At 64.5% G+C, this 41,282-nt stretch carries 36 protein-coding genes; 15 read left to right on the top strand and 21 right to left on the bottom strand.

The window, feature by feature from the left end; translation table 11 throughout:
• Positions 1-225: 225 nt before the first annotated feature.
• The 4 genes from phnE (AC0L2O_RS33565) to phnC all read right to left on the bottom strand — a co-directional run bounded on the left by phnE (AC0L2O_RS33565) (position 226) and on the right by phnC (position 3,829).
• The gene (gene phnE / locus AC0L2O_RS33565; protein ID WP_473372770.1) at positions 226-1,041 is read right to left on the bottom strand and encodes a phosphonate ABC transporter, permease protein PhnE; all 816 of its coding nucleotides are present in this window, start codon (positions 1,039-1,041) and stop codon (positions 226-228) included.
• Positions 1,042-1,070: 29 nt separating this feature from the next.
• Positions 1,071-1,955, bottom strand: coding sequence for a phosphonate ABC transporter, permease protein PhnE (phnE, locus tag AC0L2O_RS33560; protein ID WP_369719580.1), 885 nt, complete (start codon positions 1,953-1,955; stop codon positions 1,071-1,073).
• 71 nt (positions 1,956-2,026) lie between these two features.
• Complete coding sequence (gene phnD, locus AC0L2O_RS33555; RefSeq protein WP_473372769.1) at positions 2,027-2,956, bottom strand: phosphonate ABC transporter substrate-binding protein; 930 nt, start codon at positions 2,954-2,956, stop codon at positions 2,027-2,029.
• 63 nt (positions 2,957-3,019) lie between these two features.
• Positions 3,020-3,829 carry a phosphonate ABC transporter ATP-binding protein gene (gene phnC / locus AC0L2O_RS33550; RefSeq protein ID WP_369719581.1) on the bottom strand — a complete coding sequence of 270 codons (810 nt, stop codon included), beginning with the start codon at positions 3,827-3,829 and terminating at the stop codon, positions 3,020-3,022.
• 175 nt (positions 3,830-4,004) lie between these two features.
• On the opposite strand from phnC, the gene AC0L2O_RS33545 reads away from it, so the two are divergent.
• Genes AC0L2O_RS33545 through AC0L2O_RS33535 form a run of 3 tightly spaced genes read left to right on the top strand, consistent with a single transcriptional unit; the run spans position 4,005 to position 6,571 of the window.
• Entirely contained in the window at positions 4,005-4,664 is a 660-nt protein-coding gene (locus tag AC0L2O_RS33545; protein ID WP_473372768.1) for a transferase hexapeptide repeat family protein, read from the top strand.
• A complete protein-coding gene (locus AC0L2O_RS33540) occupies positions 4,661-5,854 on the top strand; it encodes an alpha-D-ribose 1-methylphosphonate 5-triphosphate diphosphatase (protein ID WP_409190899.1) in 1,194 nt (397 codons plus the stop codon). Before AC0L2O_RS33545 ends, AC0L2O_RS33540 begins: the two co-directional genes overlap by 4 nt.
• Positions 5,855-5,872: 18 nt before the next feature.
• Entirely contained in the window at positions 5,873-6,571 is a 699-nt protein-coding gene (locus tag AC0L2O_RS33535; protein WP_473372767.1) for a DUF1045 domain-containing protein, read from the top strand.
• Positions 6,572-6,689: 118 nt separating this feature from the next.
• On the opposite strand, the gene AC0L2O_RS33530 is transcribed toward AC0L2O_RS33535, so the two are convergent.
• From AC0L2O_RS33530 to AC0L2O_RS33510, 5 genes are all read right to left on the bottom strand, one after another.
• Entirely contained in the window at positions 6,690-7,631 is a 942-nt protein-coding gene (locus AC0L2O_RS33530) for a dihydrodipicolinate synthase family protein (protein WP_473372766.1), read from the bottom strand.
• A 129-nt stretch (positions 7,632-7,760) separates the two neighbouring features.
• On the bottom strand, positions 7,761-9,842 hold the full coding sequence (locus AC0L2O_RS33525; protein WP_473372765.1) for a methyl-accepting chemotaxis protein: 2,082 nt from the start codon (positions 9,840-9,842) through the stop codon (positions 7,761-7,763).
• Positions 9,843-9,968: 126 nt separating this feature from the next.
• Positions 9,969-10,739 carry an enoyl-CoA hydratase gene (locus AC0L2O_RS33520; protein ID WP_369719585.1) on the bottom strand — a complete coding sequence of 257 codons (771 nt, stop codon included), beginning with the start codon at positions 10,737-10,739 and terminating at the stop codon, positions 9,969-9,971.
• A 12-nt stretch (positions 10,740-10,751) separates the two neighbouring features.
• Complete coding sequence (locus AC0L2O_RS33515; RefSeq protein ID WP_473372764.1) at positions 10,752-11,225, bottom strand: MarR family winged helix-turn-helix transcriptional regulator; 474 nt, start codon at positions 11,223-11,225, stop codon at positions 10,752-10,754.
• A 42-nt stretch (positions 11,226-11,267) separates the two neighbouring features.
• Entirely contained in the window at positions 11,268-11,957 is a 690-nt protein-coding gene (locus AC0L2O_RS33510; protein WP_473372763.1) for a TetR/AcrR family transcriptional regulator, read from the bottom strand.
• Between the two features lie 89 nt (positions 11,958-12,046).
• On the opposite strand from AC0L2O_RS33510, the gene AC0L2O_RS33505 reads away from it, so the two are divergent.
• From AC0L2O_RS33505 to AC0L2O_RS33495, 3 genes are all read left to right on the top strand, one after another.
• Positions 12,047-13,294 carry an HlyD family secretion protein gene (locus AC0L2O_RS33505; protein ID WP_473372762.1) on the top strand — a complete coding sequence of 416 codons (1,248 nt, stop codon included), beginning with the start codon at positions 12,047-12,049 and terminating at the stop codon, positions 13,292-13,294.
• Positions 13,242-14,855, top strand: a complete 1,614-nt coding sequence (locus AC0L2O_RS33500; RefSeq protein WP_473372761.1) for a DHA2 family efflux MFS transporter permease subunit — start codon at positions 13,242-13,244, stop codon at positions 14,853-14,855. Before AC0L2O_RS33505 ends, AC0L2O_RS33500 begins: the two co-directional genes overlap by 53 nt.
• A gap of 107 nt (positions 14,856-14,962) precedes the next feature.
• Positions 14,963-16,681 carry an ATP-dependent Clp protease adaptor ClpS gene (locus AC0L2O_RS33495; protein WP_473372760.1) on the top strand — a complete coding sequence of 573 codons (1,719 nt, stop codon included), beginning with the start codon at positions 14,963-14,965 and terminating at the stop codon, positions 16,679-16,681.
• Positions 16,682-16,704: 23 nt separating this feature from the next.
• On the opposite strand, the gene AC0L2O_RS33490 is transcribed toward AC0L2O_RS33495, so the two are convergent.
• The 6 genes from AC0L2O_RS33490 to AC0L2O_RS33465 form a co-directional block, all read right to left on the bottom strand.
• A complete protein-coding gene (locus AC0L2O_RS33490) occupies positions 16,705-18,366 on the bottom strand; it encodes a tannase/feruloyl esterase family alpha/beta hydrolase (protein ID WP_473372759.1) in 1,662 nt (553 codons plus the stop codon).
• A 94-nt stretch (positions 18,367-18,460) separates the two neighbouring features.
• Positions 18,461-19,912 (bottom strand): GntP family permease, encoded by a 1,452-nt coding sequence (locus AC0L2O_RS33485; protein WP_473372758.1) that lies wholly within the window; start codon positions 19,910-19,912, stop codon positions 18,461-18,463.
• Between the two features lie 3 nt (positions 19,913-19,915).
• Positions 19,916-20,935: a patatin-like phospholipase family protein gene (locus AC0L2O_RS33480; RefSeq protein ID WP_409190906.1), complete on the bottom strand. Its 1,020-nt coding sequence runs from the start codon at positions 20,933-20,935 to the stop codon at positions 19,916-19,918.
• A 120-nt stretch (positions 20,936-21,055) separates the two neighbouring features.
• Positions 21,056-22,300, bottom strand: coding sequence for a phosphoglycerate dehydrogenase (gene serA / locus AC0L2O_RS33475; RefSeq protein ID WP_473372757.1), 1,245 nt, complete (start codon positions 22,298-22,300; stop codon positions 21,056-21,058).
• Between the two features lie 126 nt (positions 22,301-22,426).
• Positions 22,427-23,659: a rhodanese-like domain-containing protein gene (locus tag AC0L2O_RS33470; protein WP_473372756.1), complete on the bottom strand. Its 1,233-nt coding sequence runs from the start codon at positions 23,657-23,659 to the stop codon at positions 22,427-22,429.
• Positions 23,660-23,741: 82 nt separating this feature from the next.
• Positions 23,742-24,638 (bottom strand): alpha/beta fold hydrolase, encoded by an 897-nt coding sequence (locus AC0L2O_RS33465; protein ID WP_473372755.1) that lies wholly within the window; start codon positions 24,636-24,638, stop codon positions 23,742-23,744.
• A 37-nt stretch (positions 24,639-24,675) separates the two neighbouring features.
• Between AC0L2O_RS33465 and AC0L2O_RS33460 the strand changes: the two genes are divergently transcribed.
• Positions 24,676-25,653 carry a LysR substrate-binding domain-containing protein gene (locus tag AC0L2O_RS33460; RefSeq protein ID WP_473372754.1) on the top strand — a complete coding sequence of 326 codons (978 nt, stop codon included), beginning with the start codon at positions 24,676-24,678 and terminating at the stop codon, positions 25,651-25,653.
• On the opposite strand, the gene AC0L2O_RS33455 is transcribed toward AC0L2O_RS33460, so the two are convergent.
• Positions 25,534-26,793 (bottom strand): PepSY-associated TM helix domain-containing protein, encoded by a 1,260-nt coding sequence (locus AC0L2O_RS33455; protein ID WP_473372753.1) that lies wholly within the window; start codon positions 26,791-26,793, stop codon positions 25,534-25,536. The two genes, AC0L2O_RS33460 and AC0L2O_RS33455, sit on opposite strands and share 120 nt — an antisense overlap.
• A gap of 50 nt (positions 26,794-26,843) precedes the next feature.
• Positions 26,844-29,084 carry a TonB-dependent siderophore receptor gene (locus tag AC0L2O_RS33450; RefSeq protein WP_473372752.1) on the bottom strand — a complete coding sequence of 747 codons (2,241 nt, stop codon included), beginning with the start codon at positions 29,082-29,084 and terminating at the stop codon, positions 26,844-26,846.
• Positions 29,085-29,471: 387 nt separating this feature from the next.
• Between AC0L2O_RS33450 and AC0L2O_RS33445 the strand changes: the two genes are divergently transcribed.
• From AC0L2O_RS33445 to AC0L2O_RS33430, 4 genes are read left to right on the top strand one after another with little or no spacing between them, the layout of a single operon-like run.
• Complete coding sequence (locus AC0L2O_RS33445; RefSeq protein ID WP_473372751.1) at positions 29,472-29,924, top strand: MarR family winged helix-turn-helix transcriptional regulator; 453 nt, start codon at positions 29,472-29,474, stop codon at positions 29,922-29,924.
• Positions 29,925-29,978: 54 nt separating this feature from the next.
• Positions 29,979-30,548, top strand: a complete 570-nt coding sequence (locus AC0L2O_RS33440; RefSeq protein WP_473372750.1) for an isochorismatase family protein — start codon at positions 29,979-29,981, stop codon at positions 30,546-30,548.
• Entirely contained in the window at positions 30,545-30,874 is a 330-nt protein-coding gene (locus AC0L2O_RS33435; protein WP_473372749.1) for a hypothetical protein, read from the top strand. The genes AC0L2O_RS33440 and AC0L2O_RS33435 overlap by 4 nt, the downstream gene beginning before the upstream one ends.
• Positions 30,871-32,103: an MFS transporter gene (locus AC0L2O_RS33430; protein WP_473372748.1), complete on the top strand. Its 1,233-nt coding sequence runs from the start codon at positions 30,871-30,873 to the stop codon at positions 32,101-32,103. The genes AC0L2O_RS33435 and AC0L2O_RS33430 overlap by 4 nt, the downstream gene beginning before the upstream one ends.
• A gap of 6 nt (positions 32,104-32,109) precedes the next feature.
• On the opposite strand, the gene AC0L2O_RS33425 is transcribed toward AC0L2O_RS33430, so the two are convergent.
• Positions 32,110-32,994: a dihydrodipicolinate synthase family protein gene (locus AC0L2O_RS33425; protein WP_473372747.1), complete on the bottom strand. Its 885-nt coding sequence runs from the start codon at positions 32,992-32,994 to the stop codon at positions 32,110-32,112.
• Between the two features lie 114 nt (positions 32,995-33,108).
• Here AC0L2O_RS33425 and AC0L2O_RS33420 point away from each other — a divergent pair, with 114 nt between their 5' ends.
• Positions 33,109-34,527: an FAD-binding oxidoreductase gene (locus AC0L2O_RS33420; protein ID WP_473372746.1), complete on the top strand. Its 1,419-nt coding sequence runs from the start codon at positions 33,109-33,111 to the stop codon at positions 34,525-34,527.
• Positions 34,528-34,533: 6 nt separating this feature from the next.
• The gene (locus AC0L2O_RS33415) at positions 34,534-35,214 is read left to right on the top strand and encodes a GntR family transcriptional regulator (protein WP_473372745.1); all 681 of its coding nucleotides are present in this window, start codon (positions 34,534-34,536) and stop codon (positions 35,212-35,214) included.
• 6 nt (positions 35,215-35,220) lie between these two features.
• Here AC0L2O_RS33415 and AC0L2O_RS33410 read toward each other — a convergent pair whose 3' ends face one another.
• Positions 35,221-35,535, bottom strand: a complete 315-nt coding sequence (locus AC0L2O_RS33410; protein WP_473372744.1) for a hypothetical protein — start codon at positions 35,533-35,535, stop codon at positions 35,221-35,223.
• A gap of 133 nt (positions 35,536-35,668) precedes the next feature.
• Here AC0L2O_RS33410 and AC0L2O_RS33405 point away from each other — a divergent pair, with 133 nt between their 5' ends.
• Positions 35,669-37,693 carry a YgiQ family radical SAM protein gene (locus AC0L2O_RS33405; protein ID WP_473372743.1) on the top strand — a complete coding sequence of 675 codons (2,025 nt, stop codon included), beginning with the start codon at positions 35,669-35,671 and terminating at the stop codon, positions 37,691-37,693.
• Between the two features lie 327 nt (positions 37,694-38,020).
• Here the strand turns inward: AC0L2O_RS33405 and AC0L2O_RS33400 are convergent, their stop codons facing one another.
• Entirely contained in the window at positions 38,021-39,034 is a 1,014-nt protein-coding gene (locus tag AC0L2O_RS33400) for a methyltransferase (RefSeq protein ID WP_473372742.1), read from the bottom strand.
• A gap of 8 nt (positions 39,035-39,042) precedes the next feature.
• Positions 39,043-40,008: a tripartite tricarboxylate transporter substrate-binding protein gene (locus tag AC0L2O_RS33395; RefSeq protein ID WP_473372741.1), complete on the bottom strand. Its 966-nt coding sequence runs from the start codon at positions 40,006-40,008 to the stop codon at positions 39,043-39,045.
• Between the two features lie 129 nt (positions 40,009-40,137).
• On the opposite strand from AC0L2O_RS33395, the gene AC0L2O_RS33390 reads away from it, so the two are divergent.
• Positions 40,138-41,079, top strand: coding sequence for a LysR family transcriptional regulator (locus AC0L2O_RS33390; RefSeq protein ID WP_473372740.1), 942 nt, complete (start codon positions 40,138-40,140; stop codon positions 41,077-41,079).
• The last annotated feature ends 203 nt before the right edge of the window (positions 41,080-41,282 follow it).

Genomic DNA, 41,282 nt, shown 5'->3' with positions numbered 1-41,282 from the left:
TCGACCATGCTTGGCTCACCTCGCTAGAATCAGCCATGATTCAAAGAATCACGTGCAACCGATTGTGCAAAGCCCTCCTTGTGGGAGAGGTCGGATCCGGGTGAGGGGTCTCTCTCCGCGAGTTCACCTCTCACTAAAGAATTCGCAAACAACCCCTCATCCGGCGCTTCGCGCCACCTTCTCCCACAAGGGGAGAAGGGAAGAAAGTCCGCGGCGAGCGCTGAGTTAAGCGACTGCCCTTCGTCCGATGATGGCGAAGCGAAGTTTGCCGGAAATGAAATCGATCGCGGCGACGGCGACCAGAATCATCAGGATCAGGAACGACACCTTCTGCCATTCCAGCACGCGGATCTGCTCGGCGAGCTGGAGCCCGATGCCGCCGGCACCGACAATGCCGATGATGGTGGCGGAGCGCGTGTTGGATTCGATGAAATAGAGCACCTGACCGGCAATCACGGGCAAGACCTGCGGTAACAGGCCGAACCGGATCTCGTGCAAGGCGCTGCCGCCTGATGCGCGGATGCCCTCGACCTGTTTCTGGTCGGCGCCCTCGATAGCCTCGGAGAACAGCTTACCGAAGGCGCCGAAATCCGACACCGCGATGGCGAGCACACCGGCGAACGGACCAAGCCCGACGACATTGATCCACACTAGCGCCCAGATCAGCGTATCGACGCCCCGGATCGAATCGAGGAAGCGGCGGACCGGGAATCGCAGCACCATTGACGGCACGACGTTGCGCGCGGCAAGCAGGCTGACCGGAAGCGCGAACAGCGCCGCCAGCGTGGTGCCAAGCAGCGCGATGGAGAGCGTCTCGCCCATCGCCTTCAGATAGAGCGGCAGCGACGAACCGGGATCGGGCGGGATCATCATCATGCTGATCCAGCCGAGCTGGCTGAGGCCGTTGAAGAGCCGTGACGGCGAGAAATCGAGATCGACCAGGCCATAGATGAAAATGGCGAGCGCTGCGACGATCATGGCCGGCGTCGCGAGCCGCGCCGAGGCCGGCCGCTCGAACAGATCGGGATAGCGCGCGCGCATCTGCGCGGTGTCGACTTCGGACGGCTTGCTCACGTCCGCGCCTCCTTGCCGAACAACCGGCCGCGCACCCAGCCGGTCGTGATGTCGATCAGGAAGACCGTGACGATGATGGTGACGAGAATGGCGCTGACGTCGGAGTAGTAGAACTTGCGGATCGCGACGATGAGCTCCTGCCCGATACCGCCGGCGCCGACGAAGCCCATCACCGAGGCCTCACGCACATTGATCTCGAAGCGGAGCAGCGCGTAGCTGGCATAGCCCGCCGAGACCTGCGGCAGGATCGCAAAACGCATGCACGAGACCCAGCTCGCACCGGTCGAGCGGATGCCTTCAACTGGCTTCATGTCGGCATTTTCGACAAGCTCTGCGAACTGTTTGCCGAGCGCGCCGGTGGTATGGATGGCGATGGCGAGAACGCCGGCCATCGGGCCTAAGCCGAAGGCGATCACGAAGATAAGCGCGAAGACGATGCCAGGCACGGTGCGGGCGAATTCCAGCAGCCGGCGCACCGTGAATCGCAGCCAGGACGACGGCGAGGTGTTTTCGGCCGCGAAGAAATTCAGGCACAGCGCGAACATCGCGCCGATCAGCGTGCCGACATAGCTGATCAGCAGCGTCTCGCCCAGCATCTTCAGCCATTTGTGCCAGCCCCAGAACCATTCGGCGAAATCGGTCCAGACCCGCTGGCCATTGTCGAGCGTGAGAATGCGGTCGAAATAGCTGATGAAATGGCCGAAATAGCTGAAGAGGGTGCGCAGATTAACCTCGGCGCCGATCGAGGCCACGATCAGCGCAGCGACGAACAGCCCGGCACCTGCCAGCACCCGGAGACGCTTGCGCGCAACAGCGTGGCGGTAGGCCGCGTTCAGCACCGCGAGCTGCTGTTCGGGGAGAAGCGAAACGGCGAGCGTCATATGCTGGGCGGTCCATCAAGAAAAAGAGCCGGGTCCATCGACCCGGCTCGAGGCGCATCGTCCCGACGAGCTCAGGACGCCTTCTTGCGGAGATTGTCGACGAACTTAATCAACTCGATGGTCTTGTTGTAATCGTCATTGCCGATCGGCTCCCACGGCTTGTTCTTGCCGTCGGAGAGCTTCTTGAAGGCCTCCGGATCCTTCTGGGATGCGTCGAGGAAGGCCTTCTTGATCGCGGCCTTCATATCGTCCGGCAGATCGCTCAGATAGGCGTAGGGCGAGTTGATGATGAGCTCGGATTTCACGATGATGCGGAAGTCCTCCTTCTTCATCACGGTGCCGTCGGGCGCCTTCACCATGCCCTTGTTGAGCATGCGGGTGAGGTTCGAATCGTCGTCGGCGTTCCACCAATTGGCGGCGACGTCGACCGTGCCCTGCGCCAGCGCCAGGACCGCGTTCTCGTGGCTGCCGGTGAAGAGCACCTTGGAGAAATAGGCGTCGGGGTCGATGCCCATGGCGTTCAGCTTGAAGCGGGGCATGTTGTTCCCCGAGGTCGAGTTCGGATCGACCAGGCCGAGATTCTTGCCTTTGAGATCCTCGATCTTCTGGTACGGCGACTTCGCCAGCACGTAGAACACCGAGTAATAGCCCTTCGAGCCGTCGGCATTGACGTCGATCACGAAGGCGTCGGTCTTGACGGCGGTCAGGCGGGCGCGCGCGAACGAGGCCGGGCCGTAATAACCGATGTGAATGTTGCCGGCGCGCTGGCCCTCGATGACGGCCGCATAGTCGTTGGCGACGCGCAGCGTGACCTTCACGCCGAGCTCCTTCGACAGATAGTTGATGAAGGGACCGTAGCGCTCGGTGACGCCCGAGCCGTTCTCGGCCGGAATCACGGCGAAGGTGATCTCCGGATATTTCGTCTTCCAGTCTTCGGCGGAGGCGGATCCGGCAAAGGTCAGCGCGGCGACGCCGGCAAGAATAAGTCTGCGAGTGATCATGATACCCTCTTCATTGGTTGGGGTCGGTTGACGCAAAAACTGCTGACAATGATGCGGTGCCGCTCAGGCGGCCGCCGCCGTTCCAAGCGCTGGAATGCTTTCAGGCGCCGGCACGGGCATGCCGCCCATGACGTCGTTGGCCTCGAGATCGTAGAGTTCACGCGCCACATGCTCGGTCAGCGCGGACGGCGCGCCGTCGAACACTACGCGGCCCGCCGCCATGCCGATCAGGCGATCGCAATAGCTGCGCGCCAGATCGAGCGAATGCAGATTGCAGAGCACCGTGATGCCGAAATGCTTGTTGATCCGCAAAAGCGCATCCATCACGATCCTGGTGTTGCGCGGATCGAGCGAGGCGATCGGCTCGTCGGCGAGGATGATGTCGGGTTGCTGGACCAGTGCGCGGGCGATCGCCACGCGCTGCTGCTGGCCGCCGGAGAGCTGATCGGCCCGCTGGGCGGCGAGCGCGGCGATGTCGAACTGTTCGAGCGCCGACATCGCCAGCGCCTTGTCCTGCTCGGGCCAGACCTGCGAAAACGAGCGCCAGGCGGGCATCGTGGCAAGACGTCCCATCAGGACATTCGTCAGCACGTCGAGCCGCCCGACCAGATTGAATTGCTGGAAGATCATGGCCGAGCGCGCCCGCCACTGCCGCAGCTCCTTGCCGCGCAACGCGGTGACGTCGATGCCGTCGAACAGGATGCGGCCCTGCGAGGGCGTTGCCAAGCGGTTGATGGTTCGCAGCAGCGTCGACTTGCCTGCGCCGGAGCGCCCGATCACACCGACGAAGCCGCCGGGGGAGACTTGAAACGAGGCGTCGTCCACCGCGGCTTTTGCGCCGAAGCGGCACGTCAGACCTTCCACCACCAGCATGCAGGGCTCCAGAGTATGCTGGGACCCACGGCTAACGCCGACGGTTAACAATTGTGTGACACGCGCCTTGCGGTGCGGCAATCCTTCACACCTCATCCACTGTCATCGTGTCGTCATGACATTGTCATGAGGCCGATCGAAGACGAACGCCCGCCCTCGAACGTTCGGATGCAACATGGTCGCCAAGGCGCTTTCGCTCGACCCCACTATCGACCCTTCCGCGAAGCTGCATGAGACCAGGCTCGGCGCCTATACCGAGGTCGGCGCCCGCACGATCCTGCATGAGGTCGCGATGGACGATTACTCCTACGTCGTGAACGACGCGCAGATCACCTACACCACGATCGGGAAATTCTGCTCGATCGCGGCGATGACGCGCATCAATCCCGGCAATCATCCGATGCACCGTGCGACCCAGGCCCACTTCACCTATCGCTCCAGCGCCTACTTCGAAGGCGAGAGCGACGACACCGAATTTTTCGATTGGCGGCGCCAGCATCACGTCCATATCGGCCACGATGTTTGGATCGGACACGGCGCGATCGTGCTGCCCGGTCGCAATATCGGCACCGGCGCGGTGATCGCGGCCGGCGCCATCGTCACCAAGGACGTGCCGGCCTACACCATCGTCGCCGGCAATCCGGCGCGGATCGTCCGCCGCCGCTTTTCGGAAGACGTCGCCGGACGGCTTGCGAAACTCGCCTGGTGGGATTGGGATCACGACAAATTGCGTGAAGCACTCCCGGATTTCCGCAATCTCGGGATTGAAGATTTTCTCGCGGCATATGAAGCACGGGGGAGCTCTCCCGCAAGCCAACGAAGCGCGGTCGCGTGACAGACATTTTCCTTGAAGGCGGCCGGGTCCTGATCGGCACTGAGCTCGTCGAATCCTCGCTGAGCGTGTCCGGAACGGACATCGCGCAGATCGATGCATGCCGCGGCCGCGCACGGCTGGCGATCGATGCGCGCGATCTGCTGGTGCTGCCCGGCATCGTCGACCTCCATGGCGACGCCTTCGAACGGCAGATGATGCCGCGCGCCGGCGTCGACTTTCCGATCGACGTCGCGCTCGCCGATACCGATCGACAGGTCATCAGCAACGGCATCACCACGGTGTTTCATGCCACGACCTGGTCGTGGGAGCCGGGCCTGCGCAGCGGCGACAATGCGCGGCGCCTGTTGGAGGCGATCGAGCGGCAGCGCCCACAATTCGCCGCCGACACCCGCTTTCACCTGCGGCACGAGACCTACAATCTCGATGCCGAGGACGAGATCGGCCAATGGCTCGCGGAGGGTCGCGTCGACCTGTTCGCCTTCAACGACCACATGGACGGCACCGTCGCCGACATGGTGAAGCCGCGCAAGCGCAACCGCATGGTGGAGCGTACCGGATTGTCGAGCGAGGAGTTCGACCGGCTTGTCACTCACATTGTGTCGCGCGCCGCTGATGTTCCGGCTTCGATCACGAGGCTGGCTGCTGCCGCCCGCGCAGCCCAGGTGCGGATGCTCTCGCATGACGATGCGACGCCGGCTATGCGCCGGGATTTTCGAAGCCTCGGCGTGACGCTCGCCGAATTTCCGGTCAATGAGGAGACGGCGCGCGAAGCCGCAAGCGGCGGCGACGCCATCGTCTACGGCGCGCCGAACGTGGTGCGGGGCGGCAGCCACACCGGTTGGACCAGGGCGTCCGACATGATCGCGAAGGGCCTCTGCTCGGTGTTGGCCTCGGACTATTACTATCCCGCGCCGCTGCTTGCCGCATTCCGCCTTGCTGCCGACGGCGTGCTGCCGCTGACGCAGGCGTGGCGGCTGATTTCGGCCGCACCGGCGCAAGCGACCGGCCTGACCGATCGCGGCACGCTCGCAGCGGGACGGCGCGCCGACATCCTGCTGGTCGACGGCACCGTGCCCCTGCGGCCGCGGCTCGTCGCGGTGATTGCCGCAGGCCGGCTTGTGCATCTGACCGACGCGACGCGGCTGCTCAGCGCCGCGGCGGCGTCGCGCCAGGCTGTCGTTGCGGCCTAAATTGGCTATGCTCAGGCAATGACAGCTTTCCCCCGCTACGCGATTTATTTCGCCGCCGACGCCGGCAGTGCCCTCTCCCGCTTCGGTGCCGAGCTGCTCGGCTATGATGGCCACACCGGCAATGAGTTGCCCTTCCCCGACGAGGCGCTGCGCACGGCGCCGGATTGGCGCGACATCACCGCCGATCCCCGCAAATACGGCTTTCACGCCACACTGAAGGCGCCGATGGCACTTGCGCCCGACCGCACCGAGGCCGAGCTGATGGCCGCCTGCGCATCGTTCGCGGGCAAATCACGGCCGATCCCGCTGATCAGGCCGTCCGTCGATGCCATCAGCGGCTTCATCGCCGTCGTTCCGGCGGAGCCGGTCAGCGAGCTCCAGCAGCTCGCCGCCGATTGCGTCCGCGATTTTGATGAATTTCGCGCCGCGCTCAGCGCCGAAGATCGTGTCCGCCGAAAGCCGGAGAAACTCAGCGAACGCCAGCGCGACTATCTCGATCGCTGGGGCTACCCGTACGTGATGGAAGAATTCCGCTTCCATATGACGCTGACCGGACGGCTGGACGCGGAGCGGCGGGGACAGATCCTCGAGATGCTGCGCCGGCGGTTTGCGGAGCTGAAGCTCGATAGGCTGGCGATCGATCGGATCGCACTGTTCAGGCAGGACGATGCCAAAGCGAGATTCGGCATCATCGGCGAATGGAAGCTGGTGAGGTAACCGGGCTCTCGCATCACACCCGTCATTGCGAGCAAAGCGAAGCAATCCAGAAATGTATCCGCGGACACCGTCTGGATTGCTTCGTCGCGAGGGCTCCTCGCAATGACGGCGGTGAGCCCTACTTCCCCCACCGCAACGCCAGGGCGTCACGCTCCTTCGCCAATTCCAGCAATCCCCCCCGCGTGGCCGGATGCAGCGGCTGCAGCGGATGGCGCACCGTGTCCGATTTGATCACGCCGCCGGCCTGCATCATCGCCTTGCAGGCGATCAGGCCGCATTGGCGGTTCTCGTAATTGATCAGCGGCAGCCAGCGCTCATAGGCGGCTTTCGCCTGCTCGCGCTTGCCGGCGAAATAAGGATCGAGGATCTGGCGGATGCCGTCGGGATAGCCGCCGCCGGTCATCGCGCCGGTGGCGCCGGCATCGAGATCGGCGAGCAGCGTGATCGCCTCCTCACCGTCCCATGGGCCTTCGATGGCGCTGCCGCCCGCCTCGATCAGGCTCCGCAGCTTTGCGGCCGCGCCGGGCACCTCAATTTTGAAATAGCGGATGTTGGAGAAGTCGCGCGACAGCCGCGCCAGCAGCTCGACCGACAGCGGCGTGCCGGCCACCGGCGCATCCTGGATCATGATCGGGATGTTGATCGCGCCCGAGAGCACCTTGAAGAATTCGACGATGCCCTTCTCGGGCACCCGGAAGGTCGCGCCGTGATAGGGCGGCATTACCATCACCATCGCGGCGCCGGCGGCTTCAGCCTGCTGGCTGCGCGCCGCGCACACGGCCGAGCTGAAATGGGTGGTGGTGACGATCACGGGCACGCGGCCCGCGACATGCTCCAGCACCGCGTGCATCACGGTCTCGCGCTCGGCATCGGTCAGCACGAACTGCTCGGAGAAATTGGCGAGGATGCAGAGGCCGTTCGAGCCGGCATCGATCATGAAATCGATGCAGCGGCGCTGCCCGTCGAGGTCGAGCTCGCCGCGCTCGTCGAAGATGGTGGGAGCCACCGGGAACACGCCGCGATAGGGGCGTTGGGCGTTATAGTGGGGCGTGACCGGCATCGAACTCTCCATCCCTGCTGTTCTCGTCTGTCTGTCTGTCGCCGCGCTCGCGCGGCGCCACAGATGTACTCGGCGCGCGGACCGGCGGCAATGCCGATCCGCGCGCCGATGGAACAGGAAATGTCGAGACTAGGCGGTCTTCACCGCACCCAAAAAGCCCTCGACCGCGACGCGGAGGCGGTCGGCATCGGCCGACATCTTCTTCACCGACTGGAACAGCACCGTGCCGGCATTGCCGGTCTCCTGGTTGAGCTGGGCGACGCTGCCGATGGTGTCGGTGACCTCGCGGGTGCCTTGCGCGGCCTGCTGGAAGTTGCGCGAAATCTCGGTGGTGGCCGCGCGCTGCTGCTCGACGGCCGCTGCAATCGCCGTCATCTTCTCGTCGATGCCGTTGATCGAACGGCCAATGGAGCGGATGGCGCCGACCGCCTGGCCCGTCGCGCCCTGGATCTCCGCGACCTGACGCGAGATCTCTTCGGTGGCGGTCGCGGTCTGCGCAGCGAGGCTCTTGACCTCGCCGGCGACGACCGCAAAGCCGCGGCCCGCTTCGCCGGCGCGGGCGGCCTCGATGGTTGCGTTCAGCGCCAGCAAATTAGTCTGGCCGGCGATCGCGTTGATCATCTTCACGACCTCGCCGATGCGGCTCGCCGTCTGGTCGAGGATTTCGACGGTGGCGTTGGTCTGCTCGGCCTGGGAAACCGCTTCGCGGGCCTCGCGCGCGCTGGACTGCACCTGTGCGGAGATTTCGCCGACGGAGGCGGAGAGTTCCTCGGTCGCCGCCGCAATCGTCTCCAGATTGTTGGTGGCCTGCTCGGCCGCGGAGGAGACCGCGGCGGTCTGGCTGCTCGATTCCGAGGCCAGCTGGCGGACGTCACTCGCGGTCGCATCGAGCTCCTTGGCCGACGCGGCAACGCTGTGGATCACCGCCTGCACGGTGTCGTCAAAACTGCGGCAGGCCTCATCGACGGTGCCGGAGCGCGCAATCTGGAGCGCCTGCTGGGATTCGCGTTCCTGGCCCAGACGTTCCGCCGTCGCCGCGCTCTCGCGCAGGCTTTCGAGCGCGGCGGCCATGGTGCCGAACTCGTCGGGATATCGCGATTGCGGAACGTGCGTCGCATAGTCGCGAGCGCTGATCCGCGCGATGGCGCCGAGAATGGCACGAACCGGCCGCATGAGGCGATTGCGCACCACAAAGACGCCGGCCAGGGTCACGGCAAGCGCCAGCACGAAGGCGAGCGACTGCACCACAAGGTTGGTGAGTGCCTTCGCCTGGACGGTCTCCGCACGCGCGATCGACTGGTCCAACGCCTGGTTCGCGACCGCAACGATCAACGCAAAGGGCGACTGGCAAAGCGCGTTCCACTCCGACGCAGCCATTGCCGGCTTGCCGCTGCCGTCGAAATTCCTGGTGATGTCGCCGATCTGCTTGAGCACCCCCTCGGTCTTGGCCTGCGCCTCCTTCGCTGCGGCAACCAATTCGGCCGTCGCGTCGGGCGCCGCCAGCAATTCGGTCATGCCGGACCAGCCGGACGCAATCGTGCCATCCCATTGCGCCAGCGATCGCTTTTGGTTGTCGTCGAGCGGCTTGCTGCTGTTGACGTTCGAGCGCAGCGCCGAGCAGTGGATTCCGTAGCGGTCGCGCACCTGCCAGGCGAGCCGGCGGACCTGGATCATGCGGGCGATGAACGGATCATCCATCCAGGCGCGGTTGGACACGGCGGTAGAGGCGAGGTTTGCTGTGTCGATTACCTTGGTGACGGCATCGTACCAGGAGTTGGTCCGCTCGATCTTGCGTTCGGCGCGCGGACGCTTGGCCTCGTCGTAGAATAGCTGGAATTGCGGTGCGGCTTCGTTCCAGCGCTGTTTCAGCGTGCTCGCCAGTTCGTCGCGGCGGCCGAAATCGACAGTCGCGAGCGCGGCCGTGATGGCGTCATGGCCAGCCTGCTCGGCCTTCTCCGCCTCGCCGAGTTTTGTCCGGGGGTCGTCCTCGCCGAGCAGAGCGCTCTGGGCGTCGCCCCGATTGCTGCGCAGGGCCACCACGCCCTGGAAGATCGCCTTGTCGGCGGTCGCAAGCCGCGCCGTCTCAAGGCTATCGCTATAGCGGCCAAAGGCCCCGAGCATCTGGTTCGCCGTACTGGCCAGCGCACCGGCAGCCAGCAGCGCCATCAGGGTCAAGAGAAGCGAGCTTACCGATTTCTTAAACATTGCCATGGGCCGGGGACCTACTCTTCACGAGCGGCACCCTGCATCGCCACCTGCCAATGTTTCGTTAAGCTTGTGGTAAAATGCCTTTCTTTCCGGCCTGCTTTCCGGCCTGGTCCCCCTCCCGGCGGTCCGTCAGGCGACTTTGGTGAAATCCGGCGGACGACGCTCGGCGAACGCGGTGAACGCTTCGCGCGCCTCCGCGGTGCGCAGGCGCTGCGCGAACTGCTCGCCTTCGGCCTGCATCTGCGCGACCAATGCCTCGCCGTTGCGCATCAGCCGCTTGGTCGCGGTGAGCGCGCCGGCCGGCTGGCGGGCGAGACGCTGCGCAAGCGCCAATGCCTCGGCGTCGAGCTGGTCGAGCGGCACGACCCTGTTGACCAGGCCCCAGTCCAGGGCGGCCTTCGCCGGCACCGTCTCGCCGAGCGCGAACATCTCATAAGCGCGGGCATAGCCGATGCGCGCCGGCATCAGCAGGCTGGAGGCAGCTTCCGGCACCAGCGCAAGGCTGACAAAGGGCGTCGACAATTGCGCGTTGTCGGCGAGCACGACGAGGTCGCAATGCAGCAGCATCGTGGTACCGACCCCGACGGCGCGGCCCTGGACGGCTGCGACCAGCGGTCGGGTGCAGCGCGCCAGCGACTGGATGAAGCGCACGACGTTGCGGCTTCCGTCCGACTTGCCCGACGCAACAGCCGCGAACTCGCCAACGTCGTTGCCGGCCGTGAACATGTCGCCCTCGCCGCGGATCAGGACGACACGGACGGACGCGTCGCGTTCGGCCGATTCGATGGTGTCGGCGAGCTTGCCGTACATCGCATCGGTCAGCGCGTTCTTCTTGTCGGGGCGCGCCAGCGCGAGGGTGAGAATTCCGCCGTTGTTCTCGATCCGGACATGCTCGGTCATCGCTCTCTCCTGTTATTGCTCTGCATCTGTGGTCGGGTCTCTTGTCGGGTCTCTTGGAAACTTGTCCTGAATGCTGCTCAGCCAGCGCGCGACGATATCGATCTCGGCAACGGTAAATCCGTCGCTCAGAGCTGCATTGATCTCGGCTGCCGAAGCCTTTGCTTGCGCAAGCGCGGTCCGGCCCGTCGGCGTCAGCCAGACCCGCCAGGCTCGCCCGTCCTCGCGATCAGCGCGCCGCTCGACCAGCCCGGCCGCCGCCGTGCGATCGACAAGCCCTGAGATGCCGGCAGGGCCGAGATCGAGCGCCGTGCCCGCCTCGCCCATCAGACTGCCGTCCTGCTTGCCAAGGATGAACAGGAGGCCGGCCTGCGCAGGCGTCACCTCGCTCGAGGGCTGCGCCGCCATCCAACGCTGCAACCGCCTTTGCGCGACGCTGAGCAGGTAGATCAGCCGATGGTGCTTCGCCGCCGCTGCATTACTTCGCATGCGAAATAAATAGCCGGCGGCGACAACTTTGTCAAAGGAGCTCTAGTTCGACACGCGGCGGCAGCCGTCGAGGAAGAAGGCGACGCAGCTTCGCACCCGCCGCTCGATATCCTGACGCGACGGCAGCGGCATGCCGCCGTAGATCGCCGCGCGCTGCGGTGCGGAAGCGACCATGCCGATCAGCATACCCGCAGCCTCCTCGACATCGTCGATCGCGATCAGCTTCTTCTTCACCTGCGCGCGCAGCCATCCGGCGAGCGTAGAGGCGGTGCGGGAAATTCCGTTCTTGTAGAAATTCGCGGCGAGTTCGGGAAACGCAACCGATTCCTGGAGCACCATGCGCTGCAACGCCACGACTTCCGGATCGAGCGCGAGATCGGCGCAGGCAAGCAGCGCGGCGCGCAAGCCCGCGTCGATATCGACCGCGTCGTGTGCCCGGAGATTGACATCGGAGAGCAGCCGCTCGAGCCGGTCCGCGCACATCGCCTCGAACAGCACCGCCTTGCCGGGAAACAGACGATAGAGCGTCTTGGTCGAGATGCCGGCGCTGCGCGCCAGCTCTTCGGTGCTGGTCGCCGCGTAGCCGTGCGCGGCAAAGGCGTGCCGCGCGACCTCCAGGACGATCTGCTTCGTCTCCTCGTCGCTGCGCAGCGGTGGCCGGCCGCGCGGACGGCAATCTTCAGAAGATTTTGCCTCCGGAGATTTCGCTCCTGACGATTTTGCCTGAGCCATGTTTTTAAATGATGCCTGTCATTCCATTGACAGTCTCAAAGCTAGTCCTATTTTGGAAATCGTCAAGTTTCCTAAATCAGGAGCCGGTCATGACCGTGCACACCGCCCCAACCGCCACAGCCCAGACCGCCGTTCCCGCAAACGTCCCGGCGGGCGTGCTGCCCGCGGCGACCTCCCCCGGCCGTCGGGAAAAGCTCAATTTTCGCAAGTTGTTGCTGGCGGGGGCGGCGATCGTCGTGCTGGCCGGCGCCAGCTGGTACGGCTATGATTACTGGACCGTCGGGCAGTACCTGGTCTCCACCGACGACGCCTATGTGAAGGCCGACAACACCACGATCGCGCCAAAGGTCAGCGGCTATCTCAATCAGGTCCTCGTGGCCGATAACGAGCATGTGAAGGCCGGCCAGGTGCTGGCACGGATCGACGACCGCGACTTCAGGGTCGCACTCGACCAGGCGCGTGCCGATGTTCAGGCCTCGAACGCGACCATCTCCAGCAAGGAAGCGCAACTCGACGTGCAGCAGGCGGTGATCAAGGCGGCGCGCTCAACCCTCGATGTCGATCGGGCCAATCTCACCTTCGCTGCGCAAGACAACAAGCGCTACACCGATCTTGCCGCGACGGGCTCCGGCAGCGTGCAGAACGCGCAGCAGGCGCAGTCACGCATCGCCTCGGCACAGGCGACGCTCGAGCGTGATACCGCCAATCTCGCCTCGGCCCTCAAGCAGATCGATCTGCTCAAGGCCGAGATCGTGCAGGCCAGGGCGGCGGCCGCGCGCGCGGAGGCCGTGCAGCATCAGGCCGAACTGAACCTCAGCTACACCAATGTCGTCTCGCCGATCGACGGTGTGGTCGGGAATCGCTCCTTGCGCGTCGGCCAGTTCGTGCAGGCCGGCACGCAGTTGATGGCGATCGTGCCGACTGATGGCGCCTATGTCGTCGCCAATTTCAAGGAGACGCAGCTCACCAACGTGAGATCCGGTCAGGCCGTCGATATCGAGGTCGACATGTTCCCGGGCCAGCTCGTGCACGGTCACGTCGATTCCATTGCACCCGCAAGCGGCCAGGAATTCGCGCTGCTGCCGCCCGACAACGCCACCGGCAACTTCACCAAGGTGGTGCAGCGCATCCCCGTCAGGATCGCGCTCGATGCCGGGCGCGGGGGCGCGATTGCGCTGCGGCCCGGCATGTCCGTGATCCCCACCATCGCAACACGTTCGACCGCGCCGACCGCCCATGCGGCCACAGCGCCCAAAGCGAAGCTCGTTTCCGGAGGGTCGTGCCATGTCAGACAGCCTCTCAATTTCGACGCCCGCACCACCGGCCGCGACGTCTGATCGCACGGTCGCCGATCCCAATCGCGCCAGCGTCGCGACCTGGATCGCCGTGCTCGCCGCCATGATCGGCTCGTTCATGGCGATCCTGAACATCCAGATCACCAATGCCTCGCTGCTCAACATCGAAGGCGGCATCGGTACCGGCGCCGACAACGGCTCCTGGATCTCGACCTCGTATCTGATCGGCGAGATCATCGTGATCCCGCTGACCGACTATTTGAGCCGCGTGTTCTCGTTCCGCCGCTACATGCTTGCGAGCGCGGTGCTGTTCGCCGTGTTCTCGGTCGCCTGCGCCTTCACCCATGATCTGCCGTCGATGATCGCGATGCGCGGTTTGCAGGGCTTTGCCGGCGGCGTGCTGATCCCGATGGCGTTCACGCTGGTGCTGACCAAGCTGCCGAAGCCGCAACAGCCGGTCGGGCTCGCGATCTTCGCGTTGTCCGTCACCTTTGCGCCGGCGATCGGCCCAACCATCGGCGGCTATTTCACCGAAAACTACGGCTGGCGCACCATCTTCTTCGTCAACGTGATCCCGACCGCCGTCATGGTGACTGCGCTCTATCTGACTCTGGAGCGGCAGAAGATGCAGCTCAGCCTCCTGAAGGAGGGCGACTGGGCCGGCATCGTCACCATGGCGATCGGTCTGTCGGCCCTTCAAGCCGTCCTCGAGGAGGGCAACAAGGACGACTGGTTCTCCTCGCCCTTCATCATCAAGCTGGCCGTGATCGCGGCCGTCAGCCTGACGCTGTTTGTCGCGATCGAGCTCACGATCGACAAGCCGCTGATCCGGCTTCGGCTGCTGACGCAGCGAAATTTCGGCTTCGGCACCATTGCGATGACGATGGTCGGTTTCGCGCTGTTCGGCTCGGTCTACATGCTGCCCGCCTATCTCGGCCAGGCGCAGGGCTATAATGCCGAGCAGATCGGCAATGTGCTGGCCTGGACCGGTCTTCCGCAGCTGGTGCTGATCCCCCTGATCCCCAAACTGATGCAGCGCTTCGACACGCGCTATATCGCGATCACCGGTCTTTTGATCTTCGCTTACAGCTGCTTCATGAACACGGCAATGTCGCCGGACTATGCCGGCGACCAGCTCTGGATCCCGAACATCGTGCGCGCGATCGGGCAAGCGATGGTGTTGACGCCGCTGACCTCGGTGCTATCCGGCGGCATCGCGCCGCAGGATGCGGCCGCGGCCTCCGGCATCAGCAATATGTTTCGCAACCTCGGTGGCGCGATCGGCACGGCGACGCTCGCAACCATCATCACCAAGCGCGAGCAATTCCACTCCAATATCATCGGCCAGTCGGTCACGCTCGGCCGCGAGGAGGTCCGCAGCCGCATTGCGCAGATGACCGACTACTTCATGGCCCATGGCGTGCCGGATCCCAACGCCGCGCGCGAGCAGGCCATCATCGCGCTCGGCAAGACGGTGAAGCGCCAAGCGCTGGTGATGGGCTATTCCGACACGTTTGCCGTCATCGGCGTGGTGCTGGTGCTCGCCGCAATCGCGGTGCTGCTGACGCGGCGCGTGAAGGCGGCCGGCGGCCCGGCGCATTAGAATTCGAGCTCATCTCAATTTATCACGGCGGTCGGCTTGACGGCCGTGTCGTTTTATGTTCCCTATTCGTTCCGTTCAATCATAGATTGTCCCGGAGATCTTCCGTAATGAATAGTAGGTGTGGCGAGAACCAGCCGACCCAGATCGTCATTCATAATGACGACGATACGCCGGACCAATTCGTGACGGATCTGCTCCGTCAGGTTTTCGGCAAATCAGAGCGTGAAGCGACCGCGCTGGTCACTCAGATCGAGCAGAAGGAAAAGGCGGTTTGCGGACCTTACCCGCAATCCGTCGCCGAAGCCCTTTTCAAATCTGCGCAACAATCCATCGGCTTGGCCGGCCACCGGCTGCAGCTCACGCTTGAGGCGATCAAGACTGCTTGCGAGCTCTGTGGCAAGCCTGAGGGACAGACGGACGTGCGGATCGGCAACCGCACGGTCTGGCTGTGCAGCGAATGCATGCGTGCGGCGGATGGGCCGTCGAACGAACAGGAAGAGAATTTCGACTTTGCTTGCGACGTTCTCGATTGGCACTTTGCCAGCATGGCGCGCAGCAAGCTCGTGACCACGATCCGCCAGTTTCCCGGGCATATGCGGGTCGACGTCCAGGCAGGGATCGACCGGCTCTTTGGCAAGGCCGTCCGCTTGCTCGGGCTGAACGAGGAGCAACGCTACGAAACGCTGTCGATTTCGCGACTCCTCAAGGACGGCCGCTATGCGGTCGCGATTGCGCCGCTGCAATATTCCGACGTCGACGTTGGCGAGAAGAGCCCCGTCAAGTGCCTCGATAATGGCTTGTGGCTGTGCGAGCAGGATGATCTTCGTTACGCAGTCTTGCTCTCCGCGCATCGCGAGTATAGCCGTGAGCCTGGACTCCGGATTGAGATCCTGGTGCCGTCGGGGTCCACAGGCGCTGCCCTCGTCCAGCAATGCTTCAGTGAACTGGAAGAGGCCGTGCAGGCCGCGCGTACCTATCGCGGCAAGATTCTCTCACTCGACGCAGATAGCGATTACCGCGGGCGTTCGCGCGGCATCACCGTGCATCGATTGCCGCCGGTCGCTCGTAGCGAGGTGATCCTGCCGGAGCAGACCTTGCGCCTGCTCGATCGCAACGTGCTGAATTTCGTCAACACCCGCGATCAGCTCCGCCGGCTGGGTCAGTCCACGCGCAAGGGCATCTTGCTGTACGGGCCGCCCGGCACCGGCAAGACCCACACCATCCGCTATCTCGCAACGCATTTGCCCGGACATACGACGCTGATCATCACGGCCGAGCAAATCGGCCTTCTCGGCGCCTATATGAGTCTGGCACGGCTGCTCCAGCCCTCAATGGTGGTGATCGAGGATGTCGATCTCATCGCCCGCGACCGCGACGACATGGGCCCGTGCGAGGAATCGATGCTGAACAAATTGCTCAACGAGATGGACGGGCTGAAGGAGGATGCGGACATCCTGTTCGTCCTGACCACCAACCGGCCGGAGGACCTTGAGGGCGCGCTGGCCGGTCGCCCCGGCCGGATCGATCAGGCGATCGAAGTGCCGCTGCCGGACGAGACCGGCCGTGGCAAGCTGGTCCGGCTCTACGGCAAGGCTCTCCCGATCGAGGACCCCGTCGTCGCCGAGGCGGCCCGGCGCAGCGAGGGCACGAGTTGCGCCTTCATCAAGGAATTGATGCGGCGACTGGCGCAAGCGAGCCTCGCGCGTGACGGCGGCAGCTCCGTGATCTCTGCCGACATCGACGAGGCGCTCGACGACATGCTGTTCTCCGGCGGCCGGCTCAACGCGCAATTGCTGGGCGGCGCACAAGCCATGGCGGCGGGGTGACGCTGCGAGCAGCGCGCCGTTCCTCACGGCGCGCAGGTAAAGCTCAATGCCTCCGTCACCGCACCCGACTTGTAGTGCGGCCAGGCCGGCCAGCGGCACAGCGGCAGCGCGCGCAACGTCGCAAACGACGGCGCCTCGACCTTCTGCTCGGTGACTTCGAGATCGCCGGGTGCCTTGCCCTTCTCGACCCAGTCGACCAGCGTGCTCAGCATGTCGACATTGGCCGGTGCGCCGGAGCCGACATGGTCGACACCCGGCGCGGTGTAGAGCCGCGCGAACTCGGCCGTCTCTGACTTGCCGAGCTTGCGCTCGACGCTTTCGAAATAACGGATCCCGGCATAGGGGCTCTGTGCATAGTCGGCCATGTGTTCGAGTATGATCAGCCTGCCGCCGCGGGCGCGGAAGCGGCTGAGATCGGGATCGGTCGAATCCATCAGGCTCGAGACCTCGAGCAGCCGCGCCTTGTGCTCCTCCACCTTGTAGGTGGTGACATCCAGCTTGGGATCGCGCGCGAAGACATATTGAATGCCGCCGGCGCCGTAGATCCAGGCGATGCCGTTGTTGGGTGCGGGCGGCTGCGCCGGTGGAGCGGTGCCGAGCCACCATGCGACCCAGCCACCGGTCGGGCCAAATGCCGGCGTGTCTTCGCCGGAGACGCCCCAACCCGGGTAATCGTCGAGACCGTTGGCGAGCACGAACGGGAATTTGTACGTTGCATGCAGGGTGTCGATCGCCTTGATCTGCGCATCGGTGAGACACTGGTCGCCGCTCTGGCCGGCCTTGCAGCGCAGCGTCTCGACCTTGAACGCCGCCCTGCAGGCGACGGGGTCCTGCACCAGCGCATCGTCGGAGCCGTCGGCCTTGTCGCAAGCGGTCCGCACCGCCTCGCCGACCAGCTTCACCTGCGCCGGATTGATCCAGCCTTCGCCCATGGTCACGAGACCCGAGCGGGTGCCGGCATGCTGGAGGCCAACCCAGTTGATGACGGGCACGCGGGCCAGGATGCCGTCGAAGTCGTCGGGATAGCGCTGCGCCATGGTGAGGCCTTCGCGGCCGCCTTCGGACGAACCCATGAAGTACATCTTAACCGGCGCCTTGCCGTAGGCGCGCTGCATCAGCATCACGGCGGCGTCGCGCACCTTCTTGTAGGCGCGGTGGGCGAAATTCTCGAAGGCTTCGTCGTTGAGTGCGAACAGCTGCGGCGGCTCGCCCGGTTTGGATTCATGGCCGGAATCGGTGCCGTAAGTGACGAAGCCGCGCGCGAGCGGGGACGGCTTGTCGAACGGATAGGCCGGCGGCAACGAGAGCCCCGTGATCAGCACGCCGTTGAAACCGCCGCCGCCATATTGGAGGGAGCGCCCGTTCCATTCGAGCGGAAGATTGACCTGGATTTTGATCGGCGGTGCTTTGGGGTCGGCAGGCTCGATATGACCGAGCACCTTGCAGAAGGACGGGTTGGCCGGCGTGACGCGTCCCGATGGTGTCGGTCCGCGCTCGGCAACGGCAAGCGCTGACGGCGCCTGCAACGCCGCGGAATCGATCTTCACGGCGTCAGTGCCGCCAACCAAGCCCTTGCAGACCGTGTCGGCGTCATCCGCCAGCGTGGCCGCGGACGCGCCACCCGCACTCAGCGCTGCCGCCGACCCCAGGAGCAACGCACACAGCTTTGCACTCATTCGCGCCATCGTTTCCACCCGGCTTTCTCGTTTTTTTGGTCCGACTTGGCTGCATTCAATGCAAACCTTTGCCCTTGCGTCAATCGCTCTTGCCGGGCTTCCGTCAGAACGATCCGAACGCACTGCCCAAGGCGATCACGGCCACCAGCGCGAGCAGCGACGTCACGATGCCGACCATCACGATATCGAGATAGCTGTCGCGATGCGTCAGGCCACAGATCGCCAGCAGGCTTACCACCGCACCATTGTGCGGCAGGATGTCCAATGTCCCCGCGCCGATGACCGCCACACGATGCATCAGCGCGAGGTCGATTCCGGTGCGCGCGGCGATATCGACATAGGTCGGGCCAAGCGCGTCCAGGGCGATGGTCAGACCGCCCGAGGCCGAGCCGGTCAGCGCGGCCAGGATGTTGGTCGCAACCGCGAGCGACACCAGCGGGCCGCCTTCAATCGCGAGCACCCAATCGCGCACAGCCTCGAAAGCCGGGAGCGCCGCGATCACCGCACCAAATCCGACGAGGCTTGCAACGCTGAACGCCGGCAGAACCGACGCATTGGCGCCCGCGTCCATGCTCTGCCGCAGCGAGGGAAGCCGGGCCCAGTTCAGAACGATCGTGGTGACGATGGCTGCGCCGAGTGCGACGCTGACCGACCACACACCTGCGACCGCCGCCAGGGACGTACCGCCGAAGCGCTGCTCGCTCAGATACGCGACATCGAGCCGCGGCAACACGAACAGCGACATCAGGAGGTTGACGGCAACAACGACGGCCAGCGGCAGGATGGCACCGGCCAGCGGAGAAGATGTCTCGCTGCGCCGTCCATGCCGCATCTCGGCCGGATCGAACTCGCGTGCGGTGGTTGCGAGCTCGCGAATCAGCTGGTCATCGACGGCGCGTTCAGTACCCTGGACGTCCTCGCCGTAGCCTTCTCCGGCACGGCGCGCCGCGGCTTCGGCGCCATGCAGCCACCACAATCCCGCGCAGAGCATGATGAGCGAAGCGATGATGCCGAGGCCTGGCGCGGCAAACGGCGTCGTGCCGAAAAACGGCATCGGGATCGCATTCTGGATCGACGGCGTACCGGGCAGAGCTGACATGGTGAAGGTCGAGGTGCCGAGCACGATCGCCGCCGGAATCAACCGGCGCGGAATCGCGGCGGCGCGAAACAGCGAGCGGGCCATCGGAACGATGACGAAGAAGGCGACGAACAGGCTGACGCCGCCATAGGTGACCAGCGCCCCGGCGAGCACGACCGCGAGGATCACGCGCCGCTCGCCGAGACGCTTCGCCATGAAGCCCGCGACCGATGCCACCGCCCCGCTGTCGTCCATCAGCTTGCCGAACACCGCGCCGAGCAGAAAGATCGGAAAGAACTGCGCCAAAAACCCCGCCGCATTCGCCATGAAGACCTGGGTCAGGTTGGCGAGCAGCGGCTCGCCATCGAACAGCGCGGCGATCAGGGCCGCGAACGGCGCAAGCAGCAGAACACTCCAGCCGCGGAAGGCAAACAGGACCAGCAGGCCGAGCCCGACGAGAATGCCGAGAAGACCCACGTCTCAGCACTCCGACAGCAACACATCGAGATCGGCGGTCGAGCGCTGGCCGACATCCGCACCGTGCTCGTCGAGAAACGCCTCGGCCGCCTGACGTCCTTCGGCGCGCAGCATGGAGACGAACTCCCATTCCGCGTTGAGCTTGGACGAGGCGCCGAACTTCGCCAGCATGTCGCTCTTGACGCGGTGGGTCCGCATCTTCGCCCAGCGCGCGCCTTCTCCACTGCCGGGATCGGCCGCCTGGCGCAGCAGCGCGATCATGCGCAACTCCTTCATTAAAGGCGAGTTGAACGAAATCTCGTTCAGCCGATTGAGAATCTCCGCAGCCGTCCGCGGCTCGTCGGGCGTTTCAACGGGATTGATCTGCACCAGGATCGTATCGTGCGCGTCACTCTCGCGGACCAGCGGCGTGATGGTCGGATTGCCGGCAAAACCGCCGTCCCAATAGGGCTCGCCGTCGATCTCGATGGCGCGGAACATGGTCGGCAGGCAGGCCGACGCCAGCAGCACGTCGGCCGTGATCTCGGCGTTGCGGAAGATGCGCCCGCGCCCGGTGCGCACGCGGGTGGCGGTGACGAACAATTGGATCGGCGAACGCGCGAGGCGCTCGAAATCGATGCTCTCGGCCAGAACCTTGCGCAGCGGATTGTAGCCGGTCGGGTTGAGATCGTAGGGCGACAGCAACCGCGACATCAAATCGGTGAGGATGTAGGCCGGCGACGTATCGAGCGTCCAGCGCCCCATCAGCCGGTCGAGCGGCGAGCGCTGCAGCGGGCTGAAGGCCGCGGCCTTCGAAACACGGTGCCAGTATCGTTCGAGCGCATCGCGCGCACCCGCGGCACCACCCGCGATCCACCCATCTGCGAGCACCGCCGCATTCATCGCGCCTGCGGACGTTCCGGAGATCGCGGCGATGCTGAGCCAGTTCTCTTCCAGCAGCCGATCCAGCACGCCCCAGGTGAAGGCGCCGTGCGAACCGCCGCCCTGCAGCGCGAGATCAATCAGTACGGCGTCCCGTTCCATGGCGGCACTCGCGCAACTGAAGCTCAAATTCGACGCGATTTGTCACACGCGTGGAAGATGATGGCGCAGTGTAGAGAGCTTTGGTGGCGGAATGCAACCGGAACGTGGGGCTCTCGCCGTCTAGTGTTCGAACACCAGCCGCGCGCCGACCGTGCCATCGAGGCCCCGGATCTGCGCCAGCAGCGCTGCCGAATCCTGACCGGCGAGATCGGCATCGAGCACGACATAGCCGAGGTCGCCGGCGGTCTCCAGATATTGCGCGACGATATTGATGTCGCGCTGGAGGAACACCTCGTTAAGCCGGCGCAGCATGCCCGGCACGTTGCGATGGACATGGCTGAACCGCGCGCCGGAGGGGCGCAAGTGCAACTGCACCTCGGGAAAGTTCACCGCCCCCGTGGTCGAGCCGGTGATGAAATAGTCGACCAGCTTGCGCGCAACCTCGCCGCCGATGCGCTCCTGCGCCTCCTCGGTCGAGCCGCCGATATGCGGGGTGAGGATGACGTTGCCGAGACCCTGCAGCGGGCTCTTGAAGCGGTCGGAATTCGACGAGGGCTCGACCGGAAACACATCGATGGCCGCGCCGGCAAGATGGCCGTCGCGCAGGCAGCCTGCAAGGGCATCGAGATCGACGACGGTGCCGCGGCTGTTGTTGATCAGGAGTGAGCCGAGCTTCATCGCCCGCAGTTCCTTCTCGCCGATCATGCCGGCGGTCTCCGGCGTCTCCGGCACGTGCAGGCTGACCACGTCGCTCTGCGCCAACAGCTCTTCGAGCTTCTCGACCGGCTCGGTGTTGCCGTGGCGGAGCTTGTCGGTGCGGTCGAAGTAGATCACCCGCATGCCGATGGCCTCTGCCAGCGTCGAGAGCTGCGAGCCGATATTGCCGTAGCCGATGATGCCGAGCGTACGACCGCGCACCTCGCGGCTGCCGGTCGCCGATTTGTCCCAGCCGCCGCCATGGGCCGACACCGAACGCGGAAAGATCCGCCGCAGCAGCATCACGATCTCGCCGATCACGAGCTCGGCCACGCTGCGGGTGTTGGAGAACGGCGCGTTGAACACGGGAATGCCACGTTTGCGCGCCGCCAGCAGATCGACCTGGTTGGTGCCGACGCTGAAACAGCCGACCGCAAGCAGCCCATCGGCAGCTTGCAGCACCTCGTCGGTGATCTGGGTGCGCGAGCGGATGCCGAGCAGCGACACGCCCTTGACCGCCTGGCGCAGCGCCTCGCCGTCAAGTGCCCTGGTCAGCCGCTCGACATTGGTGAAGCCCGCGCTCCTGAACAGGTCGACGGCGCTGTCGTTGACGCCTTCGAGCAGCAGCGCCTTCGCGCTCCGCTCCGGGCTTTGGCCTGGGGCTGGCATAGTGTCTCCATGGATGGCGGCTTTGCCGCAGCTCTTAGACCGCGGACGACGCGCAGCACAATAGGGTTTCGATATGGGGAGAAAATGGCGGGGCGGCGGAGATTTACGGTGCCGGGCCGCTCCGTCTCAAATCACATAAAACCCGTGCGTTCCGTCGCGGCGGAGTTGCTCGACCAGGCCGTATTCCCAGTCGAGATAGGCCTGCATCGCGCGCTCGGCGACCTCCGTGCCTTCATAGGGCCGGCGGTAGCGATGGGCTGGATCGGGCTTCGGCAGGACAAGCGGCGGGCCGGCCTCGCGCGCGCCGTCATAGCCGCCCTCGCGCACATAGACCTCCCAGCCCATCTGCGCGAGCCAGGATGCCGTCATGTCGGCGCGCACGCCCTTGTCGTCGGTCAGGACAATGCGTGCGCCGCGCACCGGCGCGGCCATGTCGGTCTCCTGAACAAGCTGGCCGCCGGGATAGTGGCGGAAGCCCGGCAGATGACCGGCTGCATACTCCTCCGGATCGCGCACGTCGAAGCGGTAGAGCGTGCGATCGGTCTGCGCGGCGAGCACCGACATTTCGTTTGCGCCGATGTGGCGGACGCCGGCGCGATAGGCGACGTCGCGGGCATTGGCCGCACCCCCTTCAAACGGCCCGATCCCGCCGCGCCGGTCGGCACCATGATCCAGCGTGTGTCGTGCCAGCGTCCAGCCGATCGTGCCGTTGCGCAGCGCCCTCACCTTGTTGGGCACGCCGGCATTGATCAGCGACTGGGTGCCGATGATCGAACGGGTGCGGCCGGCGCAATTGACGATGATGGTGGTGTCGGGATCCGGCGCTGCGCTTCCGGCGCGCAGCACCAGCTCCGCGCCGGGCACGCTGACCGAGCCCGGGATGTTCATGGTCGCGTATTCATCGAAGCGGCGGACATCGAGGATGGCGATCTTGGCCCCGTCCGCGATCAGTTTTGCGACTTCGTCGGCACTGAAGGAGGGCGTGTGCCGTCGCGACTCGACCAGTTCGCCGAACGCTTTGGAGTAGGAATTGACGTCTTCGAACACTTCATAGCCCAGCGCGCGCCAGGCTTTCAGCCCGCCGTCGAGCGCACGGACGTTGCTGTAACCGAGCGCCGCAAGGCGCTCGGCGCCCTCTGCGACCAGCCCCTCGCCGTCGTCATAAAGCACGACCGGCACGTCCTTGCGCGGCAGCCGCGCCTCAGCCTCGATCGCAATCCGGTCCACGGCCATGTTGGCCGCGAACAGCGGATGGCCGGTGGCGAAGGCCGCCTCGTATCTGAGATCGAGCAGCGCGATCTCCTCGCGGAGCAGCAGCGCGCAGCGGATATCGGCGGGGGTGACGGTTTGAAGCTTCATGGCGTGAACCTAGACGAGGACAGGCCATCGGCTTTTGACCGATTGCGGTGGCCTTGGCTAGCCACTCCGTTGCAGTGCGAGCTCAGCCCGTGGCCGCTAGCTGCTTCTCGATGATGCTCGCGACCCGCACCGGGGTTTCCAGCATGGAATAATGGCCGGCATCCTCGATGGTCTCGAACGTCACGCGCGGATAGGCCAGCGCAAAGGCATTCCGCAAAGGCTCGCCGCGATAGAACGGGAAATCCAGTGCGCCGGTCACGACGTGCAACGGCGCGGTCAGCGCATGTGAATCGCCGGTGATGGCGGAGGTCGTGAACATCGTCAGGTAGCCGCGCATGGCCTCGACCGTGCCGGCTCCGCGGGCGATGGCGAGCTTGCGGTGCAGCCAGCCCGCGCCGTAACGATTCGACGTGCGGGCTGTGATCGCGCGGGCGGCCGCCTCATCCTGGTCGATGACGGCATTGAGCGCCTTCAGCGCGGCCTCGTCGGCGCGGAAGCCGGTGGGCGGCACCGGCGAGAACAGGGTCACGCTCTGGATCCGGCTTGGTGCCTCAAGCGCAATCTTCTGCGCCACCAATCCTGACATTGAATGGCCGATGAGATGGAATTGGCTGATGGCGAGCTCATCGGCGGTGCGCATCACGTCCGCGACCGCTTCCTCCAGCGTGTAACCGCCGCTCACGCCGCGCGACCAGCCGTACCCTCGCAAATCCATGAACACGAAGGTGTGGCGGGCGGGATCGAGATAGGGCAGCATCTGCTCCCAGTTGACGTGGTCGCCGAGCCATTCATGCAGCACTACGCAGACCGCCGGTCCGTTGCCGACGCGACAGTGCCCGAGTTGGCCCCCCGTCGCCAGTTGCGGCGCGGACCAGGGCGATGTCGACGGCGGCGCGGTCGCGGCTGTGCCTTGCGCCAGCGCGGGCGCGGCGGCGATGGCAGTCAGTCCCAGGCCTTTCAGAACATCACGGCGTTGCATGTGCTTCCTCCCAAGCGACCAGTCGCGACCGGTGCGCATGCCTGATAGCGCGCGCCCCCGCACGGGAAAAATTGATTTTTGCAATGGCTTCATTGATAAATCTCATTCTGACCGCCCGTCCCGCCGGAGTCCTATCCGGCAGCGTGGTCCGGAGTTTTCCATGCCGACGACCCTCGATATCGACACGCTCCGGTCGCTGCTCGCCATCGTCGAGCTGAAGAGTTTTTCGCGCGCAGCAAAGCAATTGGGGCGGTTGCAATCCGCCATCAGCCTTCAGATCGCCCGGCTCGAAGCCGTGGTCGGCCATTCCCTGCTGGAGAGGGCGCGCGGCAGGGTGCTCGGCCCCACCGTAAAGGGCACGGAGCTGGTCGCGCATGCGCGAGAGATCGTCGCGCTGAACGAGCGCGCCGTCTACGCGATGCGCCGGCCGAACGGGAATGAGCAGATCAGGCTTGGCATGCCTGCAGATTTTCTCGAACGTGACTTCGCGTCGGCTTTCGGCGAAATCCGCTCACGCTTCCCCGAGGCACGGCTATTCGTGCGCACGGACCTGTCGGCGCGGCTCGCGCAGGATGTCGGTCTCGGCCGGCTTGATCTCGCCTTCTACAAGCGCGCCCCGTCGAACGCTGCCGAGGCCGCCATTGCGTTCGAGCCAATGGCCTGGTTCGGCAAGGCGGGTCGATCCGACGATGCCGTTCCGCTGGTGGCGTTCGCCGACGGCTGCGCCTATCGCGACGAAGCACTGCGTAGCCTGCGCCTCGGTGGGCGCGAATGGTCCATCGCCTGCGAGGCGCGCAGCCTTTCCGCGCTTGCTGGTGCCGTCGAGGCCGGCCTCGGCTACACGGCTTTGCCGCTCAAGCTGGGCATGCGCAAATCGCTGCGGCACGCGGACGATCTAGCGGACCTGCCGCAGCTCAATGCCGTCGAGCTCGCCCTTGGTATCACCCCCGGTCGCGCCCTGCCTTTCGCCCGCGCAATCGGCAGCATCATCGCTGAGCGCTGCGCGCTGGCGTGATGGCCGCAGCTTGCCGCGCGACAGGTACAACAGCACGCCGGTGATCGCGAACAGCGGCATCAGCGCGGCCGCCATCATGAACGCAAGCTTCCCGGGCCAGCCGAGGGCCGCGCCGCGGTGGATGTCGAGCACGCCGGCAATCGCTTTCTCGCCAAGCGTTTTGTCGGCATAGCGCTCCGCGGAGACCACCTGGCCGGTAACAGCATCGATGCGGAATTCGTCGCGCACGCTTTCGAGCGTCGAATCGTTCTGCCACGACCGAATGCGTATCACTGTGCCCGGGCTGGCAGGCAGCGTCAGCAGGGCTCGCGCGAAATGGCTGCCCTCTTGGTGGAGGAGGGTTGACCACGCGCGATCGAATCCGATCGGCTGACCGGTGTCGCGGCCGCTGGCCGGGCGCGGCGCCTTGGGCTGCATCTTCGCTGCGGCCGGCTGCGGGCGCGATAGCAGCCAGACCACACCATCCTTGTACCAGTCGAACGAATACCACAGCCCGGTCAGCGTCATCACCAGATAGATCGGCAGCACCCAGGTGCCGATCACGGCGTGCAATGAGCGGTGCAGACCACGGCCGCTGAGGCCGAGATTCGGCTTCAGCCACATTTTCACGCTGCCAGCGCGACGCGGCCAGCGTAGCGCGAGGCCCGAGAGCAGCATGACGATCAGGCCGAGCGCGGCAACACCGGTGATCTGGCGGCCCCAGCCCTGGGCGTCTCCGGGGATCAGCAGCCAGCGATGCAGCCTGCGGACGGTCGCAAAAAATTCTTCGCCGCGCGGCGCACCCAGCACGCGCGCGTCATAGGGATCGACATAGAGCGACGACGGCCGCGCGCCCTGCTCGTCGCGGGCGAAGCGGACATGCACGGCCGCGGATGGATCGCTCGAAAGCATCACAGAAGCAATCTTGCCGAGGTCGGGCACGGCCCTAAGACGCGCGGCCAATTCATCCGGCAGCAGCGCCGGCGTCGTTCGCGGCGCGACTTGCATGATCGCCGCGTTCAGATGCTCGACGATCTCGTCCTCAAAGCTCATGATCGCGCCGGTCAGCGCGATCAAGGAGAGCAGCAGCGCGAGCGCGAGGCCCGCAATGGAATGGACCTGAAGCAGAGCCGCCTTGATCTTTCGCCCCAGCCTACTCATCGAGATCGATCTTCTTGATGAGCGCGGTGATTTGTACGGCATCCCCATCGTTAGAACTTCACCGTCGCCGACAGCGAGAAGCGCCGGGCATCGCCGATCGCGACGTTCAACGCGTTTCCGGTGGTGGACGTGTAGTAGACCTTGTCGAACAGGTTCTTGATGTTGAACTGATAGGTCACCGGCAGGTTGTCGATCTTCGTGTCGTAGGTCGCAAAAACGTCTGCGACGGTATAGCCCGGCATGAAGAATGTGTTGGCGGAGTCGCCCGGCCGATCACCGACATAGTGCGCGCCGGCGCCAAGCCGCAGACGACCGGGTAGCGCAGCGCCAAAATCGTAGACTAGATAGAGCGAAGCCGTGTTCATCGCGACGTTCAGCAGCCTGGCGTTGCCGACAACGGGATCGTTGATCAGGCGCGCGTCGGTGTAACCATAGCTTCCGATCATGCTCCACTGATCGGTCAGCCTGCCGGTCACGTCGAGTTCGACACCACGCGACCGGGCCGCGCCGGACGTGCGCGCCCCCGACTTGCCGTTGCCGAGATCATCCAGCACCAGCACGTTCTTCTTCTCGATGTCGTAGAGCGCCAAAGTGCCCGACAGCCGCTTGTTGACGTCGAACTTCAGCCCGGTCTCCCACTGCGTTCCCTCCTCCGGCGCAATGGTGGAATCAACGACAAAGCCGCTGGTGAACGCGGCGATGGTCGAGGTCGGCTTCAGCGACTGCGTATAGCTCAAATAGTACGAGAGCTGATCGTTCAGCTTGACGATAACGCCGCCGAGCGGCAGCACCTTGTCGCCTGACAGATTGGTGTTCGTGACGAAGACAGGCCGACCTTTTCCCGCGAGCTGCTCGTATTCCATCCAGCGCACGCCTCCAACCACGGACAGCCAGTTGGTCAGATGAAACGTGTCCTGGGCAAAGAAGCCGCGGGTGCCGAGCTTGTCGGTTTGCTCGCTGTCGCTCGCCGAAATGGTCGTGCCCGGCACGACCAGTCCGTAGACCGGGTTGTAAAAATTAAAGCTCGCGGTCGCCTGGCGGATCAGATCGCGGCGATCGATCGTGCGATACAGCGCCTCGCCTCCGAACAGGATTTCGTTGCGGAAGCCGCCCACCCAGACGTCGCCCTGCAGATAGGAGGTGCCGTAACTGGCGTTGCTCAGCGAATTGTGGGTGCCGTCGTTGCTGCGGGTCTCGATGCCGGTCGTGGTGTTGACGCCGGTGATGCGAAGCTGATTGGCGCTATAAGTCTCGGTGTTGAAGCTGTAGGCCGCCGTGACCTTCCAATTGTCGTCCAGCTTCTGCTCGACCGAGGCCTGCACCAGGTCGGAGGTGCCCCACATGTTGTTGAAGGGCTCGTCGAGCCGGCGCGTCGCCGGGATCGCCAGTGGAGCACCCCTGACGAACGCCGTGCCGCGGTCGAACGGGTAGATGAACTCGCGGTGCTCATAGGTGAGCTGAACCGTCGTGGTGTCGCCGTACCAGGCCAGCGACGGGTTCACCAGCATCTCGCGATGGCGGCCGAAATTGCGCCAATAGTCCTCGCTGAGGCCGTAGCCGATGAAGCGGTAGGCCAGACCACCCTCGCCGATCGGGCCGGTGATGTCGAGCGTACCGTCGGCGCCGCTGCGGTTGTTCGCGAAGCTCGAGCCGAGCAGCGTGACCGAGCCGTGCTGGTAGAGTTCAGGACGCTTGCTGATGGTGTTGACGATACCGCCGGGATCCATGATGCCGTAGAGCAGTGACGCCGGTCCTTTCAGCACCTCGACGCTCTCGACTGCGGCGTTCAGGCTGCGCCCCTGCACCAGCGGCATGCCGTTGCGCATGACCGAGCCGTCGCGGTTGTCGCCGAAGCCGCGGCGGATCACGGCATCCTGGGTGCCCGCGAGCGTGTTGGTCTGAGTGATCCCGCTGATGTTGACCAGCGCATCGTCGATGTTGCGCGGCAACTGGTCCTTCAGCACCTGCGCGGGTACGACATTGACGGCCTGCGAGCTATCGAGCGGCGAGGCGCCCGAGCGTAGCGTGGTCGCGCTCGGCATCGCGCGGTAGCCGAGCTTGGCCGCGGCTTGTGCGATCGCTTCAGCCGCCGCGCGTTCCGATCGCGTCGGAGCGGCCGGCTTGCCTCCATTCAGGCTGCGCTGGCGTGCGGCCGTTTGCGCACGGCGTTGGGACTGTTCCGATGCGCGCGCCGGTTTCGGCCGCGGCGTCGGCGCATCCACATTCACCGGCGGCAGCGCGGTTTGCGCCTGCGCATTGGTACTGCCGGCGGGATATTGGGCGAGCAGCACGGCTGCGCCGATGAGAAGATGTGCGCGGCTCTTGTCGGCGCGATTTCGATGACCTCCGATACGAGGGCGATCCACAGAAGCACGCACTTTCGATTCACTTCCAAGTCAGGCACTGCATTGAAGCTGGGGCGTCTAGCAGCCGCTGTGAATGAAGAGAACCGTGCGCGGGATTGAATCGCTCTAGTGTTGAATCGTTCTAAGGGCAATCCATTCTCAGCGATCCGCTGCGACGCGACGGCTTGTCGCACGATCATCCTGGGCTCAGAGGGGTTGCACATCTCCATGTTGTGAGTGCGGTCGCCGGCGTTTCCTTCTCACGTCTTTTTGTCTAGATCGGCTGCGTAGACTATCTTTACAGTTTAACTTCGTATCTGTATTCGATGCGGCATGATCAATTCGTCAGGCCAACGTCCGTCCGCGCGCGCCGGTGCGCTCGCAGAGGACCTCCGTTCGCTGATCGGAAAGCTGAAGCGCCGGCTTCGCGAGCAGGCAGGCCCCAATGACCTGACGCCGTCACAGGTGTCCGTTCTGCTGCGTCTGGAAAAGGACGGCCCGGCGACGGTATCGAGCCTGGCGCGATCGGAAGGAATGCGTCCGCAATCCATGAGCACCGCGGTCGCCGCGCTTCAAGCGGCGGGCCTCGTCAGTGGCGCGCCCGACCCGGAGGACGGCCGTCAAACCATTCTGTCGTTGACAACGGCGTGTCGCGACTGGATCCGGGTCGGTCGCGCCGCGCGGCAGGATTGGCTCTCGCGCACCATTTCGACACAGCTCTCATCGCGGGAGCAGGACGAGCTGGCCGCGGCGCTCTCGCTGCTCAAGCGGCTTGCCGACGATTGACCCGGCCTCGCCGCATCCCTGGCGCGGAACATTGGGCCCCAGAAGGACACAATCATGGCTGTCACGACGCTCGACCCGGTCACCGCCCTCATCGTCGTCGACCTGCAACGCGGCATCGTCGGCACACCTTCCGTCCATTCCATGGGCGACGTCGTGGGGCGCTGCTGCACCCTTGCCGCGGCGTTTCGGCGGCATCGCCTGCCGGTCGTGCTGGTCAACGTCGATGGCGGAGCGCCGGGCCGCACGGAGCGGCCGCATGCTGGCGGTTCCTTCCCCGACGGGTGGACCGCTCTCATTCCGGAGCTTGATCAACAACCCGGCGATATCACCGTGACCAAGCGAACATGGGGCGCGTTCGCCAGCACCGATCTCGAGAGCGAGCTACGATCACGTGGCGTCACGCAGGTCGTCATCGCCGGCGTCGCCACCGCCACCGGCGTCGAGTCCACCGCGCGCCAGGCCTTTGAGGCTGGCTTCAATGTCACCCTCGCCACCGACGCGATGACCGATCCGCGTCCCGAGGCTCACGATTACAGCATCGCAAACGTCTTTCCGCGGCTCGGCGAAAGCGGTTCGACGCAGGCGATCATCGAACTACTGGCAACGCGGAGTGCGCAGGCATGAACTGGCTTGATTTGGTTTCCTATTTCTTCGGCGGCGCCGTTCTGGCGAACGCCATTCCGCATCTCGTCAGCGGCCTGAGAGGAGAGCCGTTCCAGAGCCCCTTCGCGCAACCGCGCGGTCAAGGGCTGTCTTCGTCGACCGTCAATGTGCTCTGGGGCTTCTTCAGCTTCATCGTCGGATATCTCCTCGTCTGCCGTGTCGGAGAGTTCGTCCTGAAGGAAACGCGCGACGTCGCCGCCCTGGGCCTCGGCGCCCTGCTCCTCAGCCTGTTTAGCGCGCGGCATTTCGGCCGCTTCCACGGCGGCAACACGCCGACGGGTTCGTGAGCGTGCCGGCGGCAGGCACGTTTCGCTCACTGCGGAACTTCAATTATCGGATCTGGGCCGCGGGCGCGCTGGTGTCCAACACCGGAACGTGGATGCAGCGCTCCGCTCAGGATTGGCTTGTCCTCACGGAGCTCACACGGCACAACGCGTCGGCTGTCGGCACGGTGATGGCACTGCAGTTCGGTCCACAACTCCTGCTGATGCCGTGGACTGGTTTTGCGGCCGATCACTTCAACCAGCGACGACTTCTGATCGCGACGCAGGCCACGATGGGCGTACTGGCGCTGGTCCTTGGCCTTCTCACCGTCAGTGGGTTGGTGCAGCTCTGGCACGTCTACGTGTTTGCCTTCCTGTTCGGCTGTGCCGCGGCTTTCGACGCGCCAGTGCGCCAGACATTCGTTGCGGAGCTCGTCGGCGACGGCGACCTCTCCAATGCCATCGCGCTGAACTCGACGTCCTTCAACGCCGCGCGGATGATCGGGCCCGCGATCGCAGGGGTCGTGATCGCTTCGATCGGCACCGGATGGGCGTTCCTGATCAACGCCGCATCGTTCATGGCGGTGCTCGGCTCGCTTTGTCTCCTGCGCAACTCGGAGCTTCGCCCGAACGCACGGGCTCACCGGGCCAAGGGCGGCATGACGGAGGGTTTTCGCTACGTGTGGTCGCGCGCCGATCTCAGGGCGATCATGATCATGCTGTTCCTGATCGGCACGTTTGGGCTGAACTTCCCGATCTTCATCTCGACCATGGCGGTCACCGTCTTCCACACCGATGCGCGCGGCTTCGGCCTGCTGTCCTCGACGATGGCGGTCGGCACGATCTCGGGCGCATTGCTGGCCGCAGGGCGCACCCAGCCGCGGTTCGTCTCGCTGCTGCTTGGGGCTGCAGCTTTTGGAGCCGGCTGCACGCTGGCCGCGGTAGCACCCAGTTACTGGCTGTTCGCGGGCGCGCTTGTCTTGATCGGCGTTGCCGCCCTGACGGTCACCAACACCTCGAACAGCCTGATGCAACTCTCGACCGAGCCGAGGATGAGGGGACGCGTGATGGCGTTGCGCCTCGGCGTCGCGCTTGGCGGCACGCCCATCGGCGCGCCGATTGTCGGATGGGTGGCGGACAATCTGGGCCCGCGCTGGGCGCTCGGTGTCGGCGCGGCTGCCGGTTTTGCGGCAGCACTCGTGGCGGTGGGCGCGATCTATGCGCGCGCCTCGAGCGATTGCCGCGACCGATAGGCGGTCTTAAGCGATGGCAGGGCTGATTAGTTCGTCCAGCTTCGACTTGAGCACGGAGCCATCGGACAACGCCCGCAATGGCGGACGTACGCGCAGCCAGCCTGCGTCGCCGGTCTGTGCGGCGAGAATGGCCTTGAGCGTCGCGAGGAAGGACGGGCTCTTGACCACGATGTCGACCGCGGCCTGCATGCGCGCTTCGACATCCCTGCCGTCGATCATCGCCTTGACCAGCTCCGGCGCGATGTTGGCCATGCCGCAGATCGTGCCGGCGCCGCCAGCGGCGATCGCGCGGGCGATGTCGGTTTCATTGCCGACCGTAATGGCGAGTTCAGGCGCGGCAGCGCGGAACGCCTGGAATTGCTTGAAGTCACCGCTGGAGTCCTTCAGGCCCGCAACCGTCTTGCCGTAGCGCTTGCGCAAGCTCGCGGCGACATCGGTCGGGATCGCGACGCCCGAGATCTGCGGAATGTGATAGAGCGCGGCGCGCAGGCGGTCGTCGGCAACGCCATCGAGGATCGCGGCAAAGGCATCCTCGATGCCGGCGGGCGTGACGTTGCGATCGAAGTAAGGCGGCAGCAACAGCACGTGGCGCAGGCCAAGGCCGAGCACGGCGCGCGTCAGGGCGATGCTGTCGCTGATGGCGGGAAAGCCGCCGCCAATGCCGATGCGCTCGACCGGGACGCCCGCCTTGAGCAAAGCCTCAACGGTCGCGACGCGTTCTCCGACATTGAAGGAGGTGCCTTCGCCGGTGGTGCCGAACAGCACGACGCCATCGATGCCCTTCCCGAACAGCTGCTTTGCGTGAGCGGCGAGCTTCACGGAATCCACGCTGCCGTCCGACGTCAGCGGCGTCGCCGACGCCACCCAGAACCCGCGAATTGCCTCCGTCATGGCGCCATCCATTGCTGCGGCCTCGCAAGAACCCCGATCCGTAACGATCTTCGGAGCTCGTCGAAGCCTCGGTTTTTACTTTACTTTTCTCCTTGTACCTTACATACAAGAAGGATGCAAACCCCCATCGTGACCCCCGCGGGAGATCGCGACCAATTGCTCGGCGCGCTGCGCGACAGGCTCGGCGCGGCCGCGGTGTTGACCGGCAGCGACGTGCCCGCGCGTAATGGCAACGACTGGAGCGCGAGCCTGCCGCAAACGCCGCTCGCGGTGATCCGGCCGCTCGATGCGCAAGGCGTTGCCGATGCGATCGCGACCTGCCGACAGGCGCACCTGCCGTTCGTGCCGCAGGGCGGATTGACCGGGCTCTGCCGCGGCGCCTCGCCTGAGCCGGGCTGGGTCGCGATCTCGCTGGAGCGCATGACCGGCATCGAGGAGATCGATCGCGCGTCGGCAACAATGACCGTGAAGGCCGGCACGCCGCTGGAGACGATTCAAAAAGCCGCCGACGAAGCCGGCTTCTTCTTTCCGCTCGACCTCGGCTCGCGCGGTTCCTGCGCGATCGGCGGCAATCTCTCCACCAATGCCGGCGGCAACCGCGTGATCCGCTACGGCATGACGCGCGAACTGGTGCTCGGCCTGGAGGTGGTGCTGCCGGACGGCACTATCATCACCAATCTCAACAAGCTGATGAAGAACAATGCCGGCTATGATTTGAAGCATCTCTTCATCGGTTCGGAAGGCACGCTCGGCATCATCACGCGTGTGGTGCTGCGGCTCTATCCAAAGCCGCGCTCGACCATGGCCGCACTCTGTGCGCTGAAGGATTATGCCGCGGTGATCGCATTGCTCGATGCCGCCCGAAGCGGGCTCGGGCCGCTGCTGTCGGCTTTCGAGGTGATGTGGCCCGACTATTGGGACGTCATCACGTCGCGCGCCGGGGTCAAGCCGCCGGTCGCGGCGGGCGACAGCCTCTACGTGCTGGTGGAGGCGCAGGGCACCGACGAGAACCTGGATGCGCCGCGTTTCCAGAGCTGGCTCGAACAGCTGATGGAACGCGGGCTGCTGGTCGATGCCGCCGTCGCGCAGTCGCTGGCGCAGACGCAAGCGTTCTGGCGCGTGCGCGACATCTGCGCCGAATTCGGCCAGGTGCTGGGGCCGCACATCTCCTACGACATCGGTCTTGCGGTGGCGCGGATGGACGAGTTCGTCACGCGCTGCAAGGCGGCGCTCGCCGCCAAGATCAGGGGATGCGAGAGCGTCTATTACGGTCATATCGGCGACGGCAATCTGCATCTGGTGTCCTGGGTGACGGGTCTGACCGTCGCGCAGCAGCCGAAGGAAGAGATGGATGCGATCATCTATGGTCTCGTCCGCGAGATGGGCGGCAGCGTCTCCGCCGAGCACGGCATCGGCACGCTGAAGAAGAAGTGGCTTGGACACGCGCGCAGCGAAGCCGAGATCGCGCTGATGCGGACACTGAAGGCCGCGCTCGATCCCGATCATCTGCTCAATCCCGGCAAAGTGATCTGAGCGCAGATGCGATCGCTGAAGCTCGATACGCCGAAATCGCTGTCGCAGCGGGTGATGCAACGCTTGCGTCAGGCCATCATCGACGGCGAGTTTGCGCTGGGCGCGGCGATCTCCGAAGACATGGTGGCGAATTCCTTCGGCGTCAGCCGCACGCCGGTGCGCGAGGCGATGGGACAGTTGCAGGCGCAGGGGCTCGTGGTGATCCGGCCGCAGGTCGGCAGCTTCGTGTTCACGCCGAGCGCCGGGGACATCAGCGCGCTCTGCACCTTCAGGATCGCGCTGGAGCCGAAAGCCGCCGAGCTCGCCTTTCGCCATGATCGCGACGGTGCGATTGAAACGATGAACGCGGCGATCGCGGCGATGGAGCCGGCGGTTGCGGCCCGAGACAACATCGCCTATGGCCGCGCCGACGCCGCGTTTCACGAGGCCCTGTTCGCGCATTGCGGCAATCGCTATCTCGTCGAATCCTACCAGCTCGTCTCCGGGCGCGTCGCCGCGCTCCGCACCAACCTGACCTCGCCGATCGACGTGCGCACCCGCACATCCTTCGACGAGCATCGCAGGCTGCTCGATTTGTTCGGCCGCGGCGAGTTTGCCGATTTCGAAAGACTGATGACCACGCACATCACCAATTCAGGCGTCGTCTATGCCAAAGCCTTGAAGGTGGAGGCGCCGAAGGTGGATTGAGCGCGGCTATCGTTCGCCGTTCGATTCCGGCCTGTCCAGAAAATCCAGCGCGGTGTTGATCTGCTCGAGTTGGTGCTCGATCCTGTCGCGTTCCTCGATCGACCGCGTTTTTTCGAGCTGATCCACGAGCTGCTGTTTCCGCGACAGCAAATTCTCTATGACTGTACTCACAGCTCCCCCATCGGCCGAGGCGGCAGCGGCGCCAACATCGCCATAACGGGCGCGAGCGCCCTGGATTGCGGGCGCGCGCCAACCGGGGTCCGCGTCGATCCCACGACCTGAATGTTCGCGGAGCCGATTGGTTCCGTTTGCAGCGCTCACGCGTCGCGATGGCGCCGGCGAGTTGCACCGCTGCAACATGGGCTTCCATCACAGTCCCCGGCGGAACCGCGACCTGTTCGGGCAGCGCATCCTCGGTTGTATTCGCGGGCCTGCAGGCCTATGCGTAGGCGCCATGAACACCCCAGCCATTGCCGAAACGCCCCTGATGTCGCGGTCGCCTGACATTGCGCGCAGGCCCGCGCCGTTCCTCCCGATGAGCCGCGCCGAGATGGACGCGCTCGGCTGGGACGCCTGCGACATCGTGCTGGTCACCGGCGATGCCTATGTCGACCATCCGAGCTTTGGCATGGCGATCATCGGCCGGCTGCTGGAAGCGCAAGGATTTCGGGTCGGCATCATCTCGCAACCGGACTGGCATTCGGCCGAGCCGTTCAAGGCGCTGGGCAAGCCAAAGGTGTTTTTCGGCGTCACCGGCGGCAACATGGATTCGATGGTGAACCGCTACACCGCGGACCGCCGCCTGCGCCATGACGACGCCTATACGGCGGGCGCAGAAGGCGGCAAGCGGCCGGACCGCTGCACCATCGTCTACGCGCAGCGCTGCCGCGAGGCATTCAAGGATGTGCCGGTCGTGCTCGGCGGCATCGAGGCCTCGCTGCGCCGGATCGCGCATTACGATTATTGGTCCGACAAGGTGCGCCGCTCGGTGCTGGCCGATGCCAAGGCCGACTTGCTGCTCTACGGCAACGCCGAGCGCGCCGTGGTCGAGGTGGCCCATCGTCTGGCCGCCGGCGAGGCGCCGCGCGAGCTCGACGACATCAGGGGTGTCGCGCTGTTCCGCCGCGTGCCGGAGGATTACACCGAGCTGCACGCCGACGACCTCGACTCCGCCGACGAAGGCGCATCGCGGACGAAGGGCTTAACGGTGATCCGGCTGCCCGCGCTCGAGCAGGTCGAGCAGGACAAGGAAGCCTATGCGCGCGCATCGCGCGTGCTGCACCGGGAGAGCAATCCCGGCAATGCGCGGCCGCTGGTGCAGCGCCATGGCGATCGCGATCTCTGGCTCAACCCGCCGCCGATCCCGCTGACCAGCGAGGAGATGGACGCGGTCTACGATCTTCCTTACGCGCGCGCGCCGCATCCGTCCTATGGCGAAGCAAAAATCCCCGCCTGGGACATGATCAAGTTCTCCGTGACGATCATGCGCGGCTGTTTCGGCGGCTGCACCTTCTGCTCGATCACCGAGCATGAGGGCCGCATCATCCAGAACCGTTCGGAAGGCTCGATCCTGCGCGAGATCGAGAAGATCCGCGACAAGACGCCGGGCTTCACCGGCGTGATCTCCGACATCGGCGGGCCGACCGCGAACATGTACCGGATGGCGTGCAAGGATCCGAACGTCGAGGCGGCGTGCCGGCGGCCGTCCTGCGTCTTCCCCGAGATCTGCCCGAACCTCAACACCTCGCATGACGATCTGATCCGGCTCTATCGCAAGGTGCGCGAGACCAAGGGCATCAAGAAGGTGATGGTCGCCTCCGGCGTGCGCTACGATCTCGCGGTCGAGAGCCCCGAATACATCAAGGAGCTCGTCACCCATCACGTCGGCGGTTATCTGAAGATCGCGCCGGAGCACACCGAGCGCGGGCCACTCGACAAGATGATGAAGCCCGGCATCGGCGCCTACGACAAGTTCAAGCGTATGTTCGATGCCGCGGCCGAACAAGCCGGCAAGAAATATTATTTGATCCCCTATTTCATCGCGGCGCATCCGGGTACGACCGACGAGGACATGATGAACCTCGCGCTGTGGCTGAAGAAGAACCGCTACCGCGCCGATCAAGTGCAGACCTTCCTGCCCTCGCCGATGGCAACCGCGACCGCGATGTACCACACCGGCGTCAACCCGCTGCGCGGCGTGCGTCGCGGCGGCAGCGACAAGGTCGAGGCCATCAAGGGGCTTCGGCAACGACGACTGCACAAGGCCTTCCTGCGCTATCACGACCCCGACAATTGGCCGGTGCTGCGCGACGCGCTCAAGGAAATGGGCCGCGCCGACCTGATCGGCTCGCGTCCCGACCAGCTCGTGCCAGCACACCAGCCCCCCGGCACCGGCAAGGCCGCCGGCACACGACGACCGTTGCGCCCCGGCGACAAGCCGCAGCGGTTCACGACCAAGGGCCTGCGGGTGATGAAGTAGCGGGCCGGATGAGGTCCGGTTCAGATTGAGGCTGTCGTGCCTCTAAGACAAAAAATGTCGAAAACAACCCCATGCACAGTAGACGGCATGAGCGGGATCAATGGCTTAGGCGCGTCGCGGAAGCGTTGATCCGCCTGATCAAAAACTCGTTGCTCCGTCGGGCAAAACAGGCGCAGGATGGCATCGTCGCGCTCATGGGGTGGGCAGCCCCGACCGCTACTCGGTATCGATATCCTCTAACGCCGATGATGTCGTCGAATAGCAGGCCCTACTCGTTGCGGCGTGTTTGTCCGCCTCTGGCGCATAGCCGCGGCCGGCTTCCAAGTCTCAGCACAGCCGCGACTCGGTCAGATTAAAGCGGCCGGCGCGGAGAACCGCGATGGGACGGAAGCCACTCTCGGTCAGGAGCCGGTCATATTCCCTTTCGGTCCGTTCCCGTCCACCTGGACCGCGCAGCATGTTTAGATCGCTCATCGCGCACGACCTGCCCGCGTCATCGGTACCGGGCAATTCCGGCATCGCACGTTCGACTAATAGCAGTCTGCCTTTCTGGGGAAGTGCTTTGCGGCAGTTTCCCAGAATGATCCGGCTGCGCTCATCATCCCAGTCGTGAATAATGCTTTTCAAGATGATCGCATCGGCCACTGCGGGCACCGCATGAAAGAAATCGCCTGCAACAAAATCGACGCGGTCGGAGATTCCGAGGTGCCCGAAGTGCTGGTTGGCGGCGTCGGCGCACCTCGGCAGATCGAAAACCGTTCCTCTGATGGTTGAATATGCCCTCGCCACCCAGCCCATGAGTTCCCCGGAGCCGCCTCCGACATCCATCAAATGGGAGATCGTGCCAAGGTCGTAGGCCTGCAGTAGATCGTGCGTGACCAGCCGCGTCAGGTCTGTCATGGCTTCATTGAATATCCGCACATGCTCTGGCGAGCGCGCCATCAGGTCGAAATTGTCGTCGACGTCCTGAAGTTGGGAAGCCGTCTTGCCCGACATGATCGAATCCAGAAGACCATCCCACCTCCTGGTCAGCATGGAGCCTTCAAAAATGACCCAGTTCTTGAATGATCGTCCCGCAGTACCGTCGAGTCCGGCCCCCAGTTCGGTTAGCAAGTAGCGACCTGCACCGACGCGAGAGCAGATGCCGACGGTCGAGAGAGCGACCAGCAAGCGGGCAAGTGCGTCCCGATCCGTGTGGGTTCGGCTCGCAAGTTCGTCGACCGTTCGCGGTCCGTCGCGCAGCAACTCGGCGAGCCCCAGCCGGGCAGCGACATAGATCACTGCCGTCACGCGGTGCGACTGAACAAGATCCAACAACTTTTCGCGGGGATCGGTGGTCATGTGCCGCTCTAGCCTTCGATCGGGAATCCTGACGCCTTGACGATCGGTCCCCAGCGTTCGAACTCGGCGCGCTGAATATTTTTAAGTTCGTCCGATGTCGTTCCTGTCGGTTCGCACCCCATGGCATGAATCTTTGCGCGTATTTCGGGATCGCTCCCGATTGCAATGATCTCCTTTCCCAGGCGCTCAACGAACTGACGCGAGGAATGGGCAGGCGCATAGAATGCGAACCAACCGGCCGCGTCGATATCGATCCCGCTCTCCTTCAGAGTTGCGGTCTGGGGCAGGAAGGAAGATCGCGCAGCCGCTGCGGTGGCGATGATGCGTATGCCACCGCCCCCATGTTGCTCCAGGAGTTCGGAAAGAAACGCCATATACATCGGGACCCGGCCGGCCAGCACATCCGGGAGCGCAGCAGGCGTACCCCTATAGGGCGTGTGGCGCAGGTTCAGGCCTGTGATCCGGCCAAACTCGCCGCAGATGAAATGAGGTGCTGTACCTGCTCCCGGCGAGCCGTACACGGCCTGTTCGGGATTGGCCTCCATCCAGTCGATCAGTTCGTGCACCGAATGGATGGGCAGCTTCCCGCTGACCGCCAGAGCCAGATCGACCGTCATCACCTGCGAAAGTGGCACAAAGTCGCGCTCTGCATCATATCCCAGGCTCCTGAACAGATGCGGCTGAAGTGTGAATTGCGAAGCGGAAGCAAACAGCACTGCCTCCTCTCCCGGTGCGGCATTCTTGACCGCCTGAGCGCCGATGCGCCCGCCAGCGCCAGCAAGGTTCTCCACAATCGCCACCTTGCCGAGCCTGGTATGAAGCTGCTCGGCAAATAGCCGGGCGATCGAATCTCCCGACCCGCCAGGCGCGAATGGAAACACGATCTTCAGCGGCTGGTCGGCTGCAATAACGGGTAGCGGAAGGGCCAGAGCCGAAAACCCGGCCAGTATGGCGCGACGCGAGTAAAGCTGCATGGCGTTCTCCATGTGCTTGGGACAGCAATGCGATGATCCGGCCGGCCTTCCATCTCGCTATTCTGAAGCAACAACGCTATAACCCGAAATTGCATTTTCCTATCGGGCTATAACGTGAGGTGATTACCCATGCAGTGGCACGACCGCATCGGCCGACGCCTACGCCTCAAGGATCTGCATACGCTGCAGACCGTCGCAGAGGTCGGCAGCATGGCCAAGGCGTCTCGCCGTCTCGGGTTGTCGCAGCCGGCGATCTCCAAAGCTATCACCGATATGGAGCATGCCGTCGGAGCTGCGCTGCTGGATCGCACTTCGCGCGGAGTTGAACTGACTGATTGCGGTCGCCTTCTTGTCGATCGCACGCGCGTCGTTTTCGACGAAATAAAGCTAGGTGTTACCGACATTGTGCAAAGGTCAGATCCGGCGCAAGGGCTCGTTGCGATCGGTACAACCGAGCCGGTCACCGCCATCGTTACAGAAATAATCGGACATCTCGTCCGCAGATATCCAGGCATCAGGTATCATATCACGATAGGTGATCGGGATGCGCTGGAGCATGCTCTGCGCCAGAGAATGCTTGATCTGGCCATAACGCGCTGGGCGCCGTTGCCGGTCGCCGATGATTTGTCCGCGGAGGTGCTGTTTAGATCCTCCCTTGCGGTGATGGCGGAGCGACGGCATCCGCTCCTGCGATCGACGAAGAAGTTGAAGCTCGCAGAACTTATGCAAGAGCAATGGACGCTCTCGCCGCCCGATTCTTTTTTGGGGCGTACCGGCGTCGAGCTATTTCGGCGACATAACCTGCCGCTTCCGCCAACGACCGTCACCACGATTTCAATCTACATGCGGTTGAACCTGTTGGCGAGCAGTCGGTTTATAACCCTATTGCCGATGCAGATACTCAGAATGCGATCGAGTAGCGCATGGCTGCGCGCACTGAACGTCGATCTTGGCGATACTTCCGCCCCGATAGCCTCAATCACCTTGAAGGGACGACGGGCCGGAGGTGCCGTCAAATTATTCCAAGAGGCCAGCCGGGAGGTCTGTAAGGCGCTGGTTGGAGTGAGCTGATTGGTCCGAGCGGACTGTTCATAAGCGGACCTGACGAGTTTATGAGGACGAGTTTATGAGGACGCGCCCTAGTCATCTGGAACCCAAGTTCGTCGCATAAATTAGTGCTCGAAACCTTCGAGGAGAGCGCTTGTGGCGAATGCAGGTGTGAGAGGCCGGCCGATCGAGCCGTTGGTGCTGAGTGCGCAGGAGCGGGCGTACTT

The organism is Bradyrhizobium sp. Kon10 (assembly GCF_055807395.1).
The sequence above is the reverse complement of the archived record's forward strand: the minus strand, read 5'-3'. Positions and strand labels throughout refer to the sequence as shown.

What these genes read in the sequence shown, in the direction of transcription:
- phnE (WP_473372770.1), bottom strand. Translation starts at nt 1,041, where the DNA reads ATGCGCGCGCGCTATCCCGATCTGTTCGAGCGGCCGGCCTCGGCGCGG.
- phnE (WP_369719580.1), bottom strand. Translation starts at nt 1,955, where the DNA reads ATGACGCTCGCCGTTTCGCTTCTCCCCGAACAGCAGCTCGCGGTGCTG.
- phnD (WP_473372769.1), bottom strand. Translation starts at nt 2,956, where the DNA reads ATGATCACTCGCAGACTTATTCTTGCCGGCGTCGCCGCGCTGACCTTT.
- phnC (WP_369719581.1), bottom strand. Translation starts at nt 3,829, where the DNA reads ATGCTGGTGGTGGAAGGTCTGACGTGCCGCTTCGGCGCAAAAGCCGCG.
- AC0L2O_RS33545 (WP_473372768.1), top strand. Translation starts at nt 4,005, where the DNA reads ATGGTCGCCAAGGCGCTTTCGCTCGACCCCACTATCGACCCTTCCGCG.
- AC0L2O_RS33535 (WP_473372767.1), top strand. Translation starts at nt 5,873, where the DNA reads ATGACAGCTTTCCCCCGCTACGCGATTTATTTCGCCGCCGACGCCGGC.
- AC0L2O_RS33530 (WP_473372766.1), bottom strand. Translation starts at nt 7,631, where the DNA reads ATGCCGGTCACGCCCCACTATAACGCCCAACGCCCCTATCGCGGCGTG.
- AC0L2O_RS33525 (WP_473372765.1), bottom strand. Translation starts at nt 9,842, where the DNA reads ATGGCAATGTTTAAGAAATCGGTAAGCTCGCTTCTCTTGACCCTGATG.
- AC0L2O_RS33520 (WP_369719585.1), bottom strand. Translation starts at nt 10,739, where the DNA reads ATGACCGAGCATGTCCGGATCGAGAACAACGGCGGAATTCTCACCCTC.
- AC0L2O_RS33515 (WP_473372764.1), bottom strand. Translation starts at nt 11,225, where the DNA reads ATGCGAAGTAATGCAGCGGCGGCGAAGCACCATCGGCTGATCTACCTG.
- AC0L2O_RS33510 (WP_473372763.1), bottom strand. Translation starts at nt 11,957, where the DNA reads ATGGCTCAGGCAAAATCGTCAGGAGCGAAATCTCCGGAGGCAAAATCT.
- AC0L2O_RS33505 (WP_473372762.1), top strand. Translation starts at nt 12,047, where the DNA reads ATGACCGTGCACACCGCCCCAACCGCCACAGCCCAGACCGCCGTTCCC.
- AC0L2O_RS33500 (WP_473372761.1), top strand. Translation starts at nt 13,242, where the DNA reads ATGTCAGACAGCCTCTCAATTTCGACGCCCGCACCACCGGCCGCGACG.
- AC0L2O_RS33495 (WP_473372760.1), top strand. Translation starts at nt 14,963, where the DNA reads ATGAATAGTAGGTGTGGCGAGAACCAGCCGACCCAGATCGTCATTCAT.
- AC0L2O_RS33490 (WP_473372759.1), bottom strand. Translation starts at nt 18,366, where the DNA reads ATGGCGCGAATGAGTGCAAAGCTGTGTGCGTTGCTCCTGGGGTCGGCG.
- AC0L2O_RS33480 (WP_409190906.1), bottom strand. Translation starts at nt 20,935, where the DNA reads ATGGAACGGGACGCCGTACTGATTGATCTCGCGCTGCAGGGCGGCGGT.
- serA (WP_473372757.1), bottom strand. Translation starts at nt 22,300, where the DNA reads ATGCCAGCCCCAGGCCAAAGCCCGGAGCGGAGCGCGAAGGCGCTGCTG.
- AC0L2O_RS33470 (WP_473372756.1), bottom strand. Translation starts at nt 23,659, where the DNA reads ATGAAGCTTCAAACCGTCACCCCCGCCGATATCCGCTGCGCGCTGCTG.
- AC0L2O_RS33465 (WP_473372755.1), bottom strand. Translation starts at nt 24,638, where the DNA reads ATGCAACGCCGTGATGTTCTGAAAGGCCTGGGACTGACTGCCATCGCC.
- AC0L2O_RS33460 (WP_473372754.1), top strand. Translation starts at nt 24,676, where the DNA reads ATGCCTGATAGCGCGCGCCCCCGCACGGGAAAAATTGATTTTTGCAAT.
- AC0L2O_RS33455 (WP_473372753.1), bottom strand. Translation starts at nt 26,793, where the DNA reads ATGAGTAGGCTGGGGCGAAAGATCAAGGCGGCTCTGCTTCAGGTCCAT.
- AC0L2O_RS33445 (WP_473372751.1), top strand. Translation starts at nt 29,472, where the DNA reads ATGATCAATTCGTCAGGCCAACGTCCGTCCGCGCGCGCCGGTGCGCTC.
- AC0L2O_RS33440 (WP_473372750.1), top strand. Translation starts at nt 29,979, where the DNA reads ATGGCTGTCACGACGCTCGACCCGGTCACCGCCCTCATCGTCGTCGAC.
- AC0L2O_RS33435 (WP_473372749.1), top strand. Translation starts at nt 30,545, where the DNA reads ATGAACTGGCTTGATTTGGTTTCCTATTTCTTCGGCGGCGCCGTTCTG.
- AC0L2O_RS33425 (WP_473372747.1), bottom strand. Translation starts at nt 32,994, where the DNA reads ATGACGGAGGCAATTCGCGGGTTCTGGGTGGCGTCGGCGACGCCGCTG.
- AC0L2O_RS33420 (WP_473372746.1), top strand. Translation starts at nt 33,109, where the DNA reads ATGCAAACCCCCATCGTGACCCCCGCGGGAGATCGCGACCAATTGCTC.
- AC0L2O_RS33415 (WP_473372745.1), top strand. Translation starts at nt 34,534, where the DNA reads ATGCGATCGCTGAAGCTCGATACGCCGAAATCGCTGTCGCAGCGGGTG.
- AC0L2O_RS33405 (WP_473372743.1), top strand. Translation starts at nt 35,669, where the DNA reads ATGAACACCCCAGCCATTGCCGAAACGCCCCTGATGTCGCGGTCGCCT.
- AC0L2O_RS33400 (WP_473372742.1), bottom strand. Translation starts at nt 39,034, where the DNA reads ATGACCACCGATCCCCGCGAAAAGTTGTTGGATCTTGTTCAGTCGCAC.
- AC0L2O_RS33395 (WP_473372741.1), bottom strand. Translation starts at nt 40,008, where the DNA reads ATGCAGCTTTACTCGCGTCGCGCCATACTGGCCGGGTTTTCGGCTCTG.
- AC0L2O_RS33390 (WP_473372740.1), top strand. Translation starts at nt 40,138, where the DNA reads ATGCAGTGGCACGACCGCATCGGCCGACGCCTACGCCTCAAGGATCTG.